The sequence below is a fragment of the Acidovorax sp. Q11 genome (genome assembly GCF_054950075.1).
Genome location: NZ_JBUDZG010000009.1, coordinates 56,278 through 113,948, shown reverse-complemented (window position 1 = coordinate 113,948; position 57,671 = coordinate 56,278). Strand labels below are relative to the sequence as shown.

General features: G+C 66.3%; 44 protein-coding genes and 1 tRNA gene (2 of these 45 only partly in view). 28 read left to right on the top strand and 17 right to left on the bottom strand.

The window, feature by feature from the left end:
• Nucleotides 1-559, bottom strand: partial view of a Bug family tripartite tricarboxylate transporter substrate binding protein gene (locus ACYZGB_RS10205; protein ID WP_462388111.1) — the 5' portion only. Its footprint begins 431 nt before the window's first position; only the first 559 of its 990 coding nucleotides appear in the window; it begins with the start codon at nt 557-559; the stop codon falls past the left edge of the window.
• Between the two features lie 134 nt (nt 560-693).
• Nucleotides 694-2,163 (bottom strand): argininosuccinate lyase, encoded by a 1,470-nt coding sequence (gene argH / locus ACYZGB_RS10200; protein ID WP_462388110.1) that lies wholly within the window; start codon nt 2,161-2,163, stop codon nt 694-696.
• A 52-nt stretch (nt 2,164-2,215) separates the two neighbouring features.
• Between argH and ACYZGB_RS10195 the strand changes: the two genes are divergently transcribed.
• The gene (locus ACYZGB_RS10195; RefSeq protein WP_462388109.1) at nt 2,216-3,469 is read left to right on the top strand and encodes a sensor histidine kinase; all 1,254 of its coding nucleotides are present in this window, start codon (nt 2,216-2,218) and stop codon (nt 3,467-3,469) included.
• Nucleotides 3,466-4,215, top strand: coding sequence for a LytR/AlgR family response regulator transcription factor (locus ACYZGB_RS10190; RefSeq protein ID WP_462388108.1), 750 nt, complete (start codon nt 3,466-3,468; stop codon nt 4,213-4,215). The genes ACYZGB_RS10195 and ACYZGB_RS10190 overlap by 4 nt, the downstream gene beginning before the upstream one ends.
• Nucleotides 4,216-4,273: 58 nt before the next feature.
• On the opposite strand, the gene ACYZGB_RS10185 is transcribed toward ACYZGB_RS10190, so the two are convergent.
• The 3 genes from ACYZGB_RS10185 to ACYZGB_RS10175 form a co-directional block, all read right to left on the bottom strand.
• Nucleotides 4,274-5,911: a TRC40/GET3/ArsA family transport-energizing ATPase gene (locus ACYZGB_RS10185; RefSeq protein WP_462388107.1), complete on the bottom strand. Its 1,638-nt coding sequence runs from the start codon at nt 5,909-5,911 to the stop codon at nt 4,274-4,276.
• Nucleotides 5,912-5,963: 52 nt separating this feature from the next.
• Entirely contained in the window at nt 5,964-6,812 is an 849-nt protein-coding gene (locus tag ACYZGB_RS10180; protein WP_462388106.1) for a ZIP family metal transporter, read from the bottom strand.
• A gap of 144 nt (nt 6,813-6,956) precedes the next feature.
• Nucleotides 6,957-7,853, bottom strand: coding sequence for a dienelactone hydrolase family protein (locus ACYZGB_RS10175; RefSeq protein ID WP_462388105.1), 897 nt, complete (start codon nt 7,851-7,853; stop codon nt 6,957-6,959).
• A 288-nt stretch (nt 7,854-8,141) separates the two neighbouring features.
• Between ACYZGB_RS10175 and ACYZGB_RS10170 the strand changes: the two genes are divergently transcribed.
• The gene (locus ACYZGB_RS10170) at nt 8,142-10,532 is read left to right on the top strand and encodes a sensor domain-containing diguanylate cyclase (protein ID WP_462388104.1); all 2,391 of its coding nucleotides are present in this window, start codon (nt 8,142-8,144) and stop codon (nt 10,530-10,532) included.
• Between the two features lie 176 nt (nt 10,533-10,708).
• Here the strand turns inward: ACYZGB_RS10170 and ACYZGB_RS10165 are convergent, their stop codons facing one another.
• Nucleotides 10,709-11,431, bottom strand: a complete 723-nt coding sequence (locus ACYZGB_RS10165; protein WP_462388103.1) for an amino acid ABC transporter substrate-binding protein — start codon at nt 11,429-11,431, stop codon at nt 10,709-10,711.
• Between the two features lie 30 nt (nt 11,432-11,461).
• Between ACYZGB_RS10165 and ACYZGB_RS10160 the strand changes: the two genes are divergently transcribed.
• Nucleotides 11,462-11,791 (top strand): hypothetical protein, encoded by a 330-nt coding sequence (locus ACYZGB_RS10160; protein WP_462388102.1) that lies wholly within the window; start codon nt 11,462-11,464, stop codon nt 11,789-11,791.
• Here the strand turns inward: ACYZGB_RS10160 and ACYZGB_RS10155 are convergent.
• Both ACYZGB_RS10155 and ACYZGB_RS10150 read right to left on the bottom strand, forming a co-directional pair.
• A complete protein-coding gene (locus ACYZGB_RS10155) occupies nt 11,764-12,540 on the bottom strand; it encodes an aspartate/glutamate racemase family protein (RefSeq protein ID WP_462388101.1) in 777 nt (258 codons plus the stop codon). The genes ACYZGB_RS10160 and ACYZGB_RS10155 overlap by 28 nt on opposite strands.
• 12 nt (nt 12,541-12,552) lie before the next feature.
• The gene (locus tag ACYZGB_RS10150) at nt 12,553-13,443 is read right to left on the bottom strand and encodes a transporter substrate-binding domain-containing protein (protein WP_462388100.1); all 891 of its coding nucleotides are present in this window, start codon (nt 13,441-13,443) and stop codon (nt 12,553-12,555) included.
• A gap of 327 nt (nt 13,444-13,770) precedes the next feature.
• Here ACYZGB_RS10150 and ACYZGB_RS10145 point away from each other — a divergent pair, with 327 nt between their 5' ends.
• Nucleotides 13,771-14,985, top strand: a complete 1,215-nt coding sequence (locus ACYZGB_RS10145; protein WP_462388099.1) for a D-amino acid dehydrogenase — start codon at nt 13,771-13,773, stop codon at nt 14,983-14,985.
• 24 nt (nt 14,986-15,009) lie between these two features.
• Here ACYZGB_RS10145 and ACYZGB_RS10140 read toward each other — a convergent pair whose 3' ends face one another.
• From ACYZGB_RS10140 to yghU, 3 genes are all read right to left on the bottom strand, one after another.
• The gene (locus ACYZGB_RS10140) at nt 15,010-15,936 is read right to left on the bottom strand and encodes a LysR family transcriptional regulator (protein WP_462388098.1); all 927 of its coding nucleotides are present in this window, start codon (nt 15,934-15,936) and stop codon (nt 15,010-15,012) included.
• Nucleotides 15,937-16,036: 100 nt separating this feature from the next.
• Nucleotides 16,037-16,669, bottom strand: a complete 633-nt coding sequence (locus tag ACYZGB_RS10135) for a glutathione S-transferase family protein (protein ID WP_462388097.1) — start codon at nt 16,667-16,669, stop codon at nt 16,037-16,039.
• A 20-nt stretch (nt 16,670-16,689) separates the two neighbouring features.
• Nucleotides 16,690-17,598, bottom strand: a complete 909-nt coding sequence (yghU, locus tag ACYZGB_RS10130) for a glutathione-dependent disulfide-bond oxidoreductase (RefSeq protein WP_462388096.1) — start codon at nt 17,596-17,598, stop codon at nt 16,690-16,692.
• Between the two features lie 409 nt (nt 17,599-18,007).
• On the opposite strand from yghU, the gene ACYZGB_RS10125 reads away from it, so the two are divergent.
• Nucleotides 18,008-18,808, top strand: a complete 801-nt coding sequence (locus ACYZGB_RS10125) for an isocitrate lyase/PEP mutase family protein (protein ID WP_462388095.1) — start codon at nt 18,008-18,010, stop codon at nt 18,806-18,808.
• An 89-nt stretch (nt 18,809-18,897) separates the two neighbouring features.
• The gene (locus tag ACYZGB_RS10120; protein ID WP_462388094.1) at nt 18,898-19,248 is read left to right on the top strand and encodes an NIPSNAP family protein; all 351 of its coding nucleotides are present in this window, start codon (nt 18,898-18,900) and stop codon (nt 19,246-19,248) included.
• Between the two features lie 10 nt (nt 19,249-19,258).
• On the opposite strand, the gene polA is transcribed toward ACYZGB_RS10120, so the two are convergent.
• Nucleotides 19,259-22,057 carry a DNA polymerase I gene (gene polA / locus ACYZGB_RS10115; RefSeq protein WP_462388093.1) on the bottom strand — a complete coding sequence of 933 codons (2,799 nt, stop codon included), beginning with the start codon at nt 22,055-22,057 and terminating at the stop codon, nt 19,259-19,261.
• 64 nt (nt 22,058-22,121) lie between these two features.
• Here polA and ACYZGB_RS10110 point away from each other — a divergent pair, with 64 nt between their 5' ends.
• The 4 genes from ACYZGB_RS10110 (at nt 22,122) to ACYZGB_RS10095 (ending at nt 25,391) form a co-directional block, all read left to right on the top strand.
• Nucleotides 22,122-22,481, top strand: coding sequence for a hypothetical protein (locus tag ACYZGB_RS10110; RefSeq protein WP_462388092.1), 360 nt, complete (start codon nt 22,122-22,124; stop codon nt 22,479-22,481).
• Nucleotides 22,482-22,576: 95 nt separating this feature from the next.
• Nucleotides 22,577-23,527 (top strand): homoserine kinase, encoded by a 951-nt coding sequence (locus ACYZGB_RS10105; RefSeq protein ID WP_462388091.1) that lies wholly within the window; start codon nt 22,577-22,579, stop codon nt 23,525-23,527.
• A 177-nt stretch (nt 23,528-23,704) separates the two neighbouring features.
• The gene (locus ACYZGB_RS10100; protein ID WP_462388090.1) at nt 23,705-24,553 is read left to right on the top strand and encodes a BPSS1780 family membrane protein; all 849 of its coding nucleotides are present in this window, start codon (nt 23,705-23,707) and stop codon (nt 24,551-24,553) included.
• Nucleotides 24,507-25,391 (top strand): FecR family protein, encoded by an 885-nt coding sequence (locus ACYZGB_RS10095; protein ID WP_462388089.1) that lies wholly within the window; start codon nt 24,507-24,509, stop codon nt 25,389-25,391. The genes ACYZGB_RS10100 and ACYZGB_RS10095 overlap by 47 nt, the downstream gene beginning before the upstream one ends.
• A 135-nt stretch (nt 25,392-25,526) precedes the next feature.
• Here the strand turns inward: ACYZGB_RS10095 and ACYZGB_RS10090 are convergent, their stop codons facing one another.
• Nucleotides 25,527-27,743 carry a PhoX family protein gene (locus ACYZGB_RS10090; RefSeq protein WP_462388088.1) on the bottom strand — a complete coding sequence of 739 codons (2,217 nt, stop codon included), beginning with the start codon at nt 27,741-27,743 and terminating at the stop codon, nt 25,527-25,529.
• A gap of 325 nt (nt 27,744-28,068) precedes the next feature.
• Between ACYZGB_RS10090 and ACYZGB_RS10085 the strand changes: the two genes are divergently transcribed.
• The 4 genes from ACYZGB_RS10085 to ACYZGB_RS10070 are packed head-to-tail and all read left to right on the top strand — an operon-like array spanning nt 28,069 to nt 32,981.
• On the top strand, nt 28,069-29,283 hold the full coding sequence (locus tag ACYZGB_RS10085; protein ID WP_462388087.1) for an imelysin family protein: 1,215 nt from the start codon (nt 28,069-28,071) through the stop codon (nt 29,281-29,283).
• Between the two features lie 2 nt (nt 29,284-29,285).
• Complete coding sequence (locus ACYZGB_RS10080; RefSeq protein WP_462388086.1) at nt 29,286-30,767, top strand: di-heme oxidoreductase family protein; 1,482 nt, start codon at nt 29,286-29,288, stop codon at nt 30,765-30,767.
• Nucleotides 30,764-31,855 carry an imelysin family protein gene (locus ACYZGB_RS10075; RefSeq protein ID WP_462388085.1) on the top strand — a complete coding sequence of 364 codons (1,092 nt, stop codon included), beginning with the start codon at nt 30,764-30,766 and terminating at the stop codon, nt 31,853-31,855. The genes ACYZGB_RS10080 and ACYZGB_RS10075 overlap by 4 nt, the downstream gene beginning before the upstream one ends.
• Nucleotides 31,845-32,981: a DUF1513 domain-containing protein gene (locus ACYZGB_RS10070; RefSeq protein ID WP_462388084.1), complete on the top strand. Its 1,137-nt coding sequence runs from the start codon at nt 31,845-31,847 to the stop codon at nt 32,979-32,981. Before ACYZGB_RS10075 ends, ACYZGB_RS10070 begins: the two co-directional genes overlap by 11 nt.
• A gap of 132 nt (nt 32,982-33,113) precedes the next feature.
• Here ACYZGB_RS10070 and ACYZGB_RS10065 read toward each other — a convergent pair whose 3' ends face one another.
• Both ACYZGB_RS10065 and ACYZGB_RS10060 read right to left on the bottom strand, forming a co-directional pair.
• A complete protein-coding gene (locus ACYZGB_RS10065) occupies nt 33,114-33,659 on the bottom strand; it encodes a P-loop nucleotide/nucleoside kinase family protein (RefSeq protein WP_462388083.1) in 546 nt (181 codons plus the stop codon).
• Nucleotides 33,660-36,122 carry a UvrD-helicase domain-containing protein gene (locus ACYZGB_RS10060; RefSeq protein ID WP_462388082.1) on the bottom strand — a complete coding sequence of 821 codons (2,463 nt, stop codon included), beginning with the start codon at nt 36,120-36,122 and terminating at the stop codon, nt 33,660-33,662.
• A gap of 43 nt (nt 36,123-36,165) precedes the next feature.
• Between ACYZGB_RS10060 and ACYZGB_RS10055 the strand changes: the two genes are divergently transcribed.
• Nucleotides 36,166-36,873, top strand: coding sequence for a hypothetical protein (locus ACYZGB_RS10055; RefSeq protein WP_462388081.1), 708 nt, complete (start codon nt 36,166-36,168; stop codon nt 36,871-36,873).
• Nucleotides 36,874-37,116: 243 nt separating this feature from the next.
• Nucleotides 37,117-38,094, top strand: coding sequence for a GMP reductase (locus ACYZGB_RS10050; RefSeq protein ID WP_462388080.1), 978 nt, complete (start codon nt 37,117-37,119; stop codon nt 38,092-38,094).
• Between the two features lie 49 nt (nt 38,095-38,143).
• On the opposite strand, the gene ACYZGB_RS10045 is transcribed toward ACYZGB_RS10050, so the two are convergent.
• On the bottom strand, nt 38,144-39,025 hold the full coding sequence (locus ACYZGB_RS10045) for an alpha/beta hydrolase (protein ID WP_462388079.1): 882 nt from the start codon (nt 39,023-39,025) through the stop codon (nt 38,144-38,146).
• A 101-nt stretch (nt 39,026-39,126) separates the two neighbouring features.
• On the opposite strand from ACYZGB_RS10045, the gene ACYZGB_RS10040 reads away from it, so the two are divergent.
• The 11 genes from ACYZGB_RS10040 to ACYZGB_RS09990 all read left to right on the top strand — a co-directional run bounded on the left by ACYZGB_RS10040 (nt 39,127) and on the right by ACYZGB_RS09990 (nt 56,398).
• Nucleotides 39,127-40,056 carry an NAD(P)-dependent oxidoreductase gene (locus tag ACYZGB_RS10040; RefSeq protein WP_462388078.1) on the top strand — a complete coding sequence of 310 codons (930 nt, stop codon included), beginning with the start codon at nt 39,127-39,129 and terminating at the stop codon, nt 40,054-40,056.
• Between the two features lie 87 nt (nt 40,057-40,143).
• Nucleotides 40,144-40,219: transfer RNA gene (locus tag ACYZGB_RS10035), tRNA-Lys, on the top strand.
• A gap of 472 nt (nt 40,220-40,691) precedes the next feature.
• The gene (gene bcsB, locus ACYZGB_RS10030) at nt 40,692-43,079 is read left to right on the top strand and encodes a cellulose biosynthesis cyclic di-GMP-binding regulatory protein BcsB (RefSeq protein WP_462388077.1); all 2,388 of its coding nucleotides are present in this window, start codon (nt 40,692-40,694) and stop codon (nt 43,077-43,079) included.
• Entirely contained in the window at nt 43,072-44,229 is a 1,158-nt protein-coding gene (gene bcsZ / locus ACYZGB_RS10025; protein WP_462388076.1) for a cellulose synthase complex periplasmic endoglucanase BcsZ, read from the top strand. The genes bcsB and bcsZ overlap by 8 nt, the downstream gene beginning before the upstream one ends.
• Complete coding sequence (locus ACYZGB_RS10020) at nt 44,226-48,146, top strand: cellulose synthase subunit BcsC-related outer membrane protein (RefSeq protein WP_462388075.1); 3,921 nt, start codon at nt 44,226-44,228, stop codon at nt 48,144-48,146. The genes bcsZ and ACYZGB_RS10020 overlap by 4 nt, the downstream gene beginning before the upstream one ends.
• 1 nt (nt 48,147) lies before the next feature.
• A complete protein-coding gene (bcsE, locus tag ACYZGB_RS10015) occupies nt 48,148-49,950 on the top strand; it encodes a cellulose biosynthesis protein BcsE (RefSeq protein ID WP_462388074.1) in 1,803 nt (600 codons plus the stop codon).
• Nucleotides 49,947-50,126, top strand: coding sequence for a hypothetical protein (locus ACYZGB_RS10010; RefSeq protein ID WP_462388073.1), 180 nt, complete (start codon nt 49,947-49,949; stop codon nt 50,124-50,126). Before bcsE ends, ACYZGB_RS10010 begins: the two co-directional genes overlap by 4 nt.
• A gap of 25 nt (nt 50,127-50,151) precedes the next feature.
• On the top strand, nt 50,152-50,940 hold the full coding sequence (gene bcsQ, locus ACYZGB_RS10005) for a cellulose biosynthesis protein BcsQ (RefSeq protein WP_462388072.1): 789 nt from the start codon (nt 50,152-50,154) through the stop codon (nt 50,938-50,940).
• A complete protein-coding gene (gene bcsA / locus ACYZGB_RS10000) occupies nt 50,937-53,468 on the top strand; it encodes a UDP-forming cellulose synthase catalytic subunit (protein ID WP_462388071.1) in 2,532 nt (843 codons plus the stop codon). Before bcsQ ends, bcsA begins: the two co-directional genes overlap by 4 nt.
• Nucleotides 53,465-55,045, top strand: a complete 1,581-nt coding sequence (gene bcsG / locus ACYZGB_RS09995; protein ID WP_462388070.1) for a cellulose biosynthesis protein BcsG — start codon at nt 53,465-53,467, stop codon at nt 55,043-55,045. Before bcsA ends, bcsG begins: the two co-directional genes overlap by 4 nt.
• A gap of 120 nt (nt 55,046-55,165) precedes the next feature.
• Complete coding sequence (locus ACYZGB_RS09990; protein ID WP_462388069.1) at nt 55,166-56,398, top strand: multidrug effflux MFS transporter; 1,233 nt, start codon at nt 55,166-55,168, stop codon at nt 56,396-56,398.
• A gap of 79 nt (nt 56,399-56,477) precedes the next feature.
• Here the strand turns inward: ACYZGB_RS09990 and ACYZGB_RS09985 are convergent, their stop codons facing one another.
• A protein-coding gene (locus ACYZGB_RS09985) for a sensor domain-containing diguanylate cyclase (RefSeq protein WP_462388068.1) crosses the window boundary here: on the bottom strand, nt 56,478-57,671 show its 3' portion. It continues 279 nt past the right edge of the window; only the last 1,194 of its 1,473 coding nucleotides appear in the window; its start codon lies beyond the right edge, outside the window; the stop codon is at nt 56,478-56,480.

Sequence of the window (57,671 nt, the reverse complement as noted above, 5' to 3'; positions counted from 1 at the left end):
AGACCAGGTCCAGCTGGTACTTCTGCCCGATCAGCTTGACCAGGAACTCCGGCGTGGACGCCGGGGCGGGAATGCCCACCGCGCCCTTGCCACCGCCAGACGCCTTGACCCAGCCCACGTACTCGGTAAACGATTTCGCAGGGGTGCCACCCGAGACGGCAAACGCATTCACAAAGGTGGCAAAACCGCCCACGGCCACGAAGTCGCGCGCGGGGTCAAAGCCGGGGTTTTTCACCACCTGGGGCAGGATGGAGATGGTGTGGTCGTGCGTGAGGAACAGCATGGTGCCATCGGGCGCCGAGGCCTTGAGCGCCTGCGCGGCGATCTGGCCGCCCGCGCCGGGTCGGTTCTCGACCACCACGGGCTGGCCCAGCTCGTCCTTGAGTTTTTCGGCCAGCGCGCGGGCAATGGCGTCGGTGCCACCGCCGGGCGGAAACCCCACCAGCAGGCGAATGGGCTTGGCCGACTGGGCCGATGCCAGGCCCACGGCCAGCGCAGCACCCACAAAGGCTCCAGTGCGCACCAGGCGGGACAGCAGATTGCGGCGGGTCGTTGTCATGGAAAAACTCCGGAAAAGGGGTGGTAGTCCGTCAAGGCACGGTGCAAGATTCAGGCCCGCCGAACGCGGGCATCCATACGGCGGCACCCACTGCGGCCACAAGCAAAGCCACAGCGGTGCAGCAGCGCCGACGTTCAGCCCAGGCGTACGCGGTGGCGTGCCAGCTGGGCGCGCACCTGCGCAGGCGCGGTGCCGCCCAGCGTGTTGCGCGCGTTGAGCGAACCACGCAGGCTCAGGCACTCGTACACGTCTTTCTCGATGGCCGGGTGGAAGCCCTGCAGCACGGCCAGGGGCAGCTCCGACAGGTCACAGGCATGTGTGGTGGCTGCCTTCACCGCATGGGCCACGGTTTCGTGCGCATCACGGAAGGGCAGGCCCTTCTTGACCAGGTAGTCGGCCAGGTCGGTGGCGGTGGCGTAGCCCTTGAGAGCCGCCTGCTCCATGGCAAGCGCATTGACGGTGATGCCGCCCTCCTTCTTGCCCGTGGCGGGGTTCAGCTGGCCGCCGACCATCTCGGCAAAGATGCGCAGCGTGTCCTTGAGCGTGTCCACGGTGTCGAACAGGGGCTCCTTGTCTTCCTGGTTGTCCTTGTTGTAGGCCAGGGGCTGGCCCTTCATCAGGGTGATCAGGCCCATCAGGTGGCCCACCACGCGGCCGGTCTTGCCGCGCGCCAGTTCCGGCACGTCGGGGTTCTTCTTCTGCGGCATGATCGAAGAGCCGGTGGTGAAGCGGTCGGCGATCTTGATGAAGCCGAAGTTCTGGCTCATCCAGATGATGAGTTCTTCAGAGAGGCGGCTCACGTGCACCATGCACAGGCTGGCCGCGGCGGTGAATTCGATGGCGAAGTCGCGGTCGCTCACGGCGTCCAGGCTGTTCTGGCACACACCCTCCATGCCCAGGGTTTTTGCGACGCGCTCGCGATCCAACGGGTAGGTGGTACCGGCCAGGGCCGCGCTGCCCAGGGGCAGCACATTGGTGCGGCGGCGCACATCGGCCATGCGCTCGGCATCGCGCTTGAACATCTCCACATAGGCGAGCATGTGGTGGCCGAAGCTCACCGGCTGGGCCACCTGCAGGTGGGTGAAGCCGGGCAGGATCACCTCGACGTTCTGCTCGGCCACATCCACCAGCGACACCTGCAGCTCTTTGAGCAGGTCGGCGATCAGATCGATCTCGCCGCGCAGCCACAGGCGCACGTCCGTGGCCACCTGGTCGTTGCGGCTGCGGCCCGTGTGCAGGCGCTTGCCCGCGTCGCCCACCAGCTGGGTCAGGCGGGCTTCGATGTTCAGGTGCACGTCTTCCAGGTCCAGCTTCCACTCGAACGCGCCGGATTCGATTTCCGACGTGATCTGGGCCATGCCGCGCTGGATGGAGGCGTGGTCTTCGGCGCTGATCACGCCCTGGGCAGCCAGCATCTCGGCATGCGCCAGGCTGCCCGCGATGTCGGCCTGCCACAGGCGCTTGTCGAAGAACACGCTGGAGGTGTAGCGCTTGACCAGGTCGCTCATGGGCTCGGAAAACAGCGCCGACCAGGCCTGGGCCTTGGTGTCGAGCTGGTTGTGGGACGGCGCAGAGTCAGCGCTGGTGGCTTGGGCTTTGGACATAAGGAGGGCAATAATCCGGAGGTTCAGACACCCGGACTACCCGGGCGCCGCAATGCAAAACACGCAAATTTTATCGACCCAGCCCCCGCTGCCGGATTCTGCCCCTCCAGAACGGTCCGCGCGCAGCGTGCGGGCCGCTGCGGGCGCCGGGCCGGGCGGGCGGGCGCTGGTGTTCGACGCCTGCCAGGTGGGCGTGGTGCTGCGGGCCGTGCTGTTTGTGGAGGTGGTGGTGGGTGTGGGGGCCATGTATGGCGCCAGCAGCCCGCTGCAGTGGCTGGCCAGCCTGGCGCTGCTCACGGGCGGCGCACTGCCCGCCACACTGGTGTGGCTGATCACGGCCTGCAGCCTCAAGACGGTGCTGCAGCGCCTGTCCACAGCGCAGCAATATGCGGCGGGTGTGCTACTGGGGGCGCTGGCCGGGGCCTACGGGTGCGGCATGCTGGCGCTGGTGGGCATGGCCGCCTCGCCCCCCTGGCTGGCCAGTGCCGCCACGGGCGCCCTGCTGGCCGCCATGCTGGTGGCGGCCCTGGTGCTGCGCGCAAGGGGGCGCACCCCGGCCGCCACCACCGCGCGCCTGACCGAGCTGCAGTCGCGCATCCGCCCGCACTTTCTGTTCAACACCCTCAACAGTGCGATTGCCCTGGTGCGCGAAGAACCGGCCAAGGCCGAATCGCTGCTGGAAGACCTCTCCGACCTGTTCCGCGTGGCCCTGGTGGAGCAAGGTGAATCGGTCACGCTGGCCGAAGAGATCACGCTCGCACGCCGCTACCTGGCCATTGAAGAGGTACGGTTTGGCAAGCGCTTGCAGGTGCAATGGAACCTGGACCCGCGCACCGACGCCGCCCGCCTGCCCCCGCTGCTGCTGCAGCCGTTGGTCGAAAACGCCGTCAAACACGGCGTGGAGCCCAGTGCGCGCGGCGGCAAGCTGCGGGTACTGACAGAGCTGCGCGGCAGCCGCGTGGTGGTGCGCATCACCAACACCCTGCCCCCCAAGGATGGCCGCCACGGCACGCCGGACGACGGTGGTGCGGGCAGCAGCAAGGGGCATGGCATTGCGCTGGCCAATGTGCGTGCGCGGCTGGCACTGCTGCACGACGTGCAGGGCGAATTCACTGCGGGCGTGCAGGACGGCCTCTACCAGGTGCGCATCTCGCTGCCCGCGCCCGAGCCCAAAAAGAACCCCGGCCCACCCTCCCGCGCGCGGCACCCCGTGCGCCGGGGTGCGCCACCGCTGCGCCGGGGCGCGGTGCCCGCCCCTGACGAGCATGCTCCCCTGGATGACCACCCACCCTTTGACCGCCCATGAACATCCTCATCGTTGACGACGAAGCCCTGGCCCGCAGCCGTCTGCGCACCCTGCTGTCCGACTGCACGGACACCCAGCGCATCACCGTGGCCGAGGCCGCCAACGCGGGCGAAGCGATGGCGCAACTCGGCCCCACGGGCGGGCGGGCGTTCGACCTGGTGCTGCTGGACATCCACATGCCGGGGCAAGACGGCCTGTTGCTGGCGCATGCGCTGCAAAGCCTGCCCCAGCCCCCGGCGGTGGTGTTCGTCACGGCCCACGCCGACCATGCGGTGAGCGCGTTCGAGCTGGACGCGGTGGACTACCTCACCAAACCCGTGCGCCGCGAGCGCCTGCAGCAGGCGCTGGCCAAGGTACAGCGCAGCGCCCGCCCCGCAGCCCCCGCTGCCGCGCCCAGCGTGCCCGAGGGCGAAACCCTGCTAATCCAGGACCGGGGCCGCACCGAGCGCCTGCCCCTGGCCGAGGTGCTGTACTTCAAGGCCGAACAGAAGTACGTGACGGTGCGTACCCCCACCCGCAGCTACATCATGGACGGCTCGCTCAGCGAGATCGAAGCCAAGTTCGCCCCGCGTTTCATGCGCATCCACCGCAACGCCCTGGTGGCGCGCCGCGCCGTGCGGGCGCTGGAGAAACACTATGACCCCGAGGAGGGCGAAGGCTGGGCCGTGCGCCTGCAAGGCTCCACCGAACTGCTGGCGGTGTCGCGCAGGCAGGTGGCGGCGGTCCGGGAAGAACTGGCGCGGTAAGTTGGAGAGCCTTTTAAGGCCGCACCGCGCGACCAACATGCGCTATTTGCTATTTATTTTATAGCGAATGCGTATTTTTAAGTGGGCGCTCAGTTGCGAGTTGTCCCAATGCAAACACCCCCACCGGCGGGGTAGTGAGCCAGGGCAGCACATAGGTACGTTGCGCGAGGCCATTGGCAATGCGTGCGGCCTGCTGCTGTTCGCCCACCAGGCGGGCCTGCAGCAGCGGGTCGCTGGTGCCGGTGGCCGCCACGCTTTTGTTGATGACCCAGACCCAGGGCTCGATGTTGGCGCGGCGCAGGTCGTCCTGCAGCGCGGCGGCCTGGCTCACGGGGGTGACTTCGGGTAGCGTGACGATGACCACATGGGTCATGTCAGCGTCCTGCAGGCGCATGAGCGGGGTGATGATGTGTTTGGAGTTTGCGCTGCCTTCGTACTGCTGCGTCATCTGCCGGTGGTAGGCGCCGGTGGCGTCCATCAGCAGCAGGCTGTGGCCGGTGGGCGCCGTGTCCAGCACAACAAAGGCGCTGCGCGCTTCATTGACCACGCGGCTGAAGGCGTGGAACACGGCCACCTCTTCGGTGCAGGGCGACTGCAGGTCTTCCAGCAGCAGGGCGCGGCCCGCGTCGTCCAGCGCCTTGCCCCGCGTGGCCATGATCTTGTCGATGTAGGCCTGGGTTTCGGCCTGCGGGTCGATGCGCCCCACTTTCAGCCCAGGCAGGCTGCCGTCGAGCTGGCTTTGCACATGGGCGGCCGGGTCGGTGGTGGTGAGGTGCACGCTGTGCCCCCGCTGCACCAGGCCCACGGCCAGCGCTGCAGCAATGGTGGTCTTGCCCACGCCGCCCTTGCCCATCACCATGACGAGGCCGTGACCCTTGGCGGCCAGCGCGTCGGCCAGGGACGAGAGGGGTTCGGCCTGCAACGACGCGCCGACAACGGCAGAGGGCGCGCTCAATGGCACCGCGCCACCCGCCAGCAAGGCCCGCAGCGCACGCAACTCCAGCGCGGTGCGTGCGGCCTCCTGCATGGGGCGGGGGTCGGGACGGGTGACCAGCACCACAGTGGTCAGGGCCGGGTCACTCAAGGCGGCCAGGGCGGTGTTGAAGCGGGTCTCCTGCATCTTGAGCCCCGAGAGCGGGCCCAGGCACGACGCCCCCCGGTCGTTGCCCGCCAGGAATCCGGTCCAGGCCTTGGGCAAGCTCAGCAGGCGCAGCGTGTGGCCGGTGGGGGCGGTGTCGAACACCACATGGTCAAACACATGGCCGATGGCGCGGCCCTCGCTGGCCAGCAGCGCTGCAAATTCATCGAACGCAGCAATCTCGGTGGTGCAGGCGCCCGAGAGTTGCTCGCGCACCGTCGCACGCTCGTCGCTGGTGGCCGTGGCCTCCAGCTGCGCCAGCACGCGTTGGCGGTAGGCCTCGGCGGCCGTATCGGGGTCGATGTTGAGCATGTGCAGCCCCGGCACCCCGGGCACGGCCACCGGCTGATTGGACAGCGGCACGCCCAGCATTTCATCGAGGTTGGAGGCTGCATCGGTGCTGACCAGCAGCACCTGCCGCCCGGCGTCTGCCAAGGCAATAGCCGCAGCCGTAGACAGCGAGGTCTTGCCCACGCCGCCCTTGCCCGTAAAAAACAGAAAACGCGTGGGCTGGGCGAGCAGGTCCAGGGTGACGGTGGCGGCGTGTGGGGAGGTCATTCCACCAGAATGGCACAACCGCCTGGCGCGGCCTTGAGTCAGGTCAAGGGTGTCAGTGCGCGTGCGCCGCCCCGCTCACCAGCGTGACGATCACCATGCCCGCAATCAGCCAGGCGATCTGCGCGATGGTCTCGCGTGCCGTGAGGCGCTTTTGCAGTTGGGGAATCAGGTCGGCCAGCGCCACATACACAAAGCTGCTCGACGCCACGGCCAGGAAGTACGGCAAAAAGTCCTGCAACTGCCCCACCAGGAAGTAGCCCACCACCCCGCCCAGTGCCGTCACCGCGCCCGCCAGCGACACCTTGACCAGGGCCATGCGGCGGTTGGGGCTGGTCTGGCGCAGCACCACCAGGTCGCCCATGTGGTGCGGCACCTCATGCGCCAGCACCGACACGGCGGCAATCACCCCCAGGCGGATGTCGGCCAGGAAGGCCGAGGCGATCAGGATGCCGTCGCCAAAACAATGCACGCTGTCGCCCGTCAACACGGCCCAGCCGCCCGAGCGCGGGCCATGGTGGTGGTGCGCATGGCCATGGTCATGGCCGTGGTGGGCATCGTGGGAATGCCCATGGCCGTGGGCGTGGTCCTGCGCGGCAGGCGCGGGGTGGCTGTGCTCATGCCCGTGGTGCCACAGCTCGGCCTTGTCGAGCAGGAAGAAGAACACCACGCCCACCAGCAAGGTGGCAAACAGGTCGTGCGCGCCCGCCTGACTCTCGAATGCCTCGGGCAGCAGGTGCATGAAGGCCGTGGCCAGCAGGGCCCCGGCCGCCAGGCTGAGCAGGTGTTGCGGGCCCACACCGTCTGCCCGACCGCCCAGACCCAGCCGCATGAGCAGTGCGGCCAGCCACACGCTGCCAATGCCTGCGGCCAGGGTGGCCAGAATGATTGCTATCAAAGTCATAGCTTATTGCGCTTTATAGACAGGCGCCAGGGCCTATTTTCTTTCAAAAAACCACACCCGAAATCGCGATAAAAAAGCCGCCCCCGTTGGGGGGCGGCTGCAGTCGGCCCACCGGCACAGGGCCGGATCCGGTCGCACAGGGGGTCAGACCACGCCTTGCGCCTTGAACCAGGCCAGCGCACGCTTCCAGCCATCCTCGGCCGCTTCCTTGCGGTAGCTCGCGCGGTAGTCGGCATGAAAGGCATGGGGCGCGTCGGGGTACACCACAAATTCCGATGCCTTGGCCTGCGGCGAACCACCGGCCAGGGCAGCTTTCATCTTATCAACCGTGTCAAGGGGGATGCCGGTGTCTTTTTCACCATACAGGCCCAGCACGGGCGCCTTGAGGATGGGGGCGATGTCCACAGGGTGCTTGGGCGTGAGCTCGCTCGCCTGGCCTACCAGGCGCCCGTACCAGGCCACACCGGCCTTGACGGGGCCATGCGCGGCATACAGCCAGGTGATGCGGCCACCCCAGCAAAAACCGGTGATGCCCACCCGCGCAGCATCGCCACCGTTGGCGGTGGCCCACTGCACGGCGCCGTCCAGATCGGCCATCACCTGGGCATCGGGCACCTTGGAAACCACCTCGGCCATGAGCTTGGCGATTTCGGTGTATTGCGAAGGGTCGCCCTGGCGCGCGTACAGCTGGGGCGCAATGGCGAGGTAACCCGCCTTGGCAAACCGGCGGCAGGTGTCGGCGATGTATTCGTGCACGCCAAAAATCTCCTGGATCACCAGCACCACCGGCAGGCCTGTCTTGCCCGCCGGTGCTGCGCGGTAAGCGGGCACCTTGAAACCATTGACCGTGAAGCTCACCTCGCCCGCCGTCAGCCCATCGGCCGGCGTCGCAATGGCCGTCTGGGCCATGATGGGAGCGGCGGCAGCCGCGTAGCCCAGGCCCAGCGCCGCCTGCAGTGCGGTGCGGCGGGTGGCGCCCGCATCGGTGGTGCGGCCCGGCAGCAGGGCATGGGCGTCGGTGTGGAGGTCGTCATTGAGCATGGGGTTCTCCGGAAAAGGGGGCCAAGAAAGGGACGAGCCCCGCAGTCTAGGGCTTGTTGCGGGGTTTTGCAGGCCACCAGGCTGCGGTCCCCTGAGCATGCCTGCGGGCCGCCCCCATCGCCCCGCTGGGGTTTACCGCAGGGCGGCATTTTCGGGTATCGAAATTGGGGCAGCACTGCTAGACTTTCTGCGAACCGCCCGGCGCCTGCCGTGTGCGCCCCCACCAAACCACCCCGTACCCGTCAGGTAGCCCAGCCCCTCAGCCCCTCGCCGCGACTGCCCCACCGCATGCACCGCACCACGCCCCCCACCCTGCCGCGCGGACACCTGCTGGCGTTGCTGGTGGCGGGGGTTTGTGGTGCTGGCGGCCTGGCCCTGCTGACCTGGGCACTGGCCAGCCGGTCCATGGACTTCGCGACCCGCATCGCATCCACGGCTGCCGGGGCCGGGCTGCTGGCCAGCGCGCTGCTGTCGTGGTGGCTGGTGCGGCAGGTGTTGGCGCTGCGCACCACGGCCAGCGAGGCCCAGGCAACCGCCCAGCGTGCCAGCACCCAGCTGTCGGCCACGCTCGACATCCTGCCGGACGGGCTGGCCATCTACGACGCCGACGACCGCCTGGTGCTGTGCAACGCCCAGTACCGCGAGGTGAACACGGGCACGTCGATGGCCGTCGAATACGGCACGCTGTTCGAGGATGTACTGCGCCGCGCCGCACGCTCGGGCCACATTGTTGACGCGCGGCCCGACGTGGACACCTGGCTCGCCCACCGCATGGCCCGCCACCGCGCACCGGGCCTGCCCGAAATACAGGAGGTCGAAGGCGACCGCTGGATGCGGATCACCGAACGCCTTACCGAGGGGGGCGGCGTGGTGGTGCTGCGCGCGGACATCACCGATGTCGTGCACAAGGAACGCGCCCTCAAGCAGGCGCTGCACGATGCCGAGCGCGCAGAACGCAGCCTGCGCGAGGCCGTCAATGCCATGCCCGCCGGCCTCGAAATCTATGACGAGAACGACCGCCTGGTGCTGTGCAACGACCAGATGGCACGCCTGCGCCCGCACCTGCCGGTGGCGGAGTCGCTGGGCAAGACCTACGAAGAGCTGCTGCGCGCGGGCCTGCGCCACGGCATCCCCCAGGAGGCCAGTGGCCAGGAAGAGCTGTGGCTGGCACACGAAATGGCGCTTCGTGGCCACCGGCCCGGCCCGGAGGTGCGCCACTACCCCAACGGCGCCTGGATGCACATGCACGAAAGCCGCACGCCCTCGGGCATGACAGTGGTGGTGCGCCTGGACATCAGCGACCTGATCGAGCAGCGCCACAAGGTCGATGCCGCCCGGCAAGAGAACCAGCGCATACGGCAGCTGCTGGAGCGTGCGGTCGAGGCCCTGCCCGTGAGCATCGAGATCTTTGACGAGCAGGACCGCCTGGTGCTTTTCAACCAGCAGCTCTCGCGCATGTACCCGCACATGAACTACGCAGAGCACCTGGGCAAGGGCTTTGCCGACATCCTGCGCTACTCGGTGGAGCGGGGCCTGATCCCCTCGGCCCACGGCCGCGAGGAGGCCTGGATCGCCGAGCGCCTGTCCGAGCACGGCAGCCGCACGTCCACCCTGGTGCAGCGCCTGGCCGACGGGCGCTGGATCAACATCTACGAAACCCGCACCCCCGAGAACTACGTGGTGGCGGTGCGCCTGGACATCACCGACCTGATCGAGCAGCGCCAGGCCCTGGAGAGCGCCCAGGAGGCCGCCCAGCAGGCGCGCCAGCTGCTGCAGGACGCCGTGGAATCACTGCCCGAAGGGTTCGCCCTGTTCGATGCTGATGACAGACTGGTGGTATGCAACGCGCAGTACCGCAGGCTCTACCCCATTTCGGCGCCGGTGATCGTGCCGGGAAGCACCTTCGAGCAGATTGCCCGTTATGGCGCCGAGCGGGGGCAGTACCTGGACGCTGTGGGCAACGAAGAGAGCTGGGTCACCCAGCGCGTGGCCGACCACCGCGCCGCCAACCAGGCCGTATTGCAACGCCTGCCCGAGGGCCGTTGGCTGCAGGCCGATGAACGGCGCACGCCCCAGGGCGGCATCGCCGGTGTGCGCACCGACGTGACCCAGCTGGTGCGCAAGGAGCAGGAGCTGGCAGCCGCCAACGCCAAGCTGGCCCTGCTGTCCACCACCGACGGCGTGACAGGCATCAGCAACCGGCGCCGCTTTGATGAACGGCTGGCCGCCGAGTGGATGCGCTGCGGCCGCCACCACCTGCCGCTGGCCGTGGTGCTGATCGACATCGACCATTTCAAGCTCTACAACGACCACTATGGCCACTTGGCGGGCGACGAATGCCTGCGCCGCGTGGCCCAGCTGCTTCAGGGCAATATCCGCCGCGCAGACGAGATTGCCGCACGCTATGGCGGCGAAGAATTTGTGCTGCTGCTGCCCGACACCACCGTAGCCGACGCAGTGACGGCCACCCAGCGCTGCATGGACAGCCTGCGCGAAGCCGCCCTGGCCCATCCGCGCTCGCCCACGGCGCCCACCATCACGCTCAGCGCAGGCGTGGCCAGCATGGTGCCGCGCCCCGGGGCACAGCCAGAAAGCCTGGTGCAGGCCGCCGACGCAGCCCTGTACCGCGCCAAACATGGCGGCCGCAACCGGCTGGAGGTGTTTGAACCGGGCCCTTGATCCCGCCCGGTGTCGCCTGGCCGCGCCAGCGCCCTTGGCGTTGTCATGCCACCCGATGACTGCTCTTTCGTCCAAAGGCTTTGTGGCGGCACATCGCGCTGATTGGCAGCGCCGGTCATAGCGCCCCGTAGCTGCACTGCTGGTGTTGAATATCAGGCCCCGTGCACTACAAGTGCCTACTGCGGTACGTAGTCCGACGGGTACTTGAGCGAATCCACCAGCAGGTGTGGCATGCGCATGCCCAGTTTGATACCCTGGGGCGGAATCGGCTGGGTAAACCACTTGTCATACAGGCGGTGCAGATCACGGGTCTGGATCAGGCGGCGCAACTCGGCATCCACCACAGCCTTGAGTTCGGCGTTGTTGCGCTCGAACGCCACGGCATAGGGCTCGATGGTCATGGGCTTTCCGATGACCTTCAGGTCCTGCGGCTTGGTGTGGCTGGCGCGCAGGCCGTAGAGCAGCACATCGTCCATCGCAAAGCCTTCCACCTTGCCGCTCACCACCCAGCCAAAGCCCTCGGCGTGGTCCTTGGCGGGCTCGATGCGCACACGCACCGACTTGGTAGCCGCCTCGCGCGCCAGCGAATCGATGTTGGTGGTGCCCGCCGTGGACGCCAGCGTCTTGCCGTCCAGGTCTTCGATGCGGGAATACGGCTTGTCGCTTTGCACCACGATGCGCGACGACGCAATGAAATGCGCAATGGTGAACGCCACGCGCTGGCGGCGCGCTGCCGTGTTGGTGGTGGAGCCACATTCCAGATCCACCTCGCCTTTTTCAATGGCATCAAAGCGGCTGCTGGACGTGACCAGCCGGTAGGCCACCTTGGTCTCGCGCAGCTTGAGGTGGCGCCCCAGCGCCCGCGCAAACAGCTGGCAGACGTCCACGCTGTAGCCCATGGGGTTCCATGGGCCACATAGGACATCGGCATGGACGATTCACTGTGGCCGATGACCACCACACCGCTGGACTGGATGCGTTGCAGCGTGCCATCAGCGGACGATGACGGTGAAGATGGTGCCGCCGACTGGGCCCACACCTTGCCACCCCCTGTCCCGCCCAATGCAAACGCGAGCATTGCCGCCCCAACGCTCGCGCCCAGCCTCTTGCCGACCGTCGTGAATGCCATGACTTTCACCTTCATCCAGGAAGCCGCCGCCCCAGGCAGGCTGGAGATCGTGGCGAGAAAAGAAAGCTGCCGACACCCCCTGGACATCCAGCAGCGTCGGGCTCAGCAGACGGTGACGGTGTCCCGGTAGGCATGCCGGGCCAAGGCCGAGGCCAGCACCACCGAGGGGTTCACCAGCGAGAGCCCTTCCAGCCGAGGGTGTTCCGACAGAGCCAGCGGAATCTCGGTGCAGCCCATGATCAGCGTGGACACGCCATAGCGCTCCTGCAGCGCAATCGAGACGGCCTCAAAGCGCTGGCGCGCCAGCGGGTAGTTGCCCGCTTTCACACCGTCGTAGATGCCCTGCATCAGCTGCTCGCGTTCATGGTCGTCGGGCACAAAGCAGGCGATGTGCGCCCGCTCCAGCTCACGCTGGTACAGACCGGCGTCGTAGGCACCGCGCGTGGCCAGCAGCCCCACGCCCTGCACCTTGCGCGCCGACAGCTCGGCCACCACCTCCTGCACACCATGCAAAACCACCATCTGCGGAAACCGCTGCTGCAGGATGCCGTGCCACGCATGGGCCGTGTTGCAGGCAATCGCCACCACCCGCGCCCCCAGCGCGGCCAGCCGCCCGGTGGCTTGCAGCATCGGGTCTGCGGGCTGGTGCGCACCAGGGCGCGTGTCGCTCAGCGCGGCCGTGCGGTCCGGGATAGGCACCTGCGCCAGCCAGTGCTCGGGGTAGGCCTGATCACGCACCGGGATACCCAGCACCTCCATGCGTGTTGTGCAAGCTTGCACGAACAGGCGCACAAAATCAGCCCCGGCGGCGGGGCCCATCCCGCCCAGGATGCCCACCACCTGCGGGGCGTGCGGGGGGCTTGCAGACACCAAAGACATGTGCGCTCCGGCTTACTGGGCGGGCTTGTCGCTCTGCGCCACCAGGTTCTCGCGCAGCTCTTTGCTCATGGCCAGGTTCAGGTTCTGGTTGCGCGGCGGCACGGGCGACATGAACCACTTGGCATAGAGCTTGTCGAATTCGCCGGACTTCATCATTCCGCCGATCACGCCGTTGACCAGCGCCTGGAACTGCGGGTCGTCCTTGCGCAGCATGCAGGCGTAGGGCTCCACTTGCAGCGAATCACCCACCACCGTCCACTCGGACGGATTGCGCTGGTTGCCCATCAGGCCAAACAGCAGGATGTCGTCCATCGCAAACGCCTCGGCCCGCCCCGATTCCACGAGCAACAAGGAGTCGTCATGGTCCTTGCCCAGCACGATGTCCATGTCCAGGTTCTGGTCGCGGTTGTACTTGCGAATCACCTGCGCATTGGTGGTGCCCGAGGTACTGGCCACCTTCTTCTTGGCCAGGTCGGCGTAGTTCTTGACGCCCGAGGTTTTCTTGATCAGCAGGCGCGTGCCGGTGTAGAAGTAGTTGATGGCAAATTGCACATCCTTGCCGCGCACGCTGTTGTTGGTGGTCGATCCACACTCCAGGTCGATGGTGCCGTTGGTCAGCAGCGGAATGCGGTTTTGCGAGGTCACCGCCTGCAGCTCCACCTTGATGGCCGGGTTGTTCAGGCGCTTCTTCACCGCGTCCACCACCGCGTTGGAAATATCCACCGAGAACCCCACGGGCACGCCTGGACCCGACAGGTAGCTGAAGGGCACCGACGACTCGCGGTAGGCCAGCGTGATCTTGCCCGTATCGGCAATCTTCTTGAGGGTGTCGGCACTGGCCACGGTGCAGGCCAGCAGGCCGACCGCCACAAGGGCAGCAGAAGTGACGGCGGAGAGCTTCATGGGAATCCCTTTGCAAAAGCAGGTAAGCGGGTGGAGGAAAAATCAGAACGCAGGGGCACTGTAAAAACTCGCGGCGCCGTTGAACAATTCATTCGCGGGGGTGCGTCATGATGAAAAGTTATGGCACTTTTGCGGTGCACAACGCTGCACCAAATTGCGCCAGCGCGCACCATCAGCGGCATGCCTCCATGCAAAGGGCAGGCCCACGGTGAATGGGGCAGCAGCACATAACTTACCGGCATGGACGGGCATGGCTTTGGCATTGTTCAAAGCACGGCCCGCGCTCTACATTGGTCTGCAATCAGTCAACCATCCATTCCCCACAAGATGCAGGTATGTGTATTGGGCGCAGGCATTGTCGGCCTGGCCACGGCGTATGAACTCCAGCAGCGCGGCTTGCAGGTCACCGTCATCGATCAGGCCCAGCCCGGCACCGGCGCCAGCGGCGGCAACGGCGCCCAGCTCAGCTACAGCTATGTGCAGCCCCTGGCCGATGCCAGCATCTGGCGCCAGCTGCCCCGCCTGCTGCTGTCGCCCAGCTCCCCGCTCAAGCTACGCCCCCAATGGGACACCCACCAATGGCACTGGGGGCTTGCATTTTTGCGCGCCTGCAACCGGCACACCTCCGAGCGCAGCACCGAACGCCTGCTGGCCCTGGCCGCGCTGAGCCGCCACCGGTTCGAGGCCATGCTGCAGTCCGAATCCATCGATTGCGACTTCTCCCGCACCGGGAAGCTGGTGCTGTACGACACGCCCGCAGGCCTGGCATCCGCCCAGCGGCAGATGGAGCTGCAGCGGGCCTGGGGCAGCCAGCAGCAGGCCGTGTCGGCGGCGCGCTGTGCCGAGATCGAACCCGCCCTGCAGCACTACCAGCACCGGATCGCGGGCGCCATCTACACCCCCAGCGAATGCGCAGCTGATTGCCTCAAGCTGTGCCAGGGCCTGCAGGCCGTGCTCGCCGCACGCGGCGTGCGCTTTCTGCTGGGCACCCGGGTACAGGGCTTTGTGCGCCAGGGCCTGCGCATTGCCGCCGTGCGGACCAGCGCCGGTGCGGTAGAGGCCCAGCAGTTTGTGCTGGCCCTGGGCAGCCACAGCCACCCGGTGGCCCGGACGCTGGGGCTTCGCCTGCCGGTCTATCCACTCAAGGGCTACAGCATCACCATCGACACCACCGAAGCGTCCGCAACCGTGCCCCGCGTCAACGTGACCGACGCCGCCCGCAAGGTGGTCTTTGCACGCATCGGCCAGCGGCTGCGTGTGGCTGGCATGGCCGAGCTGGTGGGGCACGATGCACGCATCCCACCCGCACGCATCGAAAGCCTGTGCCAGGCCACGCGCGCGCTGTTCCCGGGCTGCAGCCAGTTTGAAGAACTGCGCCCCTGGACCGGCATGCGCCCCGCCACGCCCACTGGCCTGCCTATGGTGGGCCCGCAAGCCAGTGGCCCCGACAACCTGCTGCTCAACACGGGCCATGGTTCGCTGGGCTTCACGCTGGCATTTGGCACGGCCGCGCAAGTTGCCGAACTGCTGGCGCCTGCCTGAGCCCCACAGTCCCGGCCCCGCGCACTACTCCACGTCGGGCAAATCCACCGAGGCCATGGTCTCGCCCACGGCCTGGCGCATGCACTGCGTCATGGCGCTGGCCAGCAGCGAACTGGGCCGGTTCACGGTGCGCAACGACTTGATGGGCACGGCAATGTGGGGCGCCAGCGCCAGCACGTCCACCTTGCTGCGGTCGGCCGATGCGGCCGTGCAGCTGTCCACCACCGCCACCGCGTGGCCGTGGTGCGCCAATGCCAGCGCGGCGTGGTAGGTCTGTACCGTGATCGCCGTCTGCAGGCCCACCCCGGCCTCGCGGCAGGCGTGGCTGACCACCGTGCCAATGGGGTCGCGCACATCCAGCCGCACCACCGGTGTATCCGCCAGATCGGCCAGGTGCACCACGCCCGCATCCACCAGCGCCGCACCCAGCATGCCCTTGGGCGCCACACACACCATGCGGCCATCGGCCAGGTGCTCCTGCGTGAGCGCGGGGTGGGCGATGGCGCTGAACACAAAGCCCACATCCGCCTCCTGCAACACCAGGGCAGAGACGATCTGGGGCGAGTGCAGCGCATCGATGGTGACTTTCACATCCGGGTGCTTCTGCCGAAAGAACCGCAGCGCGCGCGGCAGCACTTCGTAGCTCAGCGCCAGCACGCTCAGGATGTGCAACTCGCCCTCGCGCTGGTCCCCCTTCAAGCTGTTGGCAAGGCGCTGCACATCGTCCAGCTGGGTGAACAAGCGCTCGATGTGCGGGTACAGGGTCTGTGCCTCGGTGGTGGGCACCAGCTTGCCCTTGAGCCGGTGGAACAACGGAAAGCCCAGCTGCAATTCAGCATGCGCCAGGATGCGGCTGACCGCAGGCTGCGTGACGTTGATAAGGCGGGCCGCCGCGCTCACGCTACCGGTGAGCATCACGGCGTTGAAAACTTCTATATGGCGAAGGCGCATGGGCTAACAATGCAAGGAACAGGCCCGATGCGCAATCCTTGCATCCACCCATTGCGAAGGAGAATTGGTGGATCAGGCCGCGCCCGAAGTAGCGCTACTGCTACAACGACACCGACGGCCGAGCCGCCATGGCAGTGCGCCAGCGCAGCAGGTGCGGATGCTGCTCACCGGGCTTGTACTTGACCACACGCGCAAAGTCCACGACCACCACGGCCGTGATGTCGGCCACGCTGAAGCGGTCGGTGGCAATGAAGTCGCGGCCTGCCAATCGATCATTCAACAGATTGAAAAACTGCCCCAGACGCACCAGCCCGCGCTCCGCCAGCGCCGGGATCTGTGGGTAATCCACTGCGCCGGGCAGCGCCCGGTTGGCCATGGCGGGCGCGCTGTTGCGCAGCGCCTCGGCAATGGCCAACAGGCCCTCGAACTCCATGCGCCAGTTCCAGCTCGCAATCTCGGCCTTTTCTGCAGGCGTTTCGCCCAGCAGCGCAGGCTGCGGGTAGCGCGCTTCGAGAAACGCCGTGATCGCAGCGTTGTCGGCCAGCAGCAAACCGTCTTCGGTGCACAGCGCGGGCACGGTGCACTGCGGGTTGATCTGGCGATACGCCACGCCCAGTTGCTCGCCATTGCGCAGGTCCACCTGCACGGTGTCGTGGACCACACCCTTCTCTGCCAGCAGGATGCGCGCACGGCGCGGGCTGGGCGCCGTGGCGCAGTCATACAAAGTGATCATGGTGACGCCTTGCAAAACACTCACCGGGCGGGTGACACTGAAGCAGCCAACGCCGCCGCTTCGATCTTGTCCTGCGTCTTGGTGTCAAAGTCGCTGGCGTCATGCCGCTCACGCAACTGGCTGGCCGGGTCGCCCTGCACCCGGTTCACCTTGCGCCCCCGCTGCACTGCCGGGCGCTTGGCAATTTGCTCGGCCCAGCGCACCACATGCGTGTATTCGTGCACCTGCAAAAACTCGCCTGCGTTGTAGGCCTGCCCTTTCACCAGCAAGCCATACCAGGGCCAGATCGCGATGTCGGCCACCGTGTACTCGTCGCCCGCCACGTATTCGGTCACGGCCAGGCGCTGGTTGAGCACATCCAGCTGGCGCTTGGCCTCCATCGCATAGCGGTCGATCGCGTACTCGATCTTGACCGGCGCATAGGCATAAAAATGCCCAAACCCTCCCCCCACAAACGGCGCACTGCCCATCTGCCAGAACAGCCATGACAGGCATTCGGCGCGCGCAGCGCCGTCTTTGGGCAAGAAGGCGCTACCGAACTTTTCAGCCAGGTACATCAGGATGGCGCCGGACTCGAACACCCGCACCGGGTTGGCGGGGTCGGTGCGGTCCAGCAGGGCCGGGATCTTGGAGTTGGGGTTCACAGAAACGAAACCGCAACCAAACTGCTCGCCCTCGTTGATGCGAATCAGCCACGCGTCGTACTCCGCCCCGCTGTGGCCCAGCGCCAGCAGCTCTTCGAGCATGACGGTGACTTTCACGCCATTGGGCGTGCCCAGCGAGTAGAGCTGCAGCGGGTGGCGGCCTACAGGTAGCTCCTTGTCATGCGTGGCCCCGGCAATTGGCCGGTTGATGCCGGCGAACTGGCCGCCGTTTTCCTTGTTCCATTGCCAGATGGCGGGGGGGGTGTAGGGAGTGGAATCGGGCATGCACAGCTCCAGGCAAATGGGATGAAAAGTGGCGGAGTCGCCAGCAGTTGCATGAGGAGTTTAGCGACGCGGTTTGTCCGCCTGCTGGGCTGGGGCGAATAGCGCCTGCAATGGCGCCAGCTGATGCGAGCGAACGGGGCGCCACGTTCTTCGCACCATTGCCAAATGTCGGGTGAGGTTCAGGTGATGGGATCAGGCGCGCGGAGCCCCAATCGTCAAGAAGGTCGGGATAGATGACTTATGTGCCACGGGTGAAGACGCGTTTGGCAATGCACTTTCTTTTTTCCGGGCCTGCGTGGCCTCTGCCGTGACAGCGGGTTCCGCCCCCTGAGGGACAGGTCCGGTTCTGGCCAGACACACCCGCCCGCTCACCCTAGCCTCGGCAGTCCCCAACTTTCAGGAACCCACAATGCCCAACCCCCTGGCCGCCCACTTTCGAGACCTTCATCACCGGCATGAAGTCCTTGTCCTGCCCAACGCCTGGGATGCGGCAAGCGCCCACATTCAGGCGAGGGCGGGAGCCAAGGCAGTCGCCACGTCCAGTGCAGCCCTTTGCTGGGCCTTGGGCTACCAGGATGGCGGCGCGCTTCCCGTGGGCGAACTCATGTCTGCCATACGCCGCATTGTGCGGACACTGGCCGTGCCGCTGACCGTAGACATCGAAGACGGGTACAGCGACAGCCCTGAGGAGGTGGCGGAGCTGGCTGCTGAAGTCCGCCGATGTGGGGCTGTCGGCATCAACATCGAAGATGGCACTGCACCCAGCGAAATCTTTGCCAAAAAGATTCAGGCCATCCGGTCCCGGACCGGCGCTGCGGAATTGTTCATCAACGCCCGCACAGATGTCTACCTGCGCTCCCTCGCCCAGGAGGGGCCCGAGGCGATTGCAATGGTCAAGGCGCGAGCCAAAGACTATGCGAACGCTGGCGCTGACGGGCTTTTTGTTCCAGGCTTGGTGCAAACAGCAGACACTGAACAGATCGCTGCTGCAACGCGACTGCCGCTCAACCTGATGCTTCTGCCAGGGCTGCCGGATACAGAAAAGCTTGGGCGGGCAGGCATGCGCCGCCTCAGTGCAGGCCCGGCGGTGTTCCTGTCTGCCTACGCGCAACTGGAGGCAGACACCACCGCGTTCATGGCGGGCGAAGGTGCGAGAATTTTCTGCCGTGCGCTTCCATTCGCAAGCGTCAACGCTCTCTTCGCGCAATAGCGAACGCCCCCATGTGCTGTGGCAATGCACCAACGCCGGGCCGCACACAATCTGCACCGTCCCTTTTTCACCCGCCTTCAGGACACCCCATGCGACTCGTCGAAATCCGCTCCTACCAACTCAAGGCCCACACTGCAGAGGCCTTCCACCAGCTTGTGAGCGAGCAGTCCGTCCCCTTGCTGAGGCAGTGGGGGACCGACGTGGTGGCATACGGTATTTCTGCACACGAAGAGAACAGCTACTTCCTCATCCGCGCCTACCAGGATCGGGCCAACCTGCAGCAAAGCCAGGACCAGTTCTACGCATCCGAGGCGTGGCGCAGCGGGCCGCGTGAAGAGATCGTGGCAAAAATCGAAAGCTCCCTGAGCACCCTGGTCTGGCTTTCTGCCGCTGGGGTCGAGGATTTGCGGGCCTCCAACACCGGTAAGCAGGGGGACTGATCCACGCGGCTCAGTGCGCCTTGTCCCAGTTCGCCCCCACCCCCACCTCGGCCAATAACGGCACCTTCAGCGCCGCCACGTCCGCCATCAGGCGCGGGATGTGGGTCTTGAGCCAGTCCACCTCGCCATCGGGCAACTCGAACACCAGTTCGTCGTGCACCTGCATGATCATTTGGATGCTGGGCTTGTGCGCGTCCAGCTCTTTTTGCACGGCCACCATCGCCAGCTTGATCAGATCGGCAGCCGTGCCCTGCATGGGCGCGTTGATGGCGGCGCGCTCGGCCCCGGCGCGGCGGGGGCCGTTGGGGGAGTTGATCTCGGGCAGGTACAGGCGACGGCCAAACACGGTCTCCACATAGCCCATGGATTTGGCGGCGGCCTTGGTGTCATCCATGTACTGCTTCACGCAGGGGTAGCGCTGGAAGTACCTGTCGATATACGCGGCAGCGGCCTTGGTTTCGATACCCAGGTTCTTGGCCAGGCCAAAGCTGCTCATGCCGTAGATGAGGCCGAAGTTGATGACCTTGGCGTAGCGGCGTTGCTCGCTGGTGACCTGATCCACCTCCACCCCAAACACTTCGGCAGCGGTGGCGCGGTGCACGTCCAGCCCGGCGTGGAAGGCGTGCAGCAGCGAGTGGTCGCCGCTCAGGTGGGCCATGATGCGCAGCTCGATCTGGGAGTAGTCGGCGCTGGCAATCACCCGGCCTGCGGGCGCTACGAAGGCCTCGCGCACGCGGCGGCCTTCCGGAGTACGGATGGGGATGTTCTGCAGGTTGGGGTCGTTGCTGGACAAGCGCCCAGTCACGGCCACGGCCTGCGCGTAGTGCGTGTGCACGCGGCCTGTGCGTGGCAACGCCAGCTGGGCCAGCTTGTCGGTGTAGGTGCCCTTGAGCTTGACGAGGCCCCGGTGCTCCAGCAGCTTGGCGGGCAGGGGGTAGTCCTCGGCCAGCTTTTCCAGCACTTCTTCGTCGGTGCTGCGGGCGCCAGTGGCCGTCTTCTTCACCACGGGCATGCCCAGTTTGTCGAAGAAGATTTCGCCCAGTTGCTTGGGACTGCTCAGGTTGAAGGGCTGGCCAGCAATTTCGTACGCCTCGGTTTCCAGCTGCAGGATGCGCTGGCCCAGCTCGTGGCTTTGTGCGGCCAGCGTGGGCGCGTCAATCAGCACGCCGTTGCGTTCGACGCGGTACAGGGCCTCACTGCTCGCAATCTCCAGTTCGTAGATGAAGCGCAGTTTGTCATCCGCCTGCAGCAGGGGCCACAGGGCGTTGTGCACGTCCAGGGTCTGGTCGGAGTCTTCGCACGAGTAGGCGGCGGCCTTGTCTACCGGCACCTGCGCAAAAGGGATCTGGTGCGCGCCTTTGCCGCACAGGTCTTCGTAGCTGATGCCTTTGCGGCCGGTGTGGCGCTCGGCCAGGCTGGTCAGGTTGTGGGGCTTGTGCACTTCGAGCACATAGCTTTGCAGCATGGTGTCGTGCGCGTAGCCCTGCACCTCGATGCCGTGGTTGGCGAACACATGGCGGTCGTACTTGATGTGCTGGCCCAGCTTGTGGCGTTTGGCGTCTTCCAGCCAGGGCTTGAGGCGGGCGAGCACTTCATCGATGGGCAGCTGCACAGGTGCATCGGGGCCTTCGTGGCGCAGGGGGATGTAGGCGGCCTCGCCGGGCTGCACGCTGAAAGAGATGCCCACGATTTGCGCGCGCATTTCGTCGAGGGAATCGGTTTCGGTGTCGATCGCTGCCAGCGGAGCCTTGCGCAGGCGCTCCAGCCACTGGTCAAAGTCGGCCCAGTTGAGGATGGTGTCGTACACCACGGTGCGGTGCTGGGCCTCTTCTGCCACGGTGCTGGCAGAGTGGTCGGCAAACAGATCACCGCTTTGGCCGGGCATGGCGACGGTGGGGGCTGTAGCGGCGGGGGCCGCGGCACCCTTGATCGCGCTGGCCAGACCCTTGAAGCCGTACTTTTCGTAAAACGGCAGCAAGCCAGTGCTGTCGGGCGCGTCCAGCGTAATAGCGTCAAACGCGGGTAGGCCGGGGATGTAGTCGGCCAGCGCGCAGTCGGTCTTCATGGTGACCAGCTGACGACTCAATGCCAGCTGGCCGCTGGCAATGGCCTCACGCAGGTTGTTGCCCGCCACACCCTTGATGGCGTCGGCATTGGCAATCAGGTTGTCGAGCGAGCCATATTCTTCCAGCCACTTCGCGGCCGTCTTGGGGCCCACCTTGGTCACGCCGGGCACGTTGTCCACGGTGTCGCCTACCAACGCCTGGTAGTCCACCATCAGCGCAGGCGGCACGCCGAACTCTGCCGTCACGCCCGCCACATCGCGGCGCTTTCCGCTCATGGTGTCGATGATGGTGATGTGCTCGTTGACCAGTTGGCTCAAATCCTTATCGCCACTCGACACAATGACCTCAATGCCCTGTGCTGCGGCCACGTTGGCCAAGGTGGCGATCACGTCATCGGCCTCTACGCCGGGCACGGCCACCACCTTCCAGCCCAACAGGTCCACCACCTCGTGGATGGGCTCGATCTGGCTGCGCAGGTCGTCGGGCATGGGCGAGCGCGTGGCCTTGTATTCGGTGTACAGGGCGTCGCGGAAGGTGGGGCCCGAGGCGTCGAACACGCAGACGGCGTAGTCGGCAGGCGCCTCTTTGCGCAGCGCCTGCATCATATTGATCATGCCGCGAATGGCGCCTGTGGCAGCACTGGTCATGTCGCCAGGAACGGCCCGCAGGTCGGGCATGGCGTGAAAGGCGCGGTAGAGGTAGCTGGAGCCGTCCACCAGCACCAGGGTCTTTTTGTCAGTCATGCGGCAATTGTGCACGGCTGGGCCGCGCCATGGCGCCTGCCGGGCAGCGCTCTACAATCGCCCGATGCGCGCTCTTCACCTTCTCTTGCTGCTGGGCATGGCCTGCGGCACCGCCCTGGCCCAGAATACAAGCCAAAATGCTCCTCCGGGCGCAACTGACAAGCGCGAAGCGCTCTCAAATCAAGAGCAGCCTGCGGGCCGCACCAACCAGCGCACCGAGCGCATCCAGGTGGAAGACGCGGGCAGCCGCGTCGATGAGCTGCGTGTGGGTGGCCAGACACAGACCATTTCCGTACAACCCAAGACCGGCAACATGCCCGGCTACGAAGTGCAGTCGCCCGATGGCGCCCGCAGCCGTGCGGGCAGCAACAGCGGCGCCGAAACCACCACCGCCCCGCGTGTCTGGAACGTGCTGAAGTTCTGAGCCTGCGGCGGCCTTGCCGTCTGCCTGCGGCGGCGGTGTGTCGCCCTGCTCTCCGTACTCCCCGCCCCTCTTCTTTTTTCGATACCTTCCGAGCGATGGCTGTTTTTACCGAAGTCTCCAACACCGAGGCGCGCGAGCTGCTGCGCCGTTTGCAACTGGGTGAGCTGGTAGAGCTGCGCGGCATTGAGGGGGGCATCGAGAACACCAACTACTTCCTCACCAGCGACCAGGGCGCGTTCGTGCTCACGCTGTTCGAGCGCCTCACGGCCGAGCAGCTGCCGTTCTACCTGTACCTGATGAAGCACCTGGCACACGGTGGCGTGCCCGTGCCCGACCCGCGCGCCGACAAGAACGGCGACATCCTGCACACCGTGTGTGGCAAGCCCGCTGCGGTGGTGAACAAGCTGCGCGGCAAGAGCCAGCTGGCGCCCCAGGGCGCACACTGCGCGGCCGTGGGCACCATGCTGGCGCGCATGCACCTGGCGGGGCGCGACTTTGAGCGGCGCCAGCCCAACCTGCGCGGCCTGCCCTGGTGGAACGAGACCGTGCCCGTGGTGCTGCCGCACATTGGCGAGGCGCAATCGGCCCTGCTGCGCGCCGAGCTGGCCTACCAGAACCATGTGGCGGCGGGCTCGGCCTACGCCGCCCTGCCTTGCGGCCCTGTGCATGCCGACCTGTTCCGCGACAACGTGATGTTCGAGGGCGAAGAGCTGACCGGCTTCTTCGACTTTTATTTTGCAGGCGTGGACACCTGGCTGTTCGACCTGGCCGTGTGCCTGAACGATTGGTGCATTGACCTGCCCACCGGCGCACACGATGCCGAACGCGCCACGCGCATGCTGGATGCCTACCAGGCTGTGCGCCCATTGACTGCTGCAGAACGCGAGCTGCTGCCCGCGATGCTGCGTGCGGGCGCACTGCGGTTCTGGATCTCGCGGCTGTGGGACTTTTACCTTCCGCGCGAGGCCTCCATGCTCACACCGCACGACCCCACGCACTTTGAGCGCGTGCTGCGCCACCGCGTGGCGCACCCTGTACACGCCTGATCCCACCCGCCCCAAGGCATGGGGCGCGTCTTTGCACCCATCTCTCTCTATCCCTGCGCCGTGGCCGGAATGGGCTGCTGGGGTAAATTCCCACCTATTGCCCGCAGCTCCCTGCTCCAAGCCAGCGCAACGGCAAAGGCGGCGTGACCGGGCCCATCCCCTCCTGCACCCCATTCAATGAAACTCCACATCGTCCCCGCCCGCACCGGCATGGCCTGGGTCAAGCTTGGCATCCGGGCGTTCTGGCGGCAGCCCATGGCGCTGGCGGCGCTGTTCTTCATGACCATGGCCTCCATGTCGCTGGCCACCATGGTGCCCTTGGTGGGCCCGGCCATCGCACTGGCGCTGCTGCCATCGGCCACGCTGGCCATGATGGTGGCGTCGGCCGAGGCCACACAGGGGCGGTTTCCGATGCCCACGGTGCTGCTGGTGGCGTTTCGCACCGGCCGCCAGCGGTTGCGCGACATGCTGGTGCTGGGTGCGCTCTATGCCGTGGGTTTCCTGGGCGTAATGGGCCTGTCGGCCCTGATCGACGGCGGGCAGTTTGCCCAGGTCTACCTGGGCGGCGCCCCGCTGACCAAGGAGGTGGCGGAAAACCCCGCCTTCCAGAGCGCCATGTGGCTGTCCATGGTGCTGTACTTGCCGCTGTCGCTGCTGTTCTGGCATGCGCCGGGGCTGGTGCACTGGCACGGCGTGCCGCCGGTCAAGGCGCTGTTCTTCAGCATCGTGGCCTGCGTGCGCAACTTTGGCGCGTTTGTGGTTTACGGGCTGGGCTGGCTGGGGGTGTTCCTGCTGGGGGTCCTGGTGGTCAGCATTGTTTCTGCGTTGCTGGCGGTGGCGGGGCTTGCCGGTGCAGCGGCCGGTGGCATCATGGTGGGGGCGGCCATGATGATGGCGGCCATGTTCTTCACGTCGGTGGTGTTCACCTTCCGTGACTGCTTCGACCCCCCATCCACGGCCACCGTGCACGAGGCGCCCCATGACGAGCCACCGCCACCACCCCCATCAACTCCTGGGCCGCTCTGAACAAGAGCTGGCCTGGTTCCAGCGGCGCAGCCTGATGCAGGCCGCCGCGCTCTGGGTCGCATCCGGCGGCTGGGCGGCCGCCCATGCGCAGGCCCGCAGCAACATCGTGGAGCTGCGCGGTGACGTGCTCCGCAATGGCGAGCCGCTGACGGCCCAGCACACCATCACCGCCAACGACCGCATCGAGACCGGCCCCGGCTCCACCGCCGTGTTCACCGTGGGCGACAGCGCCTTCATGGTGCGCCAGAACTCGCGTGTGGCGCTGGAGAGCGACACCCCCACCGCCGTCAAGGTGCTGCGCGTGCTGAGCGGCGCCGTGGCCAGCGTGTGGGGCAAGGGCGCCGACCGCCAGATCGTGCTGCCCACCGCCACGGCCGGGATCCGGGGCACCGGGGTCTATGCCGAGGTGTTCCCGGACCAGGCCCTGCGCGGCTACTTCTGCAACTGCTACGGCACAGTGGACCTGGCGGCAGGGAACGAGAGCCTGGTGAGCCAATCGTCCTACCACCAGGCCTTCTGGGCCGAGCCCGCACCCCGCAATGGCCGGCTGCTGACGCCTGCGGGCGCCATCAACCACACCGACGAAGAGCTGGAGTTTCTGGCGGGCCTGGTGAACCAACGCACGGCCTGGCAGGTGGCCGGGCGCAAGGGTGTAAAAGACGGGCGCGGGCAGATGGACTATTCAGCCCCACCGGGCAGCGCTGGCAACACTGGCAGTGGTGGCGGTTCTGGCAGCGGCGCAGAACCCCCGCCCCCACCAGCACCGGCTCCAGCGGCACCCTCACCGGCCCCCGCGCCCCGCCCCCGGCCCGCATCACCTTACGGCCCGGACTACTGAGCGCAGCGGCAATCTGCCGCTGCGGCTCTCAGCGCCAGCCCCGCAAGGCCGCGCGCATTAGCTGCCCCAAAAAACAAAAAGGCCGGCTCAAGAGCCGGCCCATGAACCGTGGGAGGAAACCCTCCCACCGCCTCGTCAGGTCCCGATGGTGCCGCCGTCGTTCTTGGTGATCACGATCGTGGCCGAACGGGGGCGCTTGCCTGCGCCGTAACCCGCGTTGGAAGGCCACTGGCTCGTGTACTTGGCGGGGTCGCCCAGGTTGGCCAGCGCGGTGGTTTCACCCGGGTGCTGGATGTTCACAAAGATGGCCTTGCCATCGGGCGTTTCAGCCACACCGGTGATCTCGCTGCCGCTGGGACCCACCAGGAAGCGCTTGAGCGTGCTCTCGGTCGCGGCCTTGCCCACGGGGGTCACGATGTCCATCTTGGAGCCGTCGGCCTTGGTGTAGCTCAGCGTTTTCTTGCCGCCGTCACCCACCTGGCCCGGCACGGCGGCCAGCATCATGCAGTTGGTCACATCGGTGTAGGCACCGTCATCGGTCTGGATCCAGCAGATGCCGGTGGCCTTGCTGAAGGCCAGGCCGTCAGGGCTGGAGAAGTCCTGGTCGGCCGTGAGCGACGAGATATTGACCATCGTCTTGTCGGCACCGGCTTCGGCACCGAACAGGTACACGTCCCAGGTGAAAGCCGACACGGATGCGCCTTCCTTCAGGCGCACCATGTGGCCGTTGGGGTTGCCGTTCTGTGCGGTTGTGCCCTTCATGTCGGTGTAGGCACGTGGATTGGCCGCGTCGGGCAGGTACTGACTCCCCGTCGGGTTCACGCTGCGGTTGCTGTTGTTGGTCAGCGTGAAGTAGACCTCGCCGTTGGCGGGGTTCACCGCGTTCCACTCGGGGCGGTCCATCTTGGTGGCGCCCACAGCGTCCGCCGCCAGGCGGGTGTTGATGGCGATGTCGGCCTCGTCGGCAAACTTGTAGGCGGCATAGCCACTGATGGCGGTGTTGGCCAGCGACAGCTCGATCCAGCTGCCCGTGCCGTCAGCGTTGAACTTGGCCACATAGAGCTTGCCGCTGTCCAGGTACTTGTCACCCACGGCCAGGCGGTCGGCGGCGTTGGCGTCGGCTGCGTTCCACAGCGCGGTGGACACAAACTTGTAGATGTATTCGCCGCGCGAGTCGTCGCCCATGTACACGCTCAAGGGCTTGCCCGCTTCGACCTTGCCAAACGCAGCGCTCTCGTGCGCGAAGCGGCCCAGGCCCGTGCGCTTCTTGGCCATGCGGGCGTTGTCGTAGGCGTCGATTTCGACGATGTAGCCCATGCCGTTCATCTCGTTGCGGTAGTCGTCGCTGCCGTTGACCGAGGTGCCGGTCTTGCTGTTGTTCCAGCGCTGGTACTGGTCGGCGGTGCCACCGCTTTCCCAGCCGTGGCGCGATGCAGCGCCCTGGGCACGGCCATAGCGCTTGAGTGCCGTCACGCTCTTGTCGTTGCCGCGCGCTGCATCGTCGGCAGCGCCGCGGGTGAAGTAGCCAAACCAGTTCTCTTCGCCGGTCAGGAAGCTGCCCCAGGGCGTCTTGCCCGTGCCGCAGTTGTTCAGCGTGCCACGCGTGGTGGTGCCGGTGGGCGAATACTTGGTGATCAGCTGCGCATTGCCGCGCGCGGGGCCAGAGATCTCGATGGGGCTGAGGGACGTGAGGCGGAAGTTCAGCGCCGAGTTCTGTACGTAGGCCCACTTGCCAGCCGTCTTGGTCACTTCGATCACTGCAATGCCGTGGGCCGCAGTTTCCTTGTCGATTTCGGCAGCGGGGCGGGGCAAGGTGGTGGTGCCGCCATTGGCGTGCAGGAAGTGCGAAGACAGCTTCTCGTCGGTCGTGGCTTCGTGGTTGATGGCCAGCAGACCGCGCTCGGTGGCGTTGTCGTTGCGCTTGCCGTCCGCGCCCAGGCCAAACCACTCCATGCCGTCGTGGTGGTCACCCGCACGCTTGTCGAAGTCGCCATCGGTGCCATCATTCTTGTACGCGGCCACGCCAGATGCGATGGGGTCGCCCAGCGCGAACAGCACGCTGGCGGTGTAGCCTGCAGGCACGGCCACCACATCGGCCAGGCTCTTGGGCACGGCGCCAAAACCCAGCAGCTTGGGGCCGGCAGGCACGGCATCATCGCTGCCACCACCACAAGCGCTCACGCCAAAACCAGCCAGCACGGCCGTGCCCACGGTGCCAACGCTGCCACGCAGCAGGCCACGGCGCGACAGACGAGCCCCCAGCACCGCGTCGAACGTGGGGTTGGCGGAGGTGTTGGCGTTTTCGTTGTTGAAATCGATGGCCTGCTCTGGCGCATCCACACGGTGGGTCATGGGTTTCCTCGGGGGTTGTTGGTTACAAAGCCTGTGGAGCGTAGAAACACAGGGTGACACCGCCGTGAAGCTTTTGCGTCGGTTTCGTGACAGGCGATCCCAGACGGCATCTAGCGGATTAAACAAATACGAATCACTATCATTTGTATAATTCCCGCTGCCCCAGACCGCCCAGCCAATCTCCGCGCCCACTCGTCTTCTACAGACCCGTGCGCAGCCCCCACCAGCCAGTGCGGCCCCTCCGTTCTCACCCTTTCATCGCGGCGCCGCGCCCAGCCTCCGGCTGCACTTGCGGCAGCCTGCGCGAACCCTTGGAGACCCCTGCATGACCTCGCCCTCCCTGAAGACCTCGCTCCTGGTAGCGGCCCTGTGTGCCGCCACCCTCGCCTACAGCACCGGCGTCGCCGCACAGACCTCTCCCGCTGCAACACCCCAGGCCCAGGCCCCACAAGCCGTGACATCCCAGGCGGTGGTGGCGCACTACGCCACCCTGGTGCACGCCAACTACGCCGACACCCTGGCCAGTGCCCAGGCGTTGCGCGAGGCGGTGTTGGCCTTCACCGCCAAGCCTTCGGCCGAGACCCTGGCCGACACCCGCACCAAGTGGCTGGCCGCACGCGAGTTCTATGGCCAGACCGAGGCCTTCCGCTTTTACGGAGGCCCCATCGACAACGACAACGGCCCCGAAGGCCGCATCAACGCCTGGCCCATGGACGAATCCTTTGTGGACAGCGTGCAGGGCAAGGCCAACGCAGGCCTGGTCAACAACCGCAAGTTCGCCATCACCAAGAAGAACCTCGCGGCCCAGAACGAGCGCGGCGGCGAGGAAAACATTGCCACCGGCTGGCACGCCATCGAGTTCTTCCTGTGGGGCCAGGATCTGTCCGAGACAGGCCCAGGCAACCGCAACTTTGAAGACTTCGTGGACGGCAAGGCCCCGAACGCCGACCGCCGCCGCCAGTACCTGAGCGTGGTGACCGACCTGCTCATCGACGACCTCACATCCTTGGTGAAGGCCTGGGCGCCCGATGCCAAGAACAACTACCGCGCCAGGTTCGTGCGCGGCGGCAACGAGTCGATCCGCAAGATGCTCGTGGGCCTGGGCTCGCTCTCGCGCGGCGAGCTGGCGGGCGAGCGGCTGGAGGTGGCCCTCAACAGCCAGGACCAGGAGGACGAGCACTCGTGCTTCTCCGACAACACCCACCGCGACGCGGTGACCAACGCCCAGGGCATCCAGAACGTGTGGCTGGGCGAGTACAAACGTGCCGACGGCAGCGTGGTCAAGGGCGCATCGCTGCGCGACCTGGTGGCCACCAAGGACGCGGCGCTGGCCGCCAAGACCACGCAGCAGATCGCGGCCTCGGTGGCTGCCGCCGAAGGCATCCAGGCCCCGTTCGACCGCGAGATCATCGGCGGCAAGGACGCGCCGGGCCGCCAGCGCATCCAGAAGACCATCGACAGCCTCACCCAGCAAAGCAAGGACCTGGTGGCCGCAGCCAACGCGATCGGCATCACCAAACTCACGCTGGTGCAGCCCTGAACATGCAGTTTTCGCCAGCCATTCGCCGCCAGCGCACCCTGCGCCTGGCGGCAGCCAGCATCGGCATCATCGCCATGGGGAGCCTCGGCTTCGGTGCCTTGACTGCGGCACCCCAGCCCGACCCGCTGGGCGAAAAAACCGGTGGCGAGACCACGGTGTTCGCCACCGGGCGCAATGCCTTCTCGTTCCCGGCCGCCAACCTCAGCGATGAGGAGCGCACACGCTTTGTCATCGGCAACTCCTTCTTCCGGCGCAACTGGGTCGAGGCGCCCGCCTCCACCAAGGCCCGCGACGGCCTGGGCCCGCACTTCATCGCGCGCTCGTGCGGTGGCTGCCATGTGCAAGACGGGCGCGGCGAGCCGCCAGCCATCTTCAACCGCCTGGGCGAGACCAAGGACCCCACGGTGGCCCTGCTGATGCGCCTGTCCATCCCCGGCACCGACGCGCACGGCGGACCCAGGCACGACCCGGTGTACGGCGACCAGTTCAACAACGCGGCCATCCAGGGCGTCCAACCCGAAGGCCGCGTGACCCTGCGCTACGACACCATCAAAGGCAAGTTCGCCGACGGCACGCCCTACACGCTGCTCAAGCCGCAGTACGGCTTTGCCGACCTGGGCTACGGTTCCCTGCACAAGGATCTGATGATGAGCCCGCGCATCGCGCCGCAGATCATTGGCGTGGGCCTGCTCGAAGCCATTGCCGAGGCCGACATCCTGGCCAACGCAGCCGACCAGGCCGCCGCCCCCGGCCCCATCAAGGGCGTGCCCAACCAGGTGTGGGATGCGCCATCAGGCCGCATGATGGCCGGGCGCTTTGGCTGGAAGGCCAACGTGGCCACGATTGCGCACCAGACGGGCGGCGCCTTCCTGGGCGACATGGGCATCACCTCGCGCCACTTTGCGCAAGAGGCCTGCACGCCCGCGCAGAAGGACTGCCAGGCAGCACCCAGCGGCCAGAGTGGTGGGGAACAGGGTCAGCCCGGCGTCGAGATCGACGACAAAACCCTGGCCGACGTGATCTTCTACCAGGCCACGCTGGCCCCGCCCGCGCGCCGCAACATCAACGATGCGCAGGTGCTGCGCGGCCAGGCGCTGTTCAGCCAGGCCCAGTGCGCCACCTGCCACCGCCCGAGCTACGTCACCAAGGAAGGGCCCTTTCCCCAGCTGACGAGCAAGGCGCTGAGCGGGCAGCGCATCGCGCCCTACACCGACCTGCTGCTGCACGACATGGGCGAGCGCCTGGCCGACGGCAGGCCCGACTTCGGCGCCAATGGCCGCCAGTGGAAGACCCCGCCGCTGTGGGGCACGGGGCTGATCAAGGACGTGAACGGCCACACCCGCCTGCTGCACGACGGCCGTGCGCGCGGTGTACTGGAAGCCGTGCTATGGCACGGCGGCGAGGCCGAAGCGGCCAAGGACCAGGTGCTCAAGATGAAGAAGGCCGACCGGGATGCGCTGGTGAAATTCGTGGAGTCACTATGACCATGAGAACCCTTGCCGCGCTGCTGCTGGTCCTGCCCCTGGCAGCCCCGGCGCAAACAGCCCCCCCCGCCTGGCAGCGCAATGCCGTGCCCTTCTACGACACGGTGCACGCCCTGCAAGGCATCTACGGGCACTGGGCCCTGCCCCGGGCACAGGACTTCGACCGGAGCGCACGTGCACTGGTGCCCGCCGTGGCTGCGCTGTGCCAGGCCCCGGCGGCAGACGGCCGGGCGGTGCTCGAATCCGCACGCACCGCCTGGCTGGCCACGGCCCGCGCGTGGGAGCAATTGGCTGCCGTGTCCGTAGGCCCCGTCATCGCCCGCCGCAGCCAGCGCGCCATCGATTTCACGCCCACGCGCCCTGCCCTGATCGAGAAAGCCATCGCCGCCCAGCCCCAGGGCGCCAAGGCCTTCGAGCGCATCGGCACGCCCGCCAAGGGCCTGCCCGCGCTGGAATGGCTGCTGTGGACGCGCCCCGTGCAGCCCAGCAGCCCCGCCTGCGGCTACGCACACGAAGTCGCCCAGGATGTGGCGCGCGAATCGGCCGCGCTCGCCAAGGCCTTTGCCGACGCCGCTGCGACTGACTGGGGGGCGGAGGACGAACAGGAAGGCTCCACCCAGGCCATCAGCGAATTTGTGAACCAGTGGGTGGGCGGCATCGAACGCCTGCGCTGGGCGCAGATGGACAAGCCGCTGCGCGCGGCTGGATCGGGATCTGGCGCGCGCACGCCGGACTACCCCCGCACCGCCAGCGGCGCCACGCTGGCGGCCTGGGCCGCGACGTGGGGCGGCCTGCGCAGCGTGACCACCCTGCCCGCCCGCGCCGACACCCCCGCCGCTGGCGAGGCCCTGGTGCCGCTGGAGATGTACCTGCGCGGCAAGGGCCTGAACCCGCTGGCCGACAAGCTGCGCCAGGCCACCGACAAGGTCGATGCGTCGATGGCCCAGGTGCAAAAAAACGGCTTGCAGAGCAAGGCGGCCATCCAGCAAGCCGCGCGCGACCTGGCCGCACTCAAGTTCCTGGCCGAATCCGAAGTGGCACCCGCGCTGCAGGTAAGCATTGGCTTTTCGGACGCCGATGGCGACTGACCTGCACCGCCGCCATGCCCTGGCCGCTCTCGCGGGCCTGGGCGCCTGCGTGATCACCCCCGGCGCGGCCTTCGCCACCGCCGGTGACCGCGTGCACCTGGCCGCCGCGTGGGAGCACCAGGGCAGTTTCCACATCGGTCTGCTGTCCACGCACGAAGGCGCCGGGCAGGCGCTGCAGGTTCACGCTGCGCTGGAGGTGCCCACGCGCGCCCACGGCCTGTGTGTGTTGCCCGACGGGTCGGTGCTGGCCACTGCACGCCGCCCCGGCGACTGGCTGGTGCGCTGGCGGCCCGGCGCAGGCGGCGAGCCCCGGTGGCTGTGGCAGGACGGCGAGCGCTCCTTCAACGGCCATGTGCTGGCCAGCGCCGACGGTCAGCGGCTGTACTCCACCGAGACCGATGCCGAGACCGGTGCGAGCTGGGTCGTGGTGCGCGACGCCCGCACGCTCGCTACCACCGCCGTTTGGCCCACCCACGGCATCGACGCGCACGAGCTGATCTGGGACACCCGGGGACGCAATGGCGGCACCCCCACCCTCATCGTCGCCAACGGCGGCGTGCCCACCGCGCCCGAAACCGGCCGCGTTAAACGCAACCTCGCCGCGATGGACTCGTCCCTGGTGCGGCTCGATGCCCACACGGGCCACCTGCTCGGCCAGTGGCGCCTGCCCGACCCGCGCCTGAGCCTGCGCCACCTGGCCTGGAGCCCCGACGGCGCCCTGCTCGGCATCGCGCTGCAGGCAGAACACGACGATGCCGCTGCCAAGAATGCCGCGCCCGTGCTGGCCCTGTTTGACGGCAGTGCGCTGCGCGTGGTGGCAGCGCTAGAACCTGTGGCCCAGAGCCTGTGCGGCTACGGCGGCAGCATGGCCGCCACCCCCACCGGCTGGGCCGTCAGCTGCCCGCGCGCCCATGGCATCGCCACGTTCTCCTTGCAGGGCGACTGGCAGGGCCTGGTGCCGCTGCCCGAAGCATGCCCGCTGGCCGTGCGCGGCGGCGCACTGTGGGCGGGCGGCCTGGCCAGCAGCCTGCAGAACGCGCAGGCAGTGGCACCGCTGGCGCATCCACATGGAGCGGGGTTGCAAGGCGCGCGGCTGGACAACCACTGGGTGGTGCTCCAGAGCTGAAATTTCAAGCAAAAAACAGGCTTCTGCGCGCTATGGACAAGCGCTTTTAGCTATCAAATGAGAAGCAAAAAACCCATCCAGCGCAACGCCCAGCAGGTCGGGTTGGCGCAATGCAACCCGACCTACGCAGGCTCATTCGCCGGACTGTTCAAACTGGCGCTGCCGCAACGCGGCCAATACCTCGGTGGCAATCTGCTCTGGCGCCATGCGCGCGGTATCCACCACGCACCGCGCTGTCTGCGATGCTGGCCAGGGCTGGTAGTCATGCTGCTGCACGGCTTGCCAGCTCGGCGGCGCGAGCCCGGGGATGTCACTACTGCGGGTCTCGACGCGGCGCCGGTGTTCTGCCGCGTCCGAGCAGACCACTTCCACATCCAACCGAGGCACCGGCACGCCACGGGCCACGCTGTGCCAGGCATCGCGCGTCACCGGCAAGGGATTCACACAGTCCACCAGCACCGGCAGGCCCTGCGCCAACTGGGTGCGCGCCAGCGCATAGGCCACCCGATAGCCTGCGGTGCCGACCTCAGCCCCGGAATCGCGCAGCGCCTGTTCGATGGTGTCGATGCGCAGGTACACCGCCTGCCACTGCGCCAGCAGCGCGTGGGCCACGGTGCTTTTGCCCACGCCAGGTAAACCGCCCAGCACCACCAAGGCCGGTGCGCGGGGCCCGCCCATTCAATCCACCACCGTGAGCTTGGCCACCGACAGCGCCAGCCACTTGGTGCCGTGGCGCGGAAAGCCGACCTGGGCGCGCGCATCGTCGCCCTGCCCCTCGATCGCCAGCACCTTGCCTTCGCCAAACTTGGTGTGGAACACGGCAATGCCCACGCGCAAGCCGTGCGAGGGCGCGGCCTTCTGCACGGGCACCGGGGGGCTGGCGAAGGTCTCGGACTTCAAGCCAAAACTACCTCTCCCGCCTGATGCATATGGGTTTGATGCTCCCATATTAGGAGCATACGAGCCAAACCCCTGTTGCTTTGGCGTGATCCACTTGAGCGCGGCCTCGGGCAACTCGTCAAAGAACCGGCTCTTGATGTTGTAGCGCGTCTGGCCGTGCAGCATGCGCGTTTGCGAATGGCTCAGGTACAAGCGCTTGCGGGCACGGGTGATTGCCACGTACATCAGGCGGCGTTCTTCCTCCAGGCCGTCGCGGTCGCTGGCGGAGTTCTCGTGCGGAAACAGGCCCTCTTCCATGCCGCCGATAAAGACGCCATCGAACTCCAGGCCCTTGCTGGCATGCACGGTCATTAGCTGCACCGCGTCCTGCCCGGCCTGAGCCTGGTTATCGCCCGCCTCCAGCGCCGCGTGGGTCAGGAAGGCGGCAAGGGGCGAGAGGGTTTCGCCGGTGTCGGCATCCACGATGCCGGGCACGGCGGGTTTCAGTGGTTCGTCCAGCACCGGCGCATTGGGGTCCAACCCCTGGCTGACCGGGCTTTGGGCGCTTTGCGTGAGCGGTGTGCCATGCTCGTCCAGCGGCAGGGCCACGGCATCGCGGCCAAATCCCTCTTGCGTAACAAAGCTCTCGGCCGCGTTGACCAGTTCCTGCAAGTTCTCGATGCGGTCTGCGCCTTCCTTCTCCGTGCGGAAGTGCTCCACCAGGCCCGTGGATTCGAGCATCTGCTCGATGATGCCGCGCAGGTTCAGGCCCTGGGTCTGCTCGCGCAGCACATCCACCATGGCGACAAACGCGCCCAGATTGGCGCCCGCCTTGCCGGGCACGGCGCTCACCGCGTCGTGCAGCGAGCAACCGGCAGCGCGGGCCGCGTCCTGCAGCACCTCGATGCTGCGCGCGCCAATGCCACGCGGTGGAAAGTTGACGACCCGCGTGAAGCTGGTGTCGTCGTGCGGGTTCTCCAACAGGCGCAGGTAGGCCAGTGCGTGCTTGATTTCAGCGCGCTCGAAGAAGCGCAGGCCGCCGTACACGCGGTAGGGAACGCTGGCGTTGAACAGCGCTGATTCGATCACCCGGCTTTGCGCATTGCTGCGGTAGAGCACGGCAATCTCCTTGCGCTCAAAACCGTCGCTGCGCACCAGCTGCTTGATCTCGTCCACCATCCACTGCGCCTCGGCCAGGTCGGAGCTGGCCTCGTACACGCGCACGGGCTCGCCCGCGCCCTGCGTGGTGCGCAGGTTCTTGCCCAGACGGCGGCTGTTGTGGCTGATGAGGTGGTTGGCCGAGTCGAGGATGTTGCTGAAGCTGCGGTAGTTCTGTTCCAGCTTGATCTGGCGCTGCACGTCGAACTCGCGCACGAAGTCGGTCATGTTGCCCACGCGCGCACCACGGAAGGCGTAGATGCTCTGGTCGTCGTCGCCCACGGCAATCACGCTGCCACGCGCCTCGTAGCGCCCGCCCACGTCGTTGCCCGCCAATTGCTTAAGCCACGCGTACTGCAGCTTGTTGGTGTCCTGGAACTCGTCCACCAGAATGTGCGCAAAGCGGCGCTGGTAGTGCTCGCGGATGGCGTCGTTGTCGCGCAACAGTTCGTAGCTGCGCAGCATCAGCTCGCCAAAGTCCACCACGCCTTCGCGCTGGCATTGTTCTTCGTAGAGCTGGTAGATCTCGACCTTCTTGCGCGCATCGCTGTCGTGGGCTTCTACGTTGGCAGGGCGCAGGCCTTCTTCCTTGCAGTTGGCGATGAAGTAGGCGAGCTGCTTGGGCGGGAAGCGCTCATCGTCCACGTTGTGCTGTTTGCACAGGCGCTTGATGGCCGAAAGCTGGTCTTGCGTGTCGAGTATCTGGAACGACTGCGCCAGCCCCGCCGCCTTGTGGTGGGCGCGCAGCAGACGGTTGCACAGGCCGTGGAAAGTGCCGATCCACATGCCGCGCACGTTCACCGGCAGCATGGCCGACAGGCGGGCCACCATCTCCTTGGCGGCCTTGTTGGTAAACGTCACGGCCAGAATGCCGCCCGGCGTGGCATGGCCGTTTTGCAGCAGCCAGGCAATGCGGGTGGTGAGCACGCGGGTCTTGCCCGAGCCCGCGCCCGCCAGGATGAGCGCATGGCCTGCAGGCAGCGTGACGGCGGCCAATTGCTCGTCGTTCAGGTTCTGCAGCAGGGGGGACAAAAGAGCGGGGGCCGGGGCAGCACCGGCGGGGGAAGGCGACGGCGCACCCGAAAACAGGTCTTGTGGGAACATCCGGCCATTGTAGAAAGCGCCCCCGCCCCTGCCCCGTACCCCCATGAAAAACATTGCTCCCACTCTGGCCTGCCTGCTGCTCGCCCTTTCTTCCGCACCCGGCGCCTGGGCCCAGGCCAGTTGCAGCAGCGACGGCGCGCCCCGGCCTGTGGTGGTGTTTGAGCGCTTCATCAACGCCGACTGCGAGGCCTGCTGGACCGACCCGACCCCACCCGCCCCGTCCGCCCGGGGCCAGGCCGTGGTGCTGGACTGGATCGTGCCCGGCGCCCTGGGCGACGACGCGCCCCTGTCGGCCGCCGCGACCACCGATGCCCTGGCGCGCCTGGACACGCTGGCCCGCCCCGTGCCTGCACGCACCGACGTGCACATCGCAGCCCTTGAATCAGCAGCCCCTGCGCAACTGCGCGTGGCCCAGGGCCCGCCGTTCAACGACTACATGGGCGCCGCCATCACCTTCACGCCGGCCCGCGCCGCGCGCCAGCACGGCCCCTGGCGTTTTCACCTGGCGTTGGTCGAATCCGTGCCCGCCGGGACTGACGGCAGTGCAGCGCACAGAAATGTGGTCAGAAACATGCTTCTCGGCGCATGGGATAACGGCAATACGCTATCAAAAACAGAGCATTTAAAGCAGCAGGAGATGCGCCCGGTGCGCATCCCCGAGGGTGCGAAACCAGAGCGCCTGCGCCTGGTGGGCTGGGTGCAGGACGCCCAGGGCCGCGTGGTGGCCGCTGCGCAGTCCCGCTGCCAGTGACGCTGGCAGCATCGGCGGTGGCCCTGATACCGCTCATACCACCAGTGTTATAGGGTCTGGCATACAGGCGGGTAGAATCAATCACCGGGCCCAAGTTTCTTGACGCCCGGTTTTTTGTGCCCGCGCACTGCGGGGTTCGGAGCGGCCACCACGGCCCCGCCCACAAACCAAGCCGGTCCCAAGCCAAGCGCCCCACGCTGCTGAAATGGTTTGGCAGCGCCTTTCAAAGGAGCTTGGAATCTCATGGAAATCTTCGACTACGACAACATCCTTTTGCTGCCGCGCAAGTGCCGGGTGGAAAGCCGCTCGGAATGCGATGCCAGCGTGGAGCTGGGCGGGCGCTCGTTCCGGCTGCCGGTGGTGCCGTCCAACATGAAAACGGTGGTGGACGAAAAAATCTGCACCTGGATGGCGAAGAACGGCTACTTCTACGTGATGCACCGCTTTGACCTGGACAACGTCCAGTTCGTGAAGGACATGCACGCACAGGGCTGCTACGCATCCATCTCACTGGGCGTGAAGCAACCTGACTACGACACCGTGGACCAGCTGGTGGCCCTGGGTCTCACGCCCGAGTACATCACCATCGACATCGCCCACGGCCATGCCGACAGCGTGAAGAACATGATCGGCTATCTGAAGGACAAGCTGCCCAAGTCCTTTGTGATTGCGGGCAACGTGGCCACGCCCGAGGCCGTGATCGACCTGGAAAACTGGGGCGCCGATGCCACCAAGGTGGGCGTGGGCCCGGGCAAGGTGTGCATCACCAAGCTCAAGACCGGTTTTGGCACGGGCGGCTGGCAGCTGTCGGCGCTGAAGTGGTGCGCGCGTGTGGCCACCAAGCCCATCATTGCCGACGGCGGCATCCGCAGCCACGGCGACATCGCCAAGAGCATCCGCTTTGGCGCGAGCATGGTGATGATCGGCTCGCTGTTTGCAGGGCATGAGGAATCGCCCGGCCAGACCGTAGAAGTGGATGGCGCGCTCTACAAGGAGTACTACGGCTCGGCCAGCGACTTCAACAAGGGCGAGTACAAGCACGTCGAAGGCAAGCGCATCCTGGAGCCGATCAAGGGCCGGCTCGCCAACACGCTCATCGAGATGGAGCAGGATGTGCAAAGCTCCATCAGCTATGCCGGTGGCAAGAAGCTGATGGACATCCGCAAGGTGAACTACGTGATCCTGGGTGGCGACAACGCGGGTGAACACCTGCTGATGTAAAACCCGCGCCTGCCGGGCGCCGTGCACCATGCCAAGGCCTCACCGCAGGCTACATCCGCAGCAGGTTCTGCGCCATGTGGTGCAAGTCCTTGCCGGGCTGGGCCAGGGTGTCGAGGATGCTGAAATGGTGCAGCCCCGGCAGCACCTGGCAGCGCGGCACCGAGTGAACACCCCAGGCCTGCTGCACCAGGCCATTCTGGCGGTGGAATTCTTCGCTCTCATCCCCGCCCGCCACGCAGTAAAGAATGCCGTGCTCGGGCGCCAGCAGGCGCGCGGGGCTGTCCTGCAGCACATGCTGGTCGGTCAGGTGCAGCGCCTCTTGCAGAAAAGGGGTGTGCATCAAAGGCTCCAGGTCGTGCAGCCCCGAGATCGACAGCGCGTTGCGCACCAGCCCATCCGGCAGGCCCGCACCGATCAGCGGCCACACACTCGTCAGCAACATGGCCGCCAGATGCCCGCCCGCCGAATGCCCGGCCACGGTGATGCGCCGCGCATCCCCGCCATGGGCCTCGATGTTGCGCGCCACCCAGGCAACCGCTTTTTCCATCTGCCGCACGATGTGCGGAATCGTGACCGGCGCCTCGGGCGTGCCCGGGCACAGCGCGTAGTTCACCACCACCACACAAAAGCCCGCCTGGTTGAACGGGGGGGCGATGAAGGAATGGTCGGATTTGTCGAGGGCCCGCCAGTAGCCACCGTGGATGAACACCAGCACCGGCACCGGGGCCCCGGCTGGGCGCGGAGAGGGGAAAATGTCCAGAGTTTCCCCAGCGCCTGGCCCATACGCCACATCCAGCACACAAGGCACCTGGGCGCGGACTTGCGCCGAATCCTGCGCCCAGCGCTGCAGGTAGTCCATGTGATCGGGAACCAGCGCACGGTTGTTGTACATGCGCTCCAGCCAGGCCGGGTCGTTCAGGGGCAAGCTCATGGGCGATGTCTCCTTGGGGCAAAAACAGCTTGGGGCATCATCTTTCCATTCGCTCCAGGCTGCAAGCTCCGTGACAGGCTGGTGCACCAAAAAGGCACATGATGGCAGCAGAGACAGCCTTTTATCCCAGCAAAAAGAAGCACGCCATGACCACTACACCCCTGCGCATCGCCGTTCTCGGCATTGGCATGATGGGCCTGCCCATGGCCCGCCGCCTGAGCGAAGCGGGCCACAAAGTGCGGGCCTGGAACCGCACCCGCGCCAAGGCAGAACCGCTGGCCTTGTATGGCGTCACCGTGAGCGATACGCCCGCAGAAGCCGTGCAGGACGCCGACATCGTGATCAGCCTGCTCGAAAACGGCCCCGTGGTCGGCCAGGTGCTGTTTGACCTGGGCGCCGCCCGGGCCATGCGCAAAGGCAGCCTGTTCATCGACATGGCCTCCATCCAGCCCAGCGAAGCCCGCGACCATGCCGCGCGCCTGGGCGAGCTGGGCGTGGCGCACCTGGACGCCCCGGTCTCCGGCGGCACCGTGGGCGCCGAAGCGGGCACCCTGGCCATCATGGTCGGCGGCCGCCCCGAAGACTACCAACGGGCCCTGCCCGTGTTTGCCCCCCTGGGCCGCGCCACGCATGTGGGCCCCCACGGTTCCGGGCAACTCGCCAAACTGGCCAACCAGATGATTGTGGGCATCACGATTGGTGCCGTGGCCGAGGCGCTGCTGTTTGCCGCCAACGGCGGGGCTGACATGGCCAAGGTCCGCGAGGCCATCAGTGGCGGCTTTGCCGACAGCCGCATCCTGCAGCTGCATGGGCAGCGCATGGTGGAACGCGACTTCGCCCCCCGGGGCCGCATGGCCGTACAGCTCAAGGACATGCGCAACGCCATGGCCACCGCCCATGAGACCGGCTTTGATGCCCCCATCACCGCTCTGTTCGAGGCCCTGTATGCCGACGGTGTCGAGCATGGCCTGGGCGATCTGGACCACAGCGGACTCTTCGTGGAACTGGCCAGCCGCAACGCGATGCAGTGAAAATTTTTGGCCCGACTTGCCAACAGCCAAAAAACTAGTGCATAATTCGAGGCTCTGCAGCAACGCAGACAGATTTTAAAAAGATTTGGGTTCTTAGCTCAGTTGGTAGAGCAGCGGACTCTTAATCCGTAGGTCGAGTGTTCGAGTCACTCAGGACCCACCAAATCGAAGCCGCAAGGCACAAAAAGCCTGCTACCTATAAGTAGCAGGCTTTTTTGTTTTCAGAACAACTGCCCCACTCTTGCAACCAGTACGCGCGCACCGCCCGGAAACCTGCCGGTGCATGCTCTGACCTCCGGGCCACACGGCCTTGGTGTCCGCCTTCCTCAGGCGGCAACGAATGCGCCCTCCCCTTAGACGGCCATCTCCCCGCCATCCGCACTGCCGCCGCCAAAGGCAGCGGTTCTGTCGTGGCGCGCGGTCTGGCAGCCATTTTTTTGACCATTGAATCCAAGCGCCCCCTTGCCTCGTACCCATGGCAGAAACATTTCCAAGAGGTCTGGCGGCAATTGCAAACAAATGTCTCCCCACCGTTTGCAGCCGAACCGCATGGCTACACTTTGTCAAACCCATGACACACCGGTAAGGCACGCCCACGACGCCACTCCCACCCGGAACGAGACACCCACAACACCGTGACATCCAGACCAAAAACAACCGGCGCGTCCTCCATCCTGCTTGCACTCATCGCCGTCGGCCTGATCTCGCTGCCCCACCCTGTTGCCAACGCACAGTCCTCCAAATCGCGTGACGCCGGGGCCAGGGATCGCAGCCAGGCCAGATCGGAACGCGACGCAGTGCGCAGCAGCAAGGCTGCGCCCGCAGACGCTGGAGCCGGTGCAGCCCATGCATCAGTGGCCCCGCCACTGCCGTCCCGGCAGTGGAAGGTCAGCCTCAAGGATCTTGGCGTGTCACGCCCCATTGCCCTGCGCGGCGTGGAGAGCGAAGCCAGCGTGGGCGTGGGCGTGCGGCGCGACGAGGCGGTGGAATCAGCCCGGCTGCGCCTGACCTTCACGCTGTCTCCGGCCTTGATCCCGGTGCTGTCGCACCTCAAGGTGATGCTCAACGACGAAACGCTGCAAACCCTTGTCCTCGACAAGGAGCGTCTGGGCACGCCACAGACCGTCGAACTCAACATCGACCCACGCTACTTCACCGACTACAACCGTTTCCGCTTCCAGTTCATCGGCCACTACACGATGGAATGCGAAACGCCCAACCATTCGAGCCTGTGGGCCACCATCAGCAATGAGAGCCAGCTGGAACTCTCACTGCGCCAGATCCCGCTGCGTGACGATCTGGCCCTGTTGCCCGCACCGTTCTTCGACCCACGCGACAACCGGGCGGTCAGCCTGCCCTTTGTGTACGGCGACAAGCCCAGCACGGGCACGCTCAAGGCGTCGGGCTCCATTGCAAGCTGGATCGGCATGCTGGCGGGTTACCGTGGCAACCAGTTTCCGGTGTTTGAAAACCAGCTGCCCCGCCAGCACGCCGTGGTGCTGGCCACCAACAACAACCGCCCCGCCTTCCTGCAGACCCTGCCAGCGGTGGACGAACCCACGCTGTCCGTCGTGCCACACCCCGACATGCCAGGCGCCAAGCTGCTGCTGGTGCTGGGCAAGGACGATGCGCAGCTGCAGATGGCGGCGGACGCGCTGGCCCTGGGCAAGGCTGCGCTCTCGGGGCAGAGCATCACCGTCAAGTCGCTGGAGTACCCGGCCTTGGCCAAGCCGTACGACGCGCCCCGGTGGATCACGACCCAACGGCCTGTGAAGCTTGCCGAACTGGTGTCCAGCGCTTCGGAGCTGCAACTGCGCGGCTCGGTGCTCAACGACACGGTGAACGTCTACACCCGCATGGCGCCCGACCTGTTCACCTGGAACGCCAAGGGTGTGCCGCTGGACCTGACCTACCGCTACACGCCCAACAGTGTTTCGGACCATGGCGCGCTCAACATCTCGATCAACAACCAGTTCATCCAGTCCTACCCGCTGCAGTCGCGCGAAGACCGCACCAGTGGCAAGAGCACCATCATGCTGCCCCTGTTCGACGATGGCAGTGCCCAGACCCGTTCGGACCTGAAGATCCCGGCCTTCATGATCGGCGGTGACAACCAGCTGCAGTTTGCCTTCCAGATCCCGCCCAACGACCTGGGCCGCTGCCGCTCGGCACCGCCCACCGAGTTGTTCGCAGCCATCGACCCGCAGTCCACCATCGACCTCACGGCCTTTCGCCACTATCTGGCCATGCCCAACCTGGCTGCCTATGCCAACAGCGGTTTCCCGTTCACGCGGGTGCCCGACCTGGCGCAGACGTCCATCATCCTGCCCAACCGGCCCACGCCATCCGATGTGGAAGTGTTCCTCACGGCCGTGGGCCGCATGAGCGCATCCACCGGCTATCCTGGCACGCGCTTCAGGCTGCTCAGCGCGGCCGATGCCGACAAGGCGGCCGACACCGACATCCTGGTCATTTCTCAGGGAGACAGCGACGGACTGCTTGAAAAATGGAAGAGCCACCTGCCAGCCCTGCTGGCAGCGGGCGCACGTTCGGTGCAACCACTGGAACGCGCGATAGGTTCTTTCTTCGATCTTTTCAACCTGGAGCCCCACCAGCGCCTGTCGGCCTCGGGGGGCCAGGCCGTGCTGCAGGGCAAAGGCCCGCTGGCAGCCGTGACGGGCTTCGAATCGCCCCTGAGCAGCGGGCGCAGCGTGGTGGCCCTCACCGCCACCGACAAGGATGCCATGTCCCTGTTGAGCCAGGGCCTGAATGACGCGGGCAAAATCAAGAGCCTGCGTGGCGACCTGGGACTGATGCGCGGCGACGCCATCGAAAGCTTCCGCATCAAGCCCGTGTACTACGTGGGTGACCTGCCCTGGTGGCAGCGCCTGTGGTTCCACATGCACAGCCATCCGCTGTTGCTGGCCCTCGTGGGCATTGGTACCGGCCTGCTGCTGACTTTCATCGTCTACGCAGCGCTGCGCAGCATGGCGCGGCGCCGACTGGCTGCACACCATGACTAAGCCCGTTCATCGCCGCGCCGCCTTGCAGACCTGCGCCAGTGCCGCCCTGCTGGCCTGCTTCCCGGGGGCCCAGGCCCAGTCAACCGCAGCGGGCGGAGGCCGCACCGCCTGGCCCGCCTGGGACGCTTTCAAAGCCCAGTTCATCAACGAAGGTGGCCGCGTGGTCTCTGACGACGATGGGGGTGGCCAGACCTATTCCGAAGGCCAGTCCTACGCACTTTTCTTTGCGCTGGTGGCAAACGACCGGCCCATGTTCGACAAGCTGCTGCGCTGGACCGAGAACAACCTCTGCGAAGGCGACATGACCGCACGCCTGCCCGCATGGCTCTGGGGCCGCCGACCCGATGGCAGCTGGGGCGTGATCGACAGCAACGCCGCGTCGGATGCCGACCTGTGGATTGCCTACGCGCTGGGCGAGGCCGGCCGCCTGTGGAACGAGCGCAGCTACCGTGCACTTTCGGCCCTGCTGGCCGCACGCGTGCTGCGCGAGGAAACCGCCGACATCCCGGGCCTGGGCCCCACGCTGCTGCCCGCGCCCAAGGGGTTCGTGCAGCCCAACGGCCGCTGGCGCCTGAACCCCAGCTACATGCCCATGCACCTGATGCACTGGCTGGCCGCCAGTGACTACGACCCGCAATGGAAAAAACTGGTGGACAGCTCGCTCAAAGTCATCCGTGGCGCATCGCCCAAGGGCTTCACCCCGGACTGGACCGTGTACGACTCCAAGCAGGGATTCCTGATCGACGCCGAGGGCAAGGAAAAAGGCCAGGGCACCTACAACGCCATCCGTGTCTACCTGTGGGCCGGTGTGATGCATGCCGATGCGCCCGGTCGCAAGGCGCTGCTCGACACTCTGGCGCCCATGGCCCGCTATGTGCGCGAGCAGGGCTATCCGCCCGAATCCATCGATATCCTGACCGGGCAGGCCTCAGGCCCTGCGCCCTCGGGCTTTTCGGCTGCGATGCTGCCCTTTCTGCGCGCCATGGGGGATGACAAGGCACTGCAGTCGCAGCGCATGCGCCTGGAGGCACGCCCCCTGCGGCCCAAGGCCTACTATGAGCAGGTGCTGGCCCTGTTTGGCCAGGGTGCATTCGAAGGGCAGTACCGCTTCACAGCAACGGGCCAGCTCCTGGCGCGGTGGAAGCCGTGACCCGAGCCCTCCGCCGCCCCCGCCATTGGCTGCCTTCCATCACACTGCTGGCCGCAGCCTGCCTTCCCCCAGTCCAGGGCGTACACGCCAGCACGCCGTCGGCTGTCGAGGCCGAACTGCTCAGCGGTGCCCGCATGTGGGCATCCAAGAACCGCCCCGACATGGCCCGCCAATTGGTGGACAAGGTCCTGGCCATGGACCCCTACTCGCCCCAGGGACTGGGCACGCTCGGCGACCTGGCGCTGCGCGAGAAAAAGATGGACGAAGCCAAGCGCATCCTCGACACCCTGCGCAGCCGCCACCCTGGCCACGCGGTCACCCAGGAGCTGGAGACCCTGGTGCGGGTCTATGGCAGCGAACGTGAAAAGCTCTCGCAAATGCGCCTCATGGCGCGTGCGGGCCGCAAGGCCGAAGCTGCCGACCTGGCGCGCGAGCTGTTTCCACAAGGCCCTCCTACCCTGGGGGGACTGGCATTGGAGTACCACCAGATCCTCGGCTCCAGCACCAAGCGCAATGCCGACTCCCTGCGCCAGTTGGGCAAGCTGTACCAAGAGACCGGTGAGTCGCGCTACCGACTGGCGCAGCTCGAAATGCGCATGTACCAGGGCGAGAATCCCACTACCGTGGTGCAGGAAATCGAATCGCTGGCCAAGCAAGCCGACGTCAACGCCCAGCAATTGCAGGACCTGTGGCGCCGTGCCATGGACCGGCTAGCCAACACCTCCGCCAACCTGCCCCGCGTGCGTGCTTTCCTGCTGCGTTACCCTGGCGACCAGGCCATGGAAGATCGCCTGGCCGCCATGCAACAGGCCGTCGAGCGGGCCGCCCGGGCGGCCCGCGACCCCGCCAACCTGGCACGCAATGCCGCACGGGCAGCCCTGGACCAGGGCAACACCGAATTGGCTGAAGAACAGCTCCAGGCAGCACTGGCCTTGCGCCCCAACGACGGAGGCAGCCTGGGCAACCTCGGGCTCATCCGTCTGCGCCAGGGTGAACATGCCCAGGCCCAGGAGCTGTTTGGCCAGGCCTATGCGCTGACCCGCCAGGGCAAATGGAAAGAACTGCAGGAGACGGCTCGGTTCTGGGGCTTTCTGCGGCAGGCAGACCGGGCCATCGAGAAGAACGAACTGTCTACGGCCGCGAGCCTGGCCGAGCGGGCGCTGGCCCTGCAACCCGGCAACGCAGAGGCGCTGACCACACTGGCCAGCATCCGCGACCTGCAAGGGGACCACGCGCTGGCCGAAAACCTGTATCTGGACGCGCTGCGGCATGAAGCCAACAGCAGCGCTGCCGTCAAAGGGCTGGCCGGGTTGTATGCCCGCACCCAGCGCTCAGGCAAAGCACTGGCCTTGCTGGCCGAGGCTGCCACCCGTGACGCAGCCCTGGGGGCAAAGCTCGCAGGCACACAGGCCGACATCTTGGTCGCCCAGGCCGAAGAGCACCTGCAGGCGCAGCGCCTCAGTGCAGCGCTGCGCGCCCTCGAATCTGCTGTGGTGTCGGCCCCGGGCGATGCCTGGGTGCGGCATCGCCTGGCACGGTTGTACCTGCGGCTGAACCTGCCCAAGGAAGCACTGAATGTCATGGACGAAGGCATGGCAAACGCCACAGCCGCCCCACCGGGAACGGCCGGCAGTGCCATGCTGTACGCGCGGGCACTGATCCGCTCTGCAGTGGATGACGACCAAGGGGCGCTAGCAGATCTGGCTCAGATTCCATCCGGCGAGCGCACCGAATCGATGCAGGCACTGAACCGGCGCTCCACCGTCAATGCGCTGGTGGCGCAGGCAGCCGCCAGCCGCCAGCCCGCCGAGGCGCAAGCCCTGCTCGCACGGGCCGAGCAGACCGCAGGCAACGATGCCGAGCTGCTCTACACCGTAGCCAATGCCTGGTTCCGCCGGGCACAGCCCCTGCGAGGCGTGGCAGTGTTCAACCGGTTGGCAGCGCGCGCCCCCCGAATGGAGCCACAGGCGCAGCTCGACCATGCCCAGTTGCTCAACCGTGCACAGGACGATGCCACACTGGCCGAACACCTGCCCCGCCTGTTGCAATCACCGGGCTGGAACGTCGAGCAAGAAGCGCGCCTTGTGGCCCTCTACACCGCCCACCGCGAGCGGCTCATCGAACAGCAGCGCCAGGCCGGTAACCTCACCGAAGCCGTGCGCATGGCACGCCAGCCACTGCAGCTGCCAACCCCAGCCGCCTTTCCCGATGCGGTCCAGCAGCGTGCGCAAACGCAGGCCCGCCTGTTGATGGCGGCGGGCGAGTATGCCGATGCCGCCCGGCTGCTCGCACCGCTTGCCAAAGCGCAGCCCGACGGCCCGGACCTGCGCATGGCCCTGGCGGATGCGCTGTCGCGCCTCGGCGATGCACGCGGGGCCACCGAACACGCCCTGTGGCTGCAAGACCATCTTCCCCCCAACGACGCCGGACAGCAGCTGGCGCTGCTGCGCATCTGGCAACGCGCTGGCCGCATGGAGGAAGCGCGAGCCCTTTCCACGCGATTGCTGCAGGCTTTCCCCCAAGACAGCGACGTTCTTCTGCATGCCGCGCGGCTGGAACGCGCCAACCGCAACTATGCGCAGGCGCTGGTGTTTTTCCGCAGCGCTCTGATGCTGGAGACGCGCGGCGGCACCCCCGCGACCGCCGACCCCACCCCGACCGAGGCGATGGATGCAGAGCCCCCGCTGGCGCTGCAAAAGAGCTACGCGCTTTCGTTGCCCGTAGATCCGATGGTGGTGGCCAAGATCCAGGGCGAGATCGATGCCATCGAGGCCCGGCGACAGGTCTGGATCGAGGCCGCGCACACCGGGCTGCGCAAGAACTCCACCGAGGGCATCTCCAGCCTGCGCGGCTGGGAACGCCCCCTCGTCGCATGGATGCCACGCGGCTATGACGGGCACTATTTTCTGCACGTGGACCGGGTCAAGCTCAATGCAGGGGACTTGCCTGCCGATGGCTCGGACCTGCTGGACTTTGGCCAGATGGCCGCCCTGCCCCCGGGCTCGCCCCTGAACTACCGCCGCCAGCGTGGCGCGGGCACCAACCTGGGCTTCGGCTTTGTGGGCGACGACATCCAATGGGACATCGGCACTACGGGCGTGGGCTTCCCGGTGACCAACGTGGTGGGGGGGCTGGCAAAAACCGGCGCACTGGGCCGCTACGGCTACAAGCTCGAAGCGTTCCGTCGCCCCATCACAGGCAGCCTGCTGTCCTATGCCGGTGCCCGTGACCCTGTCTCTGGCGAGATCTGGGGCGGCGTGGTGGCCACTGGTGCCGCTGCGCGCCTGTCCACCGACTTCGGCCCCTACAGCAGCTCGGTGAGCCTGAATCTCGCGGCCCTGACTGGCAAGAACGTGGAAAACAACACCCGCGCCCAACTGCGCGTGGCTGTGGACCGCGACGTCTGGCGCGGCAGCCACAGCGTGGTCAACATGGGCGTGGCGTTTTCCGCCTGGCACTACGGCAAGGACCTGTCGGAATACAGCTTCGGCCACGGTGGCTACTACAGCCCGCGCAGCTACGCATCGCTTGCATTGCCTGTGGAATGGAGCGGTCGCCACGGGGCCCTCACCTGGCTGGCGCGGGGTTCGGTATCGGTATCGCGCAGCAGCAGCGCCGACAGCGACTATTTCCCGCAGAGCGCGCTGCTGCAGGCGCTGGCGCGTGCGCGCCTGACAGAAAGCGGCAATGTTCCGGTGTACCCAGGCAGTTCAGGCTCGGGGGTTGGCCGATCGTTCCGGGGCGTGCTGGAGTACCAGGTCACCCGCAATCTTTCGCTCGGCGCCCAACTGGAGCTGGACCGCTCCGCCTACTACGCCCCCACCAACCTCATGGTGTATGGCCGCTACCGCTTTGACCCGGTGCTGGCGCCGCTAGAAAACCGCCCGCGCCCCGTCCAGCCTTATTCGAGTTTCTGAGATGTCCACCGCCTCTTCTTCCCCGTACAAAGGCCCTCCGCCTCCAGGGCGAGTGCGTGCCTGGCTCCGGCGCCTGCGCCTGCGCCTTTTCTCCGGCCAGGGGCCTGACGGAGGCACAACCCCCACACACATCGGCATCGAAGGTCTGCCCGATGGCGTGGACCAGTTGCCTGCGCATGTCCCTGTCTCGCTGGTCGCAGCCGATGCGCCCAGTGCTGCGCTGTGGTTCCCCGCGCTGCTGGAGGACGCCCTCGCTGTAGGCCCCGTGGGCCTGGTCGCATCCGACACGTCATGGGTGGACGGCCTGCTGCGGCGCCCGGCCCTGCAGGCCGCCTACCGCGCCGGCCGCTTGCAGCTATGGGTGCTATCGCCCGGCCTGCAGGCCGAGGTGCGGCTCCATGGGCTCCTGTCCTTGATGCAGGAACTGGAACGCACAGGCCTGAGCGATGCACATGCGCTGTTTGTCTGTGACGCCCAGGGCCTGTTCACAGGCCTCAGCGTGGCGGAGCTGGCCCGGGTAAGCCGCCAGCTCAGCACCGTGTGCCGCGAGCGCGCACGCCCTGTGGTGCTGGGATTCTTCCCGCCGCTGGAGCCTGAAGTGCTTCTGCCCGCCTTGCGCAATCTGTGCCAGATGTCCATGCACATTGCCACCTTGCGCACCGATGCGGACCGCTGGAGCCTGGGCCTGGAGCGCTGGAATACCGATGGCGGCGCGCTCTTCCAGACGGCCTTCGGGCTGCTGCGCGACGACACATCGGGCCGCCTGGTGGCAGACGGCACGCGCACGCGGGGGGCCGCGCGTGAGTTGGTCGAAGCGGCGGACCAGTCCGAGGTCATCGCCACGCGTGCTTCCATCGAAGGCCAGCGTGGTGTGCCCGGCCACTGGAGCATCGTCGAGGGCTTGGCCGACCTGGAGATTGCGGCCGCCGCCAGTGTGGCTGCCACCGTGCTCCTGGATGCAGGCCAGGCGTCAGACTTCGAATCCCGTGCACGCCTGGTGCATCAGCTGCGCCTGTCGCGTCCACTCACGCTCAAGATCGTGGTGCGGGAAAACCTGGGAAAGCTGCGCACACACAGCGAGCAGGCCCTGCTGCAACTGGGCGCCAGCGCAGTGGTCTACAAGGAGGTGGGGTTTTCTCGGCTCCTGCAGCTGCTGCAGGACATCAACGCCCAAAGCCACACCCGCAAGGTGCACCCTGACTACGAGCAGGCTCTGGGCAGCTTCATGCCTGCACGCGAGCGGGGCTACCAGCCACCGGCGCAGTTCTGTGCACTGGTGCGCAGCATGCTGGACCGCACACATGCGATTGGCCTGTCGCACAGCCTGGTGCGACTGAACGTGCTGGCACAGATCCCGCACCTGGATGCGCTGCGCGCCTGCCACACCGCACGCGACGGCGACCTCTTCACCGCCGACCATGAAGCGGTGTACGTCTTCCTGTTCGCCTGCCGGGAACCCGATGTGGACTTGGCGCTGCACCGCCTTTTTTCTCTGCCCTTGACCCAGTTGTTTTCATCCGAAGCCACCGACTGCTCGGAAACAGGCATCCGAGCCATGACCGGTCACCTGCAAGAGGCCCTGCGCAAGGGCTTGCCCGACTACAGCGCGCTGCTGGACCACGCCCCCGCTGCAGCGGCAGTCGCCACTGCTGCGCCTGCCTCCATGCCGCCCCTTCCCTCGCCCACACTGCCTGCACCGCCCTCTGGCACCGGCGCCGTGCATGTCGCAGCAGGCCCCAGCGTGCAGCACCGCCCTATTGCTCGGCGTGCCGTGCCGCGCCCTACCGGGAGGTCCGTGGCATGACACTGCTGATGTTGCTGCTCTACATGCTGCTGGGTGCCCTGCTGGCCTGGCCCTGCTGGTTGCTGCTGCGCCGTGCGCAACGGGCACGCCAGCCACTGCGCTGCGTGAGGCCCTACCGGCCCGAACTGCCGCAAACAGATGCGGCTGCTGCGCCAACGCCACCTTCCGCACCCTGAGTGAACGAATGAACAGAGACTTTGCATGCGTGTGATTGCCGTTGTATCGCCACTCGGAGGAGTGGGGAGAACCACCCTGACTGCCCATCTGGCCACGCTCCTGGCGCGCCAGGGCCAGCGCAGCTTGGCGGTGGAGCTGTGCGCCCAGAACCTGCTGGGTCGGCACCTGGGCATGCGCGAGGCCAGCGCCGCCGGCTGGGCCCGCGCAGCGGCCGACGGACAATGGTGGGCTGAAAACGGATTTGACAATTCGGACGGTGTGCGAGTCCTGCCTTTTGGCGAAGCGCCCCTGGAGACCGCCCACACCCTGCACCAGCTGCTGCAGGCACAGCCGCGCTGGCTGCAGGACCAGATCGAACTGCTGGACATCCCCTCTGATTGCATTGTGCTGCTGGACACTCCCTTGTGGCCCTCACCCTGGGCCCAGGCCGCACTGCACTGCGCCGACAGCGTGCTGGTCGCACTGGAAGCCTCTGCCCGCGCCTGTGCGGCCCTGGGCAGGGTGCAGGCCCTGCTGCGCAGCGCTGCAGCAGCACCCGGCGAGCAGGGTGTGCTGGTCACCCGCTTCGATCCTCGCCGGGTCTCCCATCGCGAGGCCTTGCAGACTCTGCGCGAACAATGGGGAGAGTGCCTCATCCCGTACACCTTGCACGAGGACGAGAACATCGCGCGCGCACTGGCCCGCGCCATGTGCGTGGGCAGCCTGGCGCCCCATGCACAGTCCGCCCACGACCTGCAGGGCGTGTGCAACTGGCTGGAAGGCCAGCGTGCGGCCCCCGCTTCCATGCTGGTGCCCAGCGCCACCCTGCCATGACCTACCTGCACGATACGGGGGTGGCGCCCCGTGCAAACGCCCCCCAGCCTCAGCAAGACCCTGCGAACGAAGGCTCCGGGCCAGGCCAGGTCGGGCAATGGATACGCTGGATTGCGCAGCAGCTGGAAGTGGCACCCGGTGCACCTTGGTGGATGTGGCTGTGGCGCTGCATCGTGCTGCCCACCACGCCAGAGCGTGCACTGCTGCCTTGGTTGCTGCAGCCGGGGCGCTGGCTGCTCGCAGGGCTGGTATTTTTGCTGCACTGGGGCAGGAAAGGCCTGGCCCTGCTCATGAACGGGGCGTTCTGGCCCATACGCCTCTTCCTGCGCGCAATGGACCGGTTGGCCACCCATGTCAACGTGGAGAAGGGCATGCGCCTGGCCGACCAGGTGCTGTCACCCCTCATGGAAATTCCCGGGCTTCGGTGGGTGGTGCTGGCCGTGGGCCTTCTGGCCGGGCTGGTCGTGATGACGACCCCCTTCAACTGGCTCGGGCAGACACTGTTCATGCTGCTCTGCTGGGGCCTGTCGCTGGTGCTGCGCCGCCTGCCGGGGCGCTACCCCTCGCTGGCGCTGGCGGCCATCAGCCTGCTGGCCATGGGGCGCTATGCCTGGTGGCGTGTGACCTCGTCCATCGAGTTCGAATCGGCCATTGAATCCTTCCTGGGCTACGGCCTGCTGGCCGCCGAGGCCTACACCTGGCTGGTGGTGGTGCTGGGGTTCATCCAGACCGCCTGGCCCCTGCACCGCCGCCCGGCCGACCTGCAAGGCCAGCCTGCCTCCTGGCCCACCGTCGATGTCTACATCCCCACCTACAACGAACCCCTGAGCGTGGTCCGGACCACGGTGCTGGCGTCCATGGCACTGGACTGGCCCAAGGAAAAGGTCAAGGTCTTCATCCTGGACGACGGCCGACGGGAGGAGTTCCGCGAGTTCGCCGAGTCCATGGGTGTGGGTTATATCGTGCGCCCCGACAACAATCACGCCAAGGCCGGCAACCTGAACCACGCACTGGGCAAAACCGACGGTGAGCTGATCGCCATCTTCGACTGCGACCATATCCCCACGCGCACGTTCCTGACCACGGCCGTGGGCTGGTTCCAGCGCGACCCGAAGTGCGCCATGCTGCAGACGCCGCATCACTTTTTCTCGCCCGACCCGTTCGAGCGCAACCTGGGCACCTTCCGCCGCGTGCCCAACGAGGGCGCACTGTTCTACGGACTGATCCAGGACGGCAACGATTTCTGGAACGCCACTTTCTTCTGCGGTTCCTGCGCGGTGATACGGCGCGGCCCCCTGCTGGAAGTTGGTGGCATTGCCGTAGAAACCGTGACCGAGGACGCACACACGGCCCTCAAGTTGCATCGGCGCGGCTACACCACGGCCTACATCAACGAAACCCAGGCCGCAGGGCTGGCCACCGAGAGCCTGTCGGCCCATGTGGGGCAGCGCATCCGCTGGGCGCGCGGCATGGCGCAGATCTTCCGCGTGGACAACCCCTTCCTGGGCAAGGGCCTCACGCTGTGGCAGCGCATTTGTTATGCCAATGCCATGGTGCACTTCTTCTTCGGGCTGCCGCGGCTGGTGTTCCTCACTGCGCCCATGGCCTTCTTGTTCTTCGAATGGCACATCATCAACGCGGGCGCCATCATGATCGCGCTGTACGTGCTGCCTTACATCCTGCAGTCGAATATCGCCAACGCCCACGTGCAAGGGGAGCACCGGCACACCTTCTGGGCCGAGGTCTATGAGACTGTGCTGGCCTGGTACGTGGCACTTCCCACCACGGTGGCGCTGATCAACCCGCGCCTGGGCAAGTTCAACGTGACGGCCAAGGGCGGACTGGTGGATGAGCCCTACTTCGACTGGGCAATCTCGCGCCCCTACACCGTGCTGGTGCTGCTGAACTTCGCAGCCTTTGGCATGGGGATCGTGCGCCTGTTCTTCTGGAACCCGGAAGAAACGGCCACCGTGTTGCTGAACCTCCTGTGGACCGTCTACAGCATCCTCATGCTGGGGGCCGCACTGGGCGTGGCCTCCGAGGCGCGCCAGGTGCGCCGCATGCACCGTGTCGCCACCCGGCTGCAGGCCACGCTGTACCAGGACGACGGTACGGTGTTCCAGGCCGTTTGCATCGACTTCTCCATGACAGGAGTAGGCCTGGAGCTGCCCGAAGGCACCCGACTGGCAGTGGGTGAAAAAGTCCAGGTAGGCCTGTGGCGCGGCCATTCTGAATGCACTTTCCCCGCCACCATCATGCTGCACCGGGGCCAAGGCGCCACGGGCCTGCAATTCGACCCCATGACCCGCGAACAACAGATCGACCTGGTGCAATGCACCTTTGCCCGCCCTGACACCTGGCGGCAATGGAATGACAGCCATGACATCGACCGCCCCTTGCACGGTCTTCAGGAGATCGCCCAGCTCGGCGTGCTCGGCTACCGCAAGTTCTGGGAATCGCTGCTGGAAGCTGCCCGCAGCCGCTGGCCCACCGGGAGCCAACGCAAACAACAGGGACTGGGCGCATGAGCTACTGGAACCTGTACTTCCTGGTCAAGGTCGGCCTCTACTTCACGGGCTACATCGGTTTCAGTTGGTGGCTGAACCTGCTGCTGTGGCTGGCGCTGCTGCCCCCCCTTGGCCACCGGCTGCTGAGGCGCACCCGCGCCGTGCTGGCTTGGCCAGCGGCGATTGCCCTGCTGTACTACGACTCCTACCTGCCCACTCTGGGGCGCGTGCTGTCCCAGCTCAAGGCCCTGGCGGGTTTCAGCGCCGACTACTGGATGGAGTTGGCAGGGCGGCTGGTCAACCCCACCACTGTGGCGATTGCTGTGGCTGGTGTCTTTCTGTATGCAGCATTGGCGCGACGCGTACGCTTTGCCACCTTTGCCCTGATTGGCATCTTGAGCGTGCCGCTGGTGGCAGCCCTCCAGGAGCGGGAAGCCCAGATCAACGATGCCGGAAACGCCCAGGCCAACACTGGCGACGGCTCCTCCGTTGCGGGCGCTGACGCGGCAGACCCCGACGCCCTCCTGCAAAAGTTTTATGCCAGCGAAAGCCAGAAACGGATGCAGTTCAGCACCGCAGGCGGGCCGCCCCCCTTCGACATCATTCTGCTGCATGTGTGCTCGCTGTCCTGGGACGACATGGAGTTTGTGGGCCAGCGCAACCACCCGCTGCTCCAACGCTTTGACGTGCTGTTCACCAACTTCAACAGCGCAGCCAGTTACAGCGGGCCAGCTTCGCTGCGCGTGCTGCACGGCTCGTGTGGGCAGACGCCCCACAACAAGCTGTACGAGGGCATCGATCCACAGTGTTACGTGTTTCCCAATCTGGAGAAGGTGGGCTACCAGACAGCGGCACTGCTCAACCATGATGGCGTGTACGAAGAGTACGCCCACGCCCTGGAGCAGCGTGGCGGCTTGGCGGGCAAGCTGCAACCCAACCAGAGTGCGCCCGTGCACATGCAGAACTTCGACGGCTCGCCAATCTACAACGACCACGCGCTGTTGTCGCAGTGGTGGAAGAAGCGCAGCAGCGAGCGGGGTGCCGCCCCTGTGGCGCTGTACTACAACACCATCTCACTGCACGACGGCAACCGCGTGCCGGGCATGACCTCCCGCAGCAGCCTGGACACCTACAAGCCTCGTTTGGTGCAGCTGATGGCTGATTTCGACAAGTTCATCTCGGAACTGGAAACGGCGGGCAAGCCGGTGGTGGTGGTATTGGTGCCTGAACACGGCGCATCGCTGCGCGGTGACAAGATACAGATTTCGGGCATGCGCGAGATTCCAGGCCCACGCATCACGCTGGTGCCTGCTGGCGTGAAGCTCGTGGGCATGAAGAAACAAGACCCTGCAGCCGAGCCCGCCGCGCCGGTGGTGGTGAACCAGCCCATGAGCTACCTGGGCCTGTTCACCTTGCTTGGCGACCTGCTGAGCGACAGTCCCTATGCCGACTCCGCCCGCCCACTGACCGATCGCCTGCAGGCACCGGAGACCACGCCATTCGTTTCGGAAAATGCCGACGTGATCGTGATGCGCAACGCGGCCGGCAAGTACCTGATGAAGTCGGGCAACGGAGAGTGGATTCCCTACAGCTATTGACCCACGGCGTTGGCCCAGGCCGCGCCCGAAGGCTGTGTCCCGCATAATCGGTCGCTGCGCCCGCGCACCGGGCCCTCGCCCGCCTGCGGCGTGCGTCCATCAATCTCTTCCCCTCTCCGCATGAACCCACAAGCCCACCTGCTCTGGAAAGCGCCCCGCTGGGCCTTGGCGGTGTTGCTGGCGGTGCTGGGGATGCTGGGGCCGTTCTCCATCGACACCTACATCCCCGCGTTCTCGGGCATTGCCACGGCACTGGGAGCCACACCCGTGCAGATGCAACAGACGCTGTCCGCCTACCTGTTCGGCTTCGCGTTCATGAGCCTGTTCCATGGTGCGCTGGCCGACAGCTTTGGCCGCAGGCCGGTGATTCTCTGGGGCATCGCAGTCTTCACACTGGCCTCGGCGGGCTGTGCGTTGTCGCAGACCATCGGGCAATTGGTGTTCTTCCGGGCATTGCAGGGCCTGTCCACGGGCGCAGGCATCGTGGTGTCGCGCGCCGTGATCCGCGACATGTTCCCGCCCGCCCAGGCACAGAAGGTGATGAGCCAGGTCACCATCTACTTTGGTGTGGCCCCGGCGATTGCCCCCATCGTGGGGGGCTGGTTGTTCGTACACCTGGGCTGGCACAGCATCTTCTGGTTTCTGACCCTGGTGGGTGTGGCGCTGTGGACCGCCAACTACCGCCTTTTGCCCGAGACCTTGCACCACGAACACCGTCAGCCCTTCAACATGCGCCACCTGATGCGCGGCTATGTGCAGCTCGGATCAAGTGCGCGGTTTGTGTTGCTGGCCCTGGCCAGTGGCGTGCCGTTCAACGGCATGTTCCTCTACGTGCTCTCTGCACCGGCCTTCCTGGGCGAGCACTTGTCGCTAGCACCCACACAGTTCTTCTGGTTCTTCGTCCTGACCATCTCGGGCATCATGGGCGGCGCCTGGCTCAGCGGGCGCCTGGCCGGACGCATCCCGCCCAAGCGGCAGATACGCCATGGTTTTCTGATCATGTGCACGGTGGCGGTACTCAACCTCGCAGCCAACCTACTGTTTCCCCCGCACGCCTGGTGGGCCTTGCTGCCCATCGCCATCTTTTCATTCGGCTGGGCACTGATGGTGCCTGTGGTCACGCTGCTGGTGCTGGACCTGCATCCGGAACGCCGGGGCATGGCCTCGTCAATGCAAGCCTTTGTGGGCTCCAGCGCCAATGGTCTGGTGGCCGGCCTGATTGCCCCCCTGGTCATGCACTCCACGGTGCTGCTGGCACTGGCCTCGCTGCTGATGATGGGCATTGGACTGGTGGCCTGGATCTATCTGCACCACCGCTGGCCCGACATCGGACGCACGCCAGTGCACCTCTGAAAGGCCCGAAAGGCCTGCAGGGTCTGTGGGGCGGCCCCACCGTCAGCCCGCTGCCCATGCAGTGGCAACGAAGGGCGCATCAGGTCCCGGACGGGTGCCGACGATCCACGCTCTTCTGCTGGTAGTACCGGTTTTTCTCGGCGTACATGGCCTGGTCGGCCCGATTGATCGCAGCCTCCACTGCATCGCCAGAATGGCAGCTGGCGATGCCCATGGCCAGGCTCAGGTGCTGGCCCGGATAGAACTGATTGTTCAGCTCCAGCATCGAGATGATGCGCTCCTGCAGCGCGTGGGCGCCGCGCTCGTCGGTCCCCGGCAGCAGCACGGTGAACTCGTCGCCGCCGATGCGGGCTGCACAGGCGGGCGCATCCACAGCCTTGGCCAGCACTTCGCCCACACGGCGCAGCATCGAATCACCCGCCGCATGGCCTTGCTCGTCATTGACCACCTTGAGGCCATTCAGGTCAATGGCGATGACGGACAGAGGCCAGGGCCCTTTGCGCGTGAGCCGGTTCAGCTCTTCGGCATAGAAGGCGCGGTTGCGCAACTGGGTGAGTACATCGTGTTTTCCCAGGTATTCGAGGTAAGCCTCGGCCTTCTTGCGGGCCGTGATGTCCACCAGGGACAGGAGCACCAGGCCCCAATCATGCCGATGGCTATCGAGCACCGAGAATTGCATGTGGATGTTCACCGCATCGCCCGACAGTGAGTAGTTCACCACCTCGCGCTGCTGGAAAGTCTTCCCCTCCCACAGGTCCTGCAGCTGCTCGGCAAACGACTCATGCATTTCGCCACGGAACACGCGGCCAATACTGTTGAGCAACATGTCCTTGCTGGCGGCACCGAACATGCGCAATGTCTGCTGGTTCACATCGATGACGCGGATCTCCTGCATGCAGCGGGCCACGAAGTCGGGGTGCACCTTGAGGAAGGTCTTGAAGTCGCCGATGCCCTGGGCACGCACGCCATCGAGCAAATTCTTCACAGCACTGAAGTCCTCCACCCAGAGCGAGACCGGCGAATGCTCGAACAGGTCGCGCGCGTACTGTTCGCTGCGCCGCAGGCGGCGCGCTGCCTCCAGTTGCTGGGTGTTGTCCTCCAGAGAGACCAGCACGCGGCTCCAGTCGGCCTCATGGCCAGGCAATATGCGCGCACGGACCAGCACGTCCAGGCGTCGGCCGTCGAGCGCGTAGTTCACCGTCTGGTTGGCAAACTCCATCTGCCCGTCCCACAACTGCGCCAGTTCATGCGCCGCAGTGTCGTGCCGGTCGTC

Bases quoted from the DNA above. Each gene is read 5' to 3' on its own strand.
- argH (WP_462388110.1), bottom strand. From the start codon at position 2,163: ATGTCCAAAGCCCAAGCCACCAGCGCTGACTCTGCGCCGTCCCACAAC.
- ACYZGB_RS10195 (WP_462388109.1), top strand. From the start codon at position 2,216: ATGCAAAACACGCAAATTTTATCGACCCAGCCCCCGCTGCCGGATTCT.
- ACYZGB_RS10190 (WP_462388108.1), top strand. From the start codon at position 3,466: ATGAACATCCTCATCGTTGACGACGAAGCCCTGGCCCGCAGCCGTCTG.
- ACYZGB_RS10185 (WP_462388107.1), bottom strand. From the start codon at position 5,911: ATGACCTCCCCACACGCCGCCACCGTCACCCTGGACCTGCTCGCCCAG.
- ACYZGB_RS10180 (WP_462388106.1), bottom strand. From the start codon at position 6,812: ATGACTTTGATAGCAATCATTCTGGCCACCCTGGCCGCAGGCATTGGC.
- ACYZGB_RS10175 (WP_462388105.1), bottom strand. From the start codon at position 7,853: ATGCTCAATGACGACCTCCACACCGACGCCCATGCCCTGCTGCCGGGC.
- ACYZGB_RS10170 (WP_462388104.1), top strand. From the start codon at position 8,142: ATGCACCGCACCACGCCCCCCACCCTGCCGCGCGGACACCTGCTGGCG.
- ACYZGB_RS10165 (WP_462388103.1), bottom strand. From the start codon at position 11,431: ATGGGCTACAGCGTGGACGTCTGCCAGCTGTTTGCGCGGGCGCTGGGG.
- ACYZGB_RS10160 (WP_462388102.1), top strand. From the start codon at position 11,462: ATGGACGATTCACTGTGGCCGATGACCACCACACCGCTGGACTGGATG.
- ACYZGB_RS10155 (WP_462388101.1), bottom strand. From the start codon at position 12,540: ATGTCTTTGGTGTCTGCAAGCCCCCCGCACGCCCCGCAGGTGGTGGGC.
- ACYZGB_RS10150 (WP_462388100.1), bottom strand. From the start codon at position 13,443: ATGAAGCTCTCCGCCGTCACTTCTGCTGCCCTTGTGGCGGTCGGCCTG.
- ACYZGB_RS10145 (WP_462388099.1), top strand. From the start codon at position 13,771: ATGCAGGTATGTGTATTGGGCGCAGGCATTGTCGGCCTGGCCACGGCG.
- ACYZGB_RS10140 (WP_462388098.1), bottom strand. From the start codon at position 15,936: ATGCGCCTTCGCCATATAGAAGTTTTCAACGCCGTGATGCTCACCGGT.
- ACYZGB_RS10135 (WP_462388097.1), bottom strand. From the start codon at position 16,669: ATGATCACTTTGTATGACTGCGCCACGGCGCCCAGCCCGCGCCGTGCG.
- yghU (WP_462388096.1), bottom strand. From the start codon at position 17,598: ATGCCCGATTCCACTCCCTACACCCCCCCCGCCATCTGGCAATGGAAC.
- ACYZGB_RS10125 (WP_462388095.1), top strand. From the start codon at position 18,008: ATGCCCAACCCCCTGGCCGCCCACTTTCGAGACCTTCATCACCGGCAT.
- ACYZGB_RS10120 (WP_462388094.1), top strand. From the start codon at position 18,898: ATGCGACTCGTCGAAATCCGCTCCTACCAACTCAAGGCCCACACTGCA.
- polA (WP_462388093.1), bottom strand. From the start codon at position 22,057: ATGACTGACAAAAAGACCCTGGTGCTGGTGGACGGCTCCAGCTACCTC.
- ACYZGB_RS10110 (WP_462388092.1), top strand. From the start codon at position 22,122: ATGCGCGCTCTTCACCTTCTCTTGCTGCTGGGCATGGCCTGCGGCACC.
- ACYZGB_RS10105 (WP_462388091.1), top strand. From the start codon at position 22,577: ATGGCTGTTTTTACCGAAGTCTCCAACACCGAGGCGCGCGAGCTGCTG.
- ACYZGB_RS10100 (WP_462388090.1), top strand. From the start codon at position 23,705: ATGAAACTCCACATCGTCCCCGCCCGCACCGGCATGGCCTGGGTCAAG.
- ACYZGB_RS10095 (WP_462388089.1), top strand. From the start codon at position 24,507: ATGACGAGCCACCGCCACCACCCCCATCAACTCCTGGGCCGCTCTGAA.
- ACYZGB_RS10090 (WP_462388088.1), bottom strand. From the start codon at position 27,743: ATGACCCACCGTGTGGATGCGCCAGAGCAGGCCATCGATTTCAACAAC.
- ACYZGB_RS10085 (WP_462388087.1), top strand. From the start codon at position 28,069: ATGACCTCGCCCTCCCTGAAGACCTCGCTCCTGGTAGCGGCCCTGTGT.
- ACYZGB_RS10080 (WP_462388086.1), top strand. From the start codon at position 29,286: ATGCAGTTTTCGCCAGCCATTCGCCGCCAGCGCACCCTGCGCCTGGCG.
- ACYZGB_RS10075 (WP_462388085.1), top strand. From the start codon at position 30,764: ATGACCATGAGAACCCTTGCCGCGCTGCTGCTGGTCCTGCCCCTGGCA.
- ACYZGB_RS10070 (WP_462388084.1), top strand. From the start codon at position 31,845: ATGGCGACTGACCTGCACCGCCGCCATGCCCTGGCCGCTCTCGCGGGC.
- ACYZGB_RS10065 (WP_462388083.1), bottom strand. From the start codon at position 33,659: ATGGGCGGGCCCCGCGCACCGGCCTTGGTGGTGCTGGGCGGTTTACCT.
- ACYZGB_RS10060 (WP_462388082.1), bottom strand. From the start codon at position 36,122: ATGTTCCCACAAGACCTGTTTTCGGGTGCGCCGTCGCCTTCCCCCGCC.
- ACYZGB_RS10055 (WP_462388081.1), top strand. From the start codon at position 36,166: ATGAAAAACATTGCTCCCACTCTGGCCTGCCTGCTGCTCGCCCTTTCT.
- ACYZGB_RS10050 (WP_462388080.1), top strand. From the start codon at position 37,117: ATGGAAATCTTCGACTACGACAACATCCTTTTGCTGCCGCGCAAGTGC.
- ACYZGB_RS10045 (WP_462388079.1), bottom strand. From the start codon at position 39,025: ATGAGCTTGCCCCTGAACGACCCGGCCTGGCTGGAGCGCATGTACAAC.
- ACYZGB_RS10040 (WP_462388078.1), top strand. From the start codon at position 39,127: ATGGCAGCAGAGACAGCCTTTTATCCCAGCAAAAAGAAGCACGCCATG.
- bcsZ (WP_462388076.1), top strand. From the start codon at position 43,072: ATGACTAAGCCCGTTCATCGCCGCGCCGCCTTGCAGACCTGCGCCAGT.
- bcsE (WP_462388074.1), top strand. From the start codon at position 48,148: ATGTCCACCGCCTCTTCTTCCCCGTACAAAGGCCCTCCGCCTCCAGGG.
- ACYZGB_RS10010 (WP_462388073.1), top strand. From the start codon at position 49,947: ATGACACTGCTGATGTTGCTGCTCTACATGCTGCTGGGTGCCCTGCTG.
- bcsQ (WP_462388072.1), top strand. From the start codon at position 50,152: ATGCGTGTGATTGCCGTTGTATCGCCACTCGGAGGAGTGGGGAGAACC.
- bcsA (WP_462388071.1), top strand. From the start codon at position 50,937: ATGACCTACCTGCACGATACGGGGGTGGCGCCCCGTGCAAACGCCCCC.
- bcsG (WP_462388070.1), top strand. From the start codon at position 53,465: ATGAGCTACTGGAACCTGTACTTCCTGGTCAAGGTCGGCCTCTACTTC.
- ACYZGB_RS09990 (WP_462388069.1), top strand. From the start codon at position 55,166: ATGAACCCACAAGCCCACCTGCTCTGGAAAGCGCCCCGCTGGGCCTTG.